The sequence below is a fragment of the Pseudanabaena sp. UWO311 genome, assembly GCF_006937785.1.
GTDB lineage: Bacteria > Cyanobacteriota > Cyanobacteriia > Pseudanabaenales > Pseudanabaenaceae > Pseudanabaena.
The window spans coordinates 57,672-115,342 of sequence record NZ_SJEE01000011.1; the positions used below are offsets into that span (position 1 = coordinate 57,672).

The window sequence follows — 57,671 nt, forward strand, 5'->3', positions numbered from 1 at the left end:
ACTTAGACTGTTGCTCGGTCGTTAACGCTTCCCAACGCTCCTTCAAGATCCATGAAGCATCAGGAGAGCGATCGCTACCATTGGGAAGTTTAAAGCCCGTTGACGATCCAAAAATAAAGCCTAACTTAGTTTTGCGATTCCAAATTGATAAATCGGTAGTAATGCTGGCACTACGCATTCCTGTGCCGCCGCCTTCTGGAGCCATAATTGTGATATCCCCTTGAGCATTGCGCTCGAATCTGAGGTCGCTATTTTTGCGGCAAAGTTGAAAAAACTGTTCGTCAGTAAGATCGATAACAGATTCTAAGCTGATCGTTAAAGCATTCATATTTCTCAGCAAAGTCTTGAGCCTACAGCCCGATTTTACCACAGGTACAGAGAGGTGTTTGTTTCGATCGCAGTGTCAGCATTAATTATTAGCATTATAAGGCGATAAAATAAATTGGTATGATGAAAAGAGAGAAATCAAAAAACGAGTTGAAAGCAGAAGAAAGAAATTCAATTCAGATGACAAAGGATGATCTCGCAGATTACTAGCGATCGCCTCTCACATTAATTAATCTACCGATAAGAGAGCGCCTTGCAAATTACTATCGTCAAGAATTGAACCTGTTGTATTTGCATCTCTTAAGTCAGCACCCCGCAGATCAGCACCTCGCAGATCTACCTGTTGTAAATCCGCAAATTGGAAATTTGCTCCACGCAAATCTGCACCACGTAAATTTGCAGATTGGAAATTGGCGTAGCTACAATTACTGCCATTGAGCGCCACACCACTAAAATCAGCGTATCGTAAATCAGCCTCGACTAAATAAGCCCCACGCAAATTCAAACCCGCAAAATTGCGTTGACCAATTTTGTATTGATTGAGCAATGTATTTGCATTGAGCGTCACAAAATTGGCGATCGCCTCTGTGCCAGAGCGAACCATTGATGCGCTCTGAACCTGCTCAAACTCAAGAGCCTGATTATGCTTTGTTGTAATAGAACTGCGATCGCCAGCTTCATCAATAATCCGCAATATCCCAACGATTTTGCCATGGGGATCGTGGACGAGAACCGTTGAGACATTCACGTTAGTCCAACTCCCATCACCAAGTTGAAAAGTCATTGGAACACCATTGATCTGTCTACCTGCCAGCGTATCGAGAATCACAGCTTGTAACTCCAAAGCTTGAGACTCAGGAACACTCGGTACAGGATGACCGACAACAGTAGAAGTATTCCACGCAAATAGTTTTTCTGCGGCTGCGTTCCATAATAAAACTTTGCCTTCAGGACTAACAATATCAATCGCTACAGGAACAGCCTTGATTACTGCTCTTAATAGTTCATTTGTTCTTTGGAGACTAGACTCAGCTTCACCTCTTTCGCTAATGTCGATACATACTCCATCAGCGAATATCGTGTCCGAATCGGTATGATAATAGCGGGTAATATTCTGTACCCATTTGACTTCACCAGAGACCGTAATAACGCGAAATTCATGACGGAAAGTGGCAAGCTTATCAAACCCAGCTCTGATTAGAGCCTTAAATTGATCAACATCTTCAGGATGAACTAAATCTAATAATTGGTATGGAGAAGAAATAACATATCTTGGTGAGATCCCGACTAGATCGATTAGACCATCACTAATAAATGGAATGGAAATTTTTCCATCGGAGTTGATTGATAAACGATAGAGAGTTGCAGGCATACTTGATGCGATCGCTGCTAATCTAAGTTCGCTATCTTGCAGCGCTGATTCCGTGCGTTTACGTTCTGTAATATCACGGGAATTAATAACTAAGCCCTGAACATTTGTATCCTGTAAAAGATTACAACAAACTGATTCTAAATAAATCCAATTCCCGTTGATATGCCGATGACGCATCACTATTGGCGTTGATACAGACAAAGCATCCACTGATTGAGTTAGGAAATCTTGAAAAATCGGCAGGTCTTCAGGATGAATAAAGCTAATAAATTTACTGCCCATCACGTTTTCAGGCATATAGCCTAAAGTTCTTAAGATCGCAGGGCTGCAATAATTAATAGTAGTATCAATATCTAGAATATTTACGATATCTGAAGAATGCTGCATCATTGCTCGTAATTTAGCTTCATTATGGGCAAGATTGCGCGAAATACGGCGCTGTTCTTCTCTCTCTACACGGATTTGGCGATCCATCAGGTTGAGCTTGGCGTTCATTTCGGCAACACGAATTTCTAAGCGCTGATGAGAATGCTGCAATTTATCAACTTCTTGCTTTCTTTGAGTAATATCTTGAATCCACCACCTCAGTCCAGTTACTCTTCCATCTAGCGGTACACGAATGCTGATAATTGTAAAACTTGCATCAAAGGGCTGTCCTGTCGGAAACTGCATCCGAAAGTCTAAACTCTTGATATTTTGCCCCCGTTGTAGTTGTCCTAATAATCTTTGGAATTGTTCTTTGTAGGAGGGATAGACAAAGTTTTCTAAGTTTTGACCAATCGGCAGTGAACCAAACATCAGAGTTGCCGCACGGTTGGCTTCAGTAATGTCGCCATTAGCATCAGTAACAAAGTAGCCGTCAGGAGCAAAGTCAAACAGTTCGCGATATCGCTCTAATTCTCCAGCAATTGATTGCTGATAAACTTCTAATTCTGTTAAGCTAGATCGCAAAACATTGCTAGCATCCTCTAGATTGAGATTTCTTGTCTCGATTTCGATAGAAGATGATACTGGAGACGCTGCAATATGTTCTAACTCTTGTAGTTGCTGAATCGAGGTTGCGATCAATTCGAGGCAAAGGCGCATTCCCATAAAGCATCCTTGTTTTTATCATTCTTTCTGCTACTTAGAGCACTTTGTGCCTACTCAAAATGCAATGACATTTTTGAAAGTACCGCGAAATGGTACTTTCAAAAATGTCATTGTATCTCTTGGCTATGCAAAGTGCTGTAAGTAGTATAGCAAGATAAATGGCAGTGGGATATGAAGCGAAGAGTTGGCTTTTATGTTGAAAAATACTGCGGACGCTTTTGCGAACTACCTCAATAAAATCGAAAAATGTTGCGGCGGGCTTATCCCTCCGCGACATTTTTCGAGCAATTAATTTGGGTTTCGAGATTTGGTAATCACACTTTTATTAAGCTGTGGCTTTTGTGGTTTACTGGGCGATTTGCTTGGCGCAGCCACTGATGACGGCTTGCCTGCATGATTACGATCGCTATTTCCCCCCCGTCGAGGCTGATGCTTAGATTGCCTTCCAACTTGAATCGGCTCAGGCTTAGCACGGGGATCAGGCTCGAAACCAGCTATGATTTCTTGGGGCAGCGATCGCTTGATTAATTTCTCGATATCTGACAAGAACTTTCGCTCATCGACACATACCAGCGAGATTGCCTCGCCAGATGAGCCAGCGCGTCCAGTACGTCCGATCCGATGTACATAATCTTCAGGGACATTTGGTAACTCGTAGTTGACGACATGGGGCAGTTCGCTAATATCTAAGCCCCGCGCAGCGATATCTGTGGCAACTAATACTTGCAAACTGCCATCTTTAAACTTGCCAAGGGCGCGAGTGCGGGCTGCTTGGCTTTTATTGCCATGAATTGCCATTGCTACAATGTCATCTTGATGTAGTTGCTTTACTAGGCGATCCGCACCATGCTTAGTACGGGTAAATACCAGTACCTGATACCAGTTATGAGTCTTGATCAAATGAGTTAGCAAGTCTCTCTTGCGATCGCGATCTACAGGAAAAATCCGCTGAGTAACTAGATCGGCTGTGGCATTCTGACCAGCAACTTCAACCAATACTGGCTGATTGAGTAAAGTACTGGCAAAGGATTTGATCTCATTGGAAAAAGTTGCCGAAAACAGTAGATTTTGGCGTTCTTTAGGTAATAATGCTAGAATTCGCCGAATATCACGGATAAAGCCCATGTCCAACATGCGATCGGCTTCATCTAATACCAAGATTTCTACCTTGGATAGATCCAATCTGCCCTGTTGCACATGATCTAGCAATCGCCCTGGTGTTGCTACCAAAATTTCGACACCACCCCTGAGTCGGTTGATCTGGGGATTAATATTAACGCCGCCATAGATCACCATTGATTGCAGAGGTAAATGTCTGCCATACATGCGCACGCTTTCTTCGACTTGAGCTGCAAGCTCACGGGTAGGTGTGAGGATCAGCGCCCGAATTGGGATTTTGCCCGTTGGCGATCGCTTAACGACCTTGTTAGATAGTAGATGCAAGATTGGTAATGTAAATCCTGCGGTTTTGCCAGTACCTGTTTGTGCGCCAGCTAGTAGATCTTGACCTGAGAGAACAACGGGGATCGCCCGTAACTGAATCGGTGTGGGCTCAGTATAGCCGCGTGCAGTGACAGCGCGAACGATTTGATCAGACAAACCAAGGGCTGAGAAAGACATAGAACTCCAAATTGTGTGTCAGTTTTTTATCGGTCTGTCGCTGTTAATGTTGCCATTTTTATTCGTGCCAATTCATTCATACCAATTCTTAGAGGGTTGCGACATTTCTAAGAATCTAAAACCTTACCCAGAGGGATTTTAAAGCTTCAAATATGGCTAAGCCATTTTTGAAATTGGTGTCAGATGGAGCAGAGACAGGAGGATTTAATGAGTCAGCAGTATCAATAACTGGGAGCAGATACTGTAGGTCTAGATTCTAGCAGAGGTTGGTAATTTATGGTGAAATTGATGATTAGAGCCAGTAATTCTCATATGAAAACTATTTTGGTATTTTCAGCACCGCAGGTACAGCAAACTCCAAAATTGGTTTTGGGTTTAGCCAGTCTCTATCAGTTTATTGAGATAGTTTAAAATATTGCGAAGTTGGAAACCTTTTGCCAATTCTATGATTTTTCCAGTAAATGTTTTTAGTCCATCATCAGACCTTTCTAAATCTTTTAAAAGCTTTTGGAGAGAATCTAAATCGCCTGCTTGTATCAGTTCTATTAACTTTAAAATGATTTGTCGAGAAGGTAGCAAAATGTTGTTGGCGATCGCTTGATCTGCTAAAGATGATTGAGAAGAAGCTTCGGAATCGGCAAAATAGCAGTACTCCCACTCTAAGTTCAAATTTGCTTGAATTATGTCCATTAATGGCTGCATGGTGATGGGTTTCACTAGAATATCAGCGCAACCAGCTTCTATACATTTCTGGCGATCGCTTTCAATGATATCTTCCAATATCATAATTATAACAACGTTCTTCAGCTTAGAATTCTGACGGATTTTACGCAGAATATTCCAATTATCATCATCTAAATTTTTTAATCCGAGTAAAAGCAAATCAGGAATATACGCGGATGTTTTATCAAAACTATCAAGTCCACCTTCAGCTTCGATGATGTCAAAATCTAAAGGTGTAAGCATATCTATCAATACATTACGGTCTAATTGTTCTGAATCCGCTACGACGATTTTAAGCTTTTCGCCTTTATAACCAATGATTTCAAGATTCAGTTGGATCTGCTCAGTCGTTTTTGTATTTATGTAAGTAGGCAAATCAATTTCGATCCAGAAAGTACTACCTTGCCCTACGGTACTTGCTACATTTAGCTCCCCTCCCATCAACTCGATTAGGCGCTTGCTAATCGGTAAACCCAAGCCAGTTCCTGATTGCATTTTGATGGGATCACCAACTTGTTCAAAGGATTGGAATATTTTGGGCAAATCCTCTGGCGCGATCCCCACACCACTATCGATGACATCAAAACGAATTTTGCCATCAACTAGACTCTGCACTGTCAGAGTTACAGTCCCCTTGTCTGTAAACTTGATGGCATTACCTACAAGATTAAACAACACTTGGCGCAAACGCTTAGCATCACCATAAACAAGCTTAGGAATTTGTCCAATTATCTTATAAATAACTTCAATACCTTGACTGCTTGCCTGAACCTGAAATATGTCGATTAGACTATTGAGAAGTTCATCTAAGTGGAACATATCACGATCAATCTCTAATCTACCTGCCTCAATTTTGGATAGATCGAGAATGTCATTAATTAATGTAAGTAAATGCTGACCACTTCGCAGGATAACATTTAGCCCATCTTGATGTTTAACGGGGTCATCGCTCAGTTTTAGAAGTTGAGCATAGCCTAGAATTCCATTAAGAGGGGTTCTCAGTTCATGACTCATATTAGTCAAAAACTGACTTTTTGCTTTATTTGCGCTATCAGCAGCTTCTTTAGCAATTTCGAGTTCAATAGTGCGCTCTTGGACTCGCTTTTCTAAATTCTGATTAAATTGATAGAGCTTTTTGTTTAAGATAGCCATCTTTTGACGGCCTTCGGCAAGATTTACGATACTGCTGTATGCTCTGAGACTAGAAATTAGGGTCGTAAATAATTTCTGCTCGGTCAGCTCAGTTTTTGACTTATAGTCATTGATGTCATAGTTCAAAATCACCGAAGATTCAGGGAAATAACCTGGCTGACCTGTGCGGAGGATAATCCGAACCAGTTGATTTTGCAGAACTTCACGGATATGTTTGACAGCTTGTAATCCTGCGTCATTGGTTTCCATAATCACATCTTGCAGGATCACCGCAATGTCAGGATTTTGCTCAATCGTTTTAATTCCTTCAGCACCCGAAAAAGCAGAGATGATTTTCAATTCTTTGCCTGCAAACTTAAATTCCTCTAGAGCAAGCTTGGTAACTTTATGCACGGAGGGATCGTCATCACAGATCAAAATTTGCCATGTTGATCTGCTTAGTAATGAGGTAAATTCAAATATTTCTTGAGATTCTTTATTGTAATCTTCTAGACTAGAGAAATTCTTTTTCTCATTGTCCAAAAAAGACCTATCCTCATCCTCTTCTATAAAAATCAGCTCATCTGAATCTAAAGGCATTTTTCTATTTCATAAATGATTTGATAGTGATGATAAGGATTGACGGCGCTTCGCGCTGCCAATCCTTATCAAATCATTTGGTGGATTAGTTTGTAAGAGGAGTATTTGCTATGGACTCTAAGCTGGTGGACTTGAGTAAATTTAGCCAACTAGTCATAAGTTCGGGACTATTGGGTTGAGAAATACGCAAACTTGCAAGACCTGCGATCGCTTCATGCCAAATCCCAAATTTTGCGTACAAAGATACTCGTTCGAGCTCGGTCGCTTTCTCTAATTTGCTTAGTAAAGTTGTGTCTGGTTTGATGCGACGGATAATGCCTTCGGCAAATATATCTTCAGGATCACCAGTTTCACATATGACGGAGATTAGCCATTTGTAATCTTTCCCAACTTCTAAGGGAGTGCCCTCGAATTGAACATTGATGATGCTAGGAGTGCTAGTTAGAGTGATAGTCTTTTGGGCGATGCCTTTACCTTGCTGATTTTCAAGGGTGAACTCTACGGCGATCGCAGATGTTTTGGGAATATATGCCAAAAATGTTGGACTAGCCGAGACTGTAAGTCCAAATTTGTTTTGAGGGAGTAAGGGTGTCAGTTGCTGCTCTAAAGATTTTTTGATTTTGTCCTCTCTAGGCTGAATATCACGATTTTTCAGACATTGTCCATCATTGGTACGCCTTCCCCCGCCAATAGTTGTTGTTGGTGCAGGGTTACTTGCCGACGGTTCAAATGTTTGGGCGCGAGCATCTGATGAAAAAACAAAAAAAGTGGTGATCTCCCAGATTGTTGCGATCGAGATAAGGACAAAGTATCGATAGAAGTATTTAGAAAGCATAGCCTTATACCTAGAGAAGCAATAACTGAATAAATGCAAATTTTTCTAGTGGTCTAAATTAGCAGCAATGTCATGAAAATGCTTAATTAATATTAAGTAATATATTACTCGGTTTTTTCACGAATGGTTAATTATCGCTTGTAAAATCTAGAAAACTTCATAAAAAGAAGATGGTGCAAAGCGCTATCTTCTTTTTATGATTACAACCAATTTCCGATTAAAACAAATGGAGCCCAATAGAAGGGGTGGGTATACTGTGGGTTTTTCAGAAGACTGAGCTGGGCTTTCTGTAAAGCATTAGCTTTACCTGTGCCGAGAGTCGCTAGTTCTTGATAAAAGTTTTTCATAAACGTTGCGGTGGCACTATCTTCTACTGACCACAAGCTTGCGATCGTGCTACGTGCTCCCGATCGCACAGCCATTCCTGCTAGTCCTAAAGTAGCTCGATTATCTCCCTTAGCAGTTTTGCATGCACTAAGCACCAATAGCTCAATGGGAATGCGGCTATCTTGCTCTCTAGATTGCAATAATTCTCCTAACTGTTTGACTCCAAGTCGATTATTCCACGTTAAAACAAACGTTTTTTCAGCATCAGAGCTAAATTCACCGTGAGTAGCTAGATGCACTACTCTATAGGGGATTTTCCTAATTTGTTTTTGAATAGATTCGCTAATAAAATCTTCATTTAGTAATAGGGTTTGAGCTGACACAAGGGAAGCAATTTGCTGAACCTCTCTTTCGACATTTGGTAAAGCATTAAAATTTTGAGTTTCCTTACTCACTCCCCCGACAAATACAGTTAGTTGTTGGCGTTTGAGTGGGCGAGGATCGATGAGTTGTAACCCAGGTGTGATAGCTAGATTATATTTTTCCATCAAATACTTTTGCCCATCATAAAGGACTGACATGGGCAGGTTTCTTAGAGAACCATCAAGAACAAAGACTAAGGTTTTAATTTTGTTCGCAGCTAAAATAGATTCTGTCTCTTTCCCTATTAATATGTTGTAAATTTTTGCGGACACTGCTTTAATATCAGTCTCAAGGGATGTTCGACGTAGCGATCGCCTTAATTCGCTCAAGAGACTTTCGAGATTGTTCTCAGAAATTTTGGTGGTGCTGTGTAGTAACGAACGATTTGGTAGTGAAATAATAACTTCTAGACTATCTGGCAAAACGATTGGGTAGATGACGGCAGCTTGTGGATCAACTTCATCAACTTGTGTAGTCATCCCTGTAAGGCAAGCTTCTTTAAAAAAGTTGTCTAATTCGGCAAGTTGTAAAGATTCAATTATTTTACGAGCGGCTTTGAGATTTTCTTGACTAACTGGCTTTCCATCTTCAGGAGTAAGAAGTAAGGCGACAAGCTGACGGTAAACTGGTTCGACACTATCACGGAAAGAAAACTGAATGTCTTCATTACTAGATACAAGGTCGCCACGGATCGAAGTTAGCGTGTTGACAGATTCTGTATAAGCGATGATCGCCTTAGGATTGTTACCTTGAGATTTGAGTATTCGTCCGAGTTGCCATTGCCAGCGATAGGCTATATCTGAAGCATTATTGGTTTGAGACACAAGGAGCGCTTTCTCAGTTAGGATTTGAGCTTCTGAGAACTGTTGATTTTGTTCATAGAGATAGCCTAGATATCCGATCGCATAGGATTCGGCTCTAATGTCACCCATCTCATGGGCTTGTTGGGTAGCTGTTGCAAGGAGTTTAGCAGGGGCTTGGCGATCGCTTGTGGGATTTAGTTTAATTAGACTTTGCGCAAAGTTCACTCTTGCGTAGACTGAGGCTCGGCTGGGCGGGAGGTTCAGCAGCTGGGTTTGAATATCATCTAGCAATAATCTGGCTGCTTCAGGCTGATTCAGTTTAATCTGGAGACGTAGTTGATTTAATTGGGCTTGGACTTTTTGGCTGGGAAAGATTGCGGTATTAGCAGCTTGCTGATAATAGCTGATCGCTTCGGTAGGTTGTTGTGAGCTATAGGCGGTATTTCCTAAACTTAATAGAATATCTGCCATGATCGAAGAGTCATTTAGCTTTTTTGCGATCGCCAGACTCTCTTGCAATACCAGTTTGGAACCTTGGATATCTCCACACAATCGTAGGGTTTCACCGAGATTGAGCAAAATTGCTGCCTTAAGAGAGGAGTCGGGGTGTTCTTTGAGTTCTACTTGGGCTTGATCGAGGGTCTCTTTAGCTTTGGGATATAGAGCTAGCGATCGCATAGCTTGACTCTGGTTAATCTTGCTACGAATAGCTCCATCTTTATCTCCTGCCTGCTGGTAGGTGATGGTGGCTCTTTGCCAAATTGCTAATGCGTCTTGAGCCTTGCCCTGTGCGAGTTGAATATTGCCCTGAATATTGAGAGCCTGAGCTAGTAATTTAGGTTGCTGTGAATCAGATTGGAGGATTTCTATACTGAGGACGATCTCCTGCTCTGCTTGCTTCCATTGTCCGAGTTGTTGATGTGCTAAGGCAAGATTTTGCAAAACAATGGCGTGATTGAGTCGATCGCCTTGTTTTATACAAATATCAGCAGCTTGTTGCCAAATTGCGATCGCTTTTGCATATTGTCCTAATCGGTAATATTGCTTGCCATTCTGTACAAGAGTTGTCAGGCTATCAGTATTAGGTATTTGACTGAGCGTTATATCGCTGTTTTTTTTTGAGGAGATATTGGCAATACTAGGCTGAACACTCCACCCTAAAAGGATAGTTAATATAGTTATGCAAATTCCTATACCGATTAGTTTGTAGGTTTTCCGCCGAGAAGCAATGCTCATATTTAGACTATTAAATTTATTTTGAACAAGAAAGCTGAGGGATGGCAGGACTAAGAGGAGTAGAATCAACAACTAATCGCAATCTGCCATAACTATCATGTGCGATCGCATTAGCCTCGACAATAAATTTTGGAGATTCATTCTTTACTTCTTGTTTTTGTTCAGTTGCCGAGATTTGATTTGTGTTGCTTGGTACGAGTTCAGCTAGGTCTACTAGAGATTGATTAATGGAAAGCTCATCACTAGGACTCTTTGGTAAGCCCCCTCTACCTGCGATCGTAAAGCGATTCTCTCGATTAGAGAACTTCCCCTGCATGGCACAGCTCTGACTAACCTGTTTCGATGAATCAACAAGATTGAGCGGCAAAGAAGTTAATCCTCGACTTGGATCAATTTCAGGTGTTGTAACTGTTACATTTCCTTGCACCCCAAACTGAGAACTAGCGGCAATGTCACTAAAATCTGTTAATTGTGGGCGGAACTCTAGTCCATAGATACCATTAGTCTTAATATCAACATTTCCTCCATTACCCGTAAACGCATTGGCAAAGATATTGCTGTTTTCGCCTTTCACTCCAACGATAAAACCCGCATTTATTTTAACGTTTCCTCCATTACCTCCAGCGTTTGAAGTACCTGCGGTAGTGCTAATATTGCTTCCATAACGCAAAAGTAAAATAGCTGGAACAGTTAAATCTATATTACCTCCATTAGTACTAGCTGTTGATGCGGTGATGGAGGAACCATTCAAAAGAGAGAGGTAATTGGCAAATACAGTAATGTTGCCACCAATGCCAGAGCCTAGACTGCCGACAGCGATTGTCGCTCCATCTTGCAGGGTCACATACTGCGGATCGATCGTAATATTGCCGCCATCTCCTGTCGAGCCTAATGTGGTATTGGCAAATAAGCCAGTACCCGCAGTAAAGAGAATTGAGTTTCCCGCAATGAGTCCGATGTTTCCAGCTTTCCCTTTGTTACTAGTTTGCGCAATAATTTGACTATTATCTTTGAAGGTAATGCTCTTTCCTGCGGTAACGGTGATACTGCCAGCATTACCGATACTACTAGTATTACTAAGGACTTGACTATTATTTTGGAAGGTGATCGCCGCAGGGCTAGTGATCAGAATATTTCCAGCAGGGGCAATTCCTTGAGTCGTACTCACGATCAGGATATTGTCAAAGATGAGATTACCTAATCCTTTAATAATTACGCCTCCTGATCGCCCACTTTGTCCAGAACCAAAAATTGTAGTGATGAAAGTGTTGGGATCGTTGATGTCATAGGCTCGTTTAGGGAACTTTACGGTCTTACTCGTAATCACTTGAAGAGATGCGATCGCTAAATCACCTAGACCATTAATATTCACTGCTCCTGCTGCTCCAAAGGCAGATGAGGTAAAGAGCGCAAGATTGCTGATTTGATTTTTTGCTGTTAAATTAACGTCACCCCCATTACCACTTTTTGATGTTGGTGCAGAAATAGAGAATGATAATATATAGCTCGTTAATGCACTGGTAATACTTCCATTGGGCGCGTTTATAGATACAGATCCGCCATTCTGAGAACTTGCAGATGATGCTAAAGAGTATGCTGATAATGTCGAATTATTTAGTGAAATATTTCCATTGCCAGAGTAAATTGTAATTGCTCCCCCATTTCGAGAATTAGCGGATCTTGCGAATGAATAGGAATACAATGTCAAATCGTTCAGAATAATGTTGCCCAATGAGGTAGCTAGAGATATATTTCCTCCATTTCCAGAATGATTTAATTTTGAGGATGAGTAAGAAGCCGTAGATGAGTTCAATGGGGCATTAATTAATGAAATGTTCCCAGAATAGGAAGCCAAAGAAAATGCTCCTCCATTACCAGAGGAACCAGAACCTGAGTATGTACCAGCATCTAAATAAGTACCAACATCTCCAAAGAAACTTCTAACATCTTTAACCGTAATATTGCCAGAATAAGTAGCAAAAGCAATGTCTCCAGCATTTCCCGAATTGCCTGATGCCAAGGAAACAGAAGGCGATTTCCAAATTGGACGAGTAACCGTAATATTACCTGAGTAGGAAACAAGAGATACCGCGCCTGCATTGGCGGAATTACCAGAGTAAGAAAATGAAGAGGACTCAAAGTATAGTTCGTCTAATATGATGTTACCTAAATAAGAAAAGAATGAAATATTACCGCCATTCCCAGTATTGCCAGAGAATGTAAAGGAATCAGTGTATAGCTCTGAATTCATCGTAATATTACCAGCATAGGAAGAAATTGTGACTGATCCACCATTTCCTGCATTGCCAGAACCTGGCTCTGAATATGCAATTAAGTTGGAATTTATAGCAATATCGCCTCGACTATAAATTCGAACATCTCCAGCATTAGCTCCGACTATACCAGTCCCAGTATTAATTTCTTGAGTGGAAATTTTGCCTTGTAAAGTATTGGGAACAAATTGATTAGTTAAGAACACTAACCCACTAGGTTGACTCACGCGAATATTCCCATTCACAGTAATATCAGATCTAGTAGGAGGGTTTGCATAGGAAGGAACAGACGCGATCGCACCTAAAACGATAGGACTAGCAGGCAACCCCCCCAATTTTGACCAATCCACTCCTGCTCTTATATCCAAAGTTGCCTTAGTACTTCCATCAATCGTAATAGGAGTTTGAACTGGGACAATATCTTGAACTGAGCCATTGCTATCTTTGATCGCTTGATAGTCAGTCAAGTTAAATGTTGCTAAGTCTGCATAACGCTTAGTGGCATTAAATAATGTTGTATTACTGGGATTAATCGTAGAGTTAATAGCCCCAGTATTATTTATAATGACATTCGCCATAGTCACACTACCGCCAGCTAAGATATGCAGTGATGCCCCAGTGTAGTTACCTAACGCCACATTGCCATTTGCCAGAATTACTGGATCATTAGGACTGAGCAAATCACCGATAGTTCCATTTAACTTCTCAATATTTAAGTTTCCACCAGCATAGAAATGAGCGTCGCCAACAACAGGATTTTGCGATCGCAGCACCATATTCCCACCCGACCAAAAACCACTATTAGGGTGATTTAAGGTAAAAATATCAACCGATTGATTTCCTTGTACTAGTATGTCTCTACCAGATGCTGCCACAAATTTTGTGTTAGCAGTATCGCGAATCGTTACCGTATCCTGAGCCTGCAAGATCAGATCTCGACCTGCCTGTAATTGACCCTGCAAGTCCAATTTGTCAGCATTTAAAACTAAATCTTGTTTCGTTGAGAGATTAGCCTGATTGGCTATCGCAGCACCATTATTACTAGTTCCATACTGCAATCCTGTTGTAATATTCATTGTTAGCAATGGTGGTGCTTGAGGATTCGTGGCACTAAACTCGCTACCATCGGAGAATTTAAAGCTATTTGCTGTACTACCAACAAATGTTCCGCCAATATCTAACTTCGCATTTGCGCCAAAGACGATTCCATTGGGATTGAGCAAAAATAAATTTGCATTGCCATTCGCTTTCAATATCCCGTCAATATTTGAAACGGAGCCGCCTGTCACTCGCGTCAACACATTCTGAATGTTCGGTGCATTATTAAAATAGGCAGTATTATTTGTCGAAACTGAGAAATCTCGAAAACTATGATAGAGGTTAACTCCTCTAATCGTGCCCCCATCAATAGTTTGGATTAGTCCGTTAGTTGTTACTGTAGAGTTATTAGGTAAGGTATTATCTGGGAGAATCTGCGCCATAGCTGAAAATGCTGTTGTGAAGAAGCTAAAAGCAAATCCACATGTCAATTTGATATAGCGAAGAGCAAGTTTCATGTTTTAAGTTCCTCTTATAATACCGATCCTCGAAAGTGTGACTACATTGTCAAAACAATACTTTTTAAGATATTTCACCTTCAAAGTAGCATTGTTGTTTTAAAGATTTCGACTACAGTAATTTCAGGCTAGAAGACCATTATAAATTCTTAGAAATACGATGCAACAATGCTTAATAGAACTTCTTGGATAAGACTAGATTGGGAATTACTATACAACAGATATTAATATAATCTTTAGTAAGATAATTAACATTGGGGTATTCATTATACCTAAATAATACCAATGAGTAGTAGAAACAACTGGTGAATCTTTAGTAATCAAATATATTCAAATTCAAATTTTGCAAGGCTATAGAATTTGTGTTTTTTGATAATTGATGCTTTTGCTCTAGAATTTATACTTAAATCCTAAAAGATACGCTATTTTTTTAGTATAAACTCTTAAGATGTTTCTTATTTAATTTACACAAATTGCTGCTGCTTTTCTATTATTGCGAAATTAATCTGGGGAACTAGCGATCGCAGCTGAGCTAACGATTAATGGCTATATCGATAGAGTAATCCCCATTGCTCCTCACTCTTGACTGTTAGAATTTACAGATGTGGATTAACTTCAAAAAGATAATTTGGAAATTGCGTGGGGTTTTGGTTGTTGTCCCAGCAACAACAGGTATTTTGCTTGGACTGCGCTTTGTGGGAGTTTTGCAACCAATAGAACTTGCTGTATATGATTTGTTCTTTCAATGGCGACCGTCAGAAGCCAAAGACGAACGCATCGTGATTGTCGCAATTAATGAACCAGACATCCAGAAGTTTGGTTCACCTATCTCTGACGAAACCCTTGCCAAGCTCTTAAATTTAATTCAACAACAACAACCCAGAGTAGTCGGGCTAGATATCTATCGAGATCTCCCAGTACCCAAGCAATATGGAGATGCATATCGACAGTTAGTAAACACGTTTGAATCAATGCCAAATCTAATTGGCATCCGCAAAGTTATCGCAAATCAAGGCGGTAGTGATGTGGATGGCTCCCCCATCCTAGAAAAGCTTAATCAAGTAGCTGCAAATGATTTGCTTCCTGATGGTGACGGCAAGATTCGCCGCATCTTACTTTCTCTAAAGGACAAACAGGGTAAAACTATCACTAGTTTGAGTGCTGCTTTAGCCATCAAGTACCTCAAACAAGAGAATATTAGCATCGAAGTTGTTAATTCTAAAACACAGCAATATAGGTTGGGAAAAGCAATATTTGCTCCAATCACCGAAAATGTTGGAGGCTATGTAAGCCAAGATCTGGGGGGATATCAAATACTTTCAAATTTCCGTAATTTTCAAAATGGTTTTCATACAGTTTCTTTAACTGATGTACTCAATAAAAATATTGCTCAGGATACATTTCGCGATCGCCTTGTTCTAATTGGAATTACCGCAGAAAGCAATACAGATTATTTTATTACTCCATATAACAGCACAACATTAGGTAGTCCTTTCCCAGTCACAAGCGGCGTTATTCTTCATGCAAATATTGCCAGCCAATTAATCGCTAACGCCCTTGATGGACGACCCACCATACAAGTTTGGTCTAAATTAATCGAATCTTTGTGGATTGTGCTCTGGGGAGGTATTGGTGGTTTATTATGTCGCAGTAGGCGCTACAAAAGAATACTGACCTCATCAAAATTTCCATTGCATATGCATTGGAATATTCTGACGATTTTGGGATTAGGAGGAGGGCTACTTACGGTTAGCTACATCGCATTTTTGTGGGGTTGGTGGATGCCTATAGTTCCTACTTTATTAGCACTATTTTGTTCAGCGATCGCGGTTACAAGCTATACGACTCTCAGCGCTGGGGAAACTCGCAGAAGAGCGATTCTTTCTGTTATTCCTGATTTAATGTTTCATGTTAGTGCAGATGGTATCTATCTTGGTCAGGTTAACTATGAAAACGAAATCGAGTTACTTTATCCTGACTTTGAGAATATTGGTAAGCATGTGTCCCAAATCCTTCCAACCGAAATTAGCGATCGCCAGCTTTTCTATATAAATCAAGCTATCGTCACAAGGGAAATGCAAATTTATGAGCAGCAAATATGTGTAAATGGCTACTGCCAAGATGAGGAGGTTCGCATAGTAGTGAGCGGAGCCAACGAAGTGCTATTTATGATTCGCAATATTAGCGATCGCAAACGAGCAGAGGCTGCAATTTATCAAAAGAATATCGAATTAGCCAGCACCTTAGATGAACTTAAAACCACCCAAAAGCAACTGTTAGAGTCCGAAAAATATGCTGCTCTCGGTAGTATGGTGGCAGGTATCGCCCATGAGGTGAATACTCCTGTTGGCAATAGTTTAATGGCAGCTTCCATTCTTGATAATGCGACAAATAGATTTAGGGAATCTTTTGAGATTGGGGAACTTAAAAAATCTAGCTTGCAAGCATATTTAGAGAAAACTAAAAGCAGCAGCGAAATTCTATTGACTAACTTACAGCGGGCTGCCGAGCTCATCCAAAACTTTAAGCAAGTTGCCGTTGATCAAACCAGTCTAGAGCAGCGCAGTTTTGAAGTGAAAGACTATATCGAGAAGATTCTGCTTAGTCTAGCCCCGCAAATTCAAAATACTTCACATCAAATTAAAGTCCTTGGTGATAATGCGATCTCTATACGAAGTTACCCTGGAGCCTTATCTCAAATCATCACAAATTTAGTGGTAAATTCTCTTGCTCATGCCTATCACAACTTAGATAAAGCTGGACAATTACAAGTTGAAATTTCTCAGCAAGATGACAAAGTTCTCATTACTTACTCTGATGATGGTAATGGTATTCCATCTGAAAGTCTAGACAAAATTTTTGAACCTTTTTTCACAACAGCTAGAGATAGAGGTGGTAGTGGTCTTGGGCTACATATTATCTATAACCTTGTGACACAAAATTTGAAAGGAACAATTCTTTGTGAAAGCACAGTGGGTGTTGGCACAAAATTTTCGATTATCTTACCACTCAACATAGAGCTATAAACCAAAAAAAAGGCAAATCGCCCGCTAAGCGGACGATTTGCCTTTTTTGGGTTTTAATCACCGTTCAATTGCAAAATTGCCATAAACGCTGCTTGTGGAACTTCCACTGTTCCAATTGACTTCATCCGCTTTTTACCTTTCTTCTGCTTCTCCAACAACTTCTTCTTTCGAGATATGTCGCCGCCGTAGCACTTGCTCAACACATTCTTTCGCAAAGCCGAGATATTCTCCCGCGCCAATATCTTTGTCCCGATCGCAGCCTGAATTGGAATTTGGAACTGCTGCTTTGGAATCAACTCCCTCAGCTTAGATACTAATGCTCGCCCAACATTATAAGACTTGTCGCGATGGACAATACAAGCCAAAGCATCCACAGGTTCTTCGTTCACGAGAATGTCAACAAGCACCAGATCGTTTGGACGATAGCCAATGACTTGATATTCCATACTGGCGTATCCCTTTGTGCGAGACTTCATTTGATCGAAGAAATCAGTTACCATTTCGGCTAAGGGAAGTTCGTAAATTAAAGTTGCTCGTTCTGTAGTGATGTACTTAGTATCTAAAAATACTCCTCGTCTTGCCACGCATAACTCCATCAAAGTCCCAATGTAAGATTGCGGAGTCATGATTTCTAGCTTGACATAGGGCTCCTCGATCGACTTTCTGGAATTTGGTGGCGGTAACTCACTAGGATTATCCACCATTAAAATTTCGTCCGTATTTGTCGTTACACGATAAATTACTGATGGCGCAGTCACAATTAGATCGAGATTATATTCACGTTCGAGGCGCTCTTGTACGATCTCCATATGTAGCATCCCCAAAAATCCACAACGGAAACCAAACCCCATCGCATTCGAGGTTTCTGGCTCATAATTTAGAGATGCATCGTTAAGCTTAAGCTTGGTAAGTGCTTCGCGCAATTCCTCAAACTGATCGGCATCAGTGGGAAACATGCCGCAGAAAACCATAGGTTTTGCTTCTTCGTAACCAGGAAAAGGCTCAGGGGCAGAGTCGATCGCTGAAGTAATCGTGTCACCAACCCGCGCATGGGCGACCATCTTAATCGCAGCAGCGAGATAACCCACTTCACCCGCATGTAATTCATCAACTTGGATTTGCCCAGGGGCAAGTACGCCAAGCTCATCGATTACATATTCTTGTCCTGAAGCCATGAATTTAACGCGATCGCCTTTTTTGACCGTGCCATCCATTACACGGAAATAGACGATTACGCCACGATAGGCATCGTAATAACTATCAAAAATTAAAGCTCGTAATGGTTGATCAACCGTATCTTTGGGCGGCGGCACTTGCAAAACGATCGCCTCAAGGATTTCCCTGATCCCAATCCCTTGCTTTGCTGAAGCTCTAATTGCTGCCGAGCAATCTAACCCAATTAACTGTTCGATTTCATTGGCTATGCGATCGGGATCTGCTCCTGGTAAATCAATTTTATTAAGTACTGGGACAATCTCCAGATCGTTGGCTAGTGCTAAATAGACATTAGCCAGAGTTTGCGCCTCGACCCCTTGCGACGCATCAACCACTAACAAAGCTCCTTCACAAGCTGCCAAGCTACGCGATACCTCATAGGAAAAGTCCACATGACCTGGGGTATCGATCAGATTAATCGTATATTCATCACCATTAAGCGCTTGATAATTCATCCGCGCCGCTTGTAACTTAATTGTGATCCCCCGCTCACGTTCCAAGTCCATGTTGTCGAGAAACTGCGCTTTCATATCCCGATCCGCCACAGTGCCTGTAAATTGCAGCAAGCGATCGGCAAGCGTAGACTTGCCGTGATCGATATGAGCAATGATTGAAAAGTTGCGAATGCGAGAGACGGGTACGTTGGTCATAAAATCACAATGCTTCGAGACTGTCCGATCCTACCTTAAATTAAAGTAGTGTAAATAACTGTAACAATGCAAATGCACTTAAGTTCATTAACTAGGGCTTTAGAAATTTAATTAATCCTTTGATTTTTTAGGCACAGCTAAGTAAAATGGGGCTTTTCAAAAATTTGAGCCAATTATTCACACAAAGCGCAATAAAGTAGATGAGCATAATTAATTACTAACCCAAACCCATAGGGTTGTGCCCCTGCGAGTCATAAACTATGGATTTGGGTAATTTATACAGAAAAAATCTCTTCTCAAAAACTATGTTTAGGGGTAATGTACAAGAGCTAGTAAACTGAGTGAGATTTTGCCAAGGTTTGTGAGCCAAATTAGCTAACATCTCATATTACTAGGTTGTATGAGTAATAATAGCTATAGTAGTTTCATTTAAAAATTGAAACCTACTCGCTAGCCTGTTCAGCAGGAATAGCTAGGCGCTTCTAAGATTAACTATGGTCAATGTAATTCAGTCAATGTAATTCAACCTAGCAAAAGATAGGAAGCAACTTCTATGTAAATTCAATTTCATCGTGTACAACAGTTACGCAGGGCAGAGTAAGCAATGAGTATAAGCAATCGAGTTCGACTATATGAACTCTCACGAGAGTTAGATCTCGACACCAAAGATGTAATCGCGGTATGTGAGCAATTAAATATAGTTGTTAAAAGTCATAGTAGTACAATTACAGAATCAGAGGCGGAATTGGTACGCATCAAAGCCCCTCAATATCATCATAAAGCTGCCGATCCTAGAGCTTCTGAAAAGAAAGCTGCTGCTGCGGCAAAGACCAAAGAATCTGATGCTCGTATTGCCAAGCAGCAAATTCTTGCGGTTACCAAGCCCACAATTCGTCTCAATACTCCACCTGTCTCTGTTAATGTAGGAGCTACAACTTCTGTAAATCCGCCCCTTAACTCACCTAGTGCGATCGCCGAGCCTAGCTCAGAACCTCCTGCTAAAACTGCTGTTATTAACCCTCCCCTGCCCATGCCCTCTGCTTCTTCATTAGTCAAGCCTCCCAGTCGTCCTTCTGTCTCAGAAGGTGAACAGTCCGAAACTAACCCTGCGCCCAAAATTGAATTGACCTTAGAAACAGCATTGACCCCACCAGTAAATCCCCAATCGATCAAAGACTCTCAGCCAAGATCACCCTCAGAATCAAAAACAGAGTTAATTGCGCCGCTAGCTCCACCTAAATCATCCGAAAAGGCGGCCGCATCTGCCCCTGCGAAGATTTTTGCTGAGGAACAAGCAACACCCAGCATCGTTACACCGAAACAAGCACCTAAGGAACAAGCACCCCGAAAAGAGACTCCAAGGGCTGAACGACTACAAGCAGAAAAAGCTGAGCGCCCTCCTGTTGTGCCAAAACAATCCTTAGTAAGTGTGTCGCCTCCTCAGGTCAAATTGAATAAACCTGCTGCTCCTGAGAGACCTAAGCCTCCAGTAGCTGTTGCTCCCAAATCTGTTATTGCACCCAAACCACCTGCGGCAAAACCTTCAGACGAGTCAAGAATTTCAGCAAAAGCCAATCAGAGTAGGTCTGAGCAGGACAGAACTGAGCAGATTACTGGTGAGGAAAAACCAGAAACAGTTAAGGTCAACAAGCCTGAAAAGCCAAAATTGAACAAACCTGCGGAACAACAGTCTGCCCCTGCTGCTGGTAGACCTCAAAGCCGTGGACCGAAGTTGGTAAAGGACTCGGTACTCATCGAACGTGGGATCACTGCCCCGACAGAACCACCGCATAATTTGCGTCCACCGATGCCAACCTTGATGCGTGCGCCTGAAAAGCCTGTTATTGCTGACAAAACTGGTAAGAAACCAGAATCAACAGGTGGATTTAATCCTGCACTACCAGAACTTTTAGAAAAACCAACGTTGCCTGGTAAGGGTAGTAAACGTAAAGGTAAATCCAAAGAAGAAGAAGAAAAGGATTTACTAGAGCTTAAAGAAAAAAATCGCCTGAACAAGCCGAAGCGCTATTTGCGTGATTTTGATGATGAGGATGATGATGGAGCTGATGCCGATGCTGCTGCTGAGTTAGCACAAATCAGTTTGTCGCTGGCTCGTCCAACAGCACGTCCTAAGGCTGCGGTTGTGCCATCGAAGCCAACCATGGCAGCCGACATTAAGCCAACGCAAAAGGGCAAAAAATCTGCACCTAGTCGCGATCGCCGTCATCAACAAGTCGAAATTATTCCTGAAAAACCGACCTCGGTAGAAATCGAAGAGGGTATGACCGTTGCTGTACTAGCCAAGCGGTTGGTACTTTCAGAGACAGAGGTAATTCGTACCCTGTTTATGAAAGGGATCATGGCGAATATTAACCAAACCCTCGATGTCGGTACTGCCAAAATGGTGTCGGCTGAATTGGGCTATGAAGTCCATGCCCCCGAGGTCGTCGAGCTTGCGCTCAAGACGGAAATGATTGAAGTTGGCGACCTTGACAAATTGCAACGCCGTCCGCCAGTAGTCACAATCATGGGACATGTTGACCATGGTAAAACCACCTTGCTCGATGCAATTCGTAAGAGCAAAGTCGCTCAAGGAGAGGCGGGTGGTATCACTCAACATATTGGCGCATATCATGTTGATGTTGAGCATAATGGTCAGAAACAACAAATCGTCTTCCTTGATACCCCAGGTCACGAAGCCTTTACTGCCATGCGTGCGCGTGGTACGAAGGTGACTGACATTGCTGTACTAGTTGTTGCTGCCGATGATGGTGTTCAGCCTCAAACCATTGAAGCAATCAGCCATGCTCGTGCTGCTAAAGTGCCAATTGTTGTTGCCATTAACAAAGTCGATAAGGTTGAAGCTCAGCCCGATCGCATTCGTCAAGAGTTAACCGAATATGCCCTCGTTGCTGAAGAATGGGGCGGCGATACAATCATGGTTCCTGTCAGCGCCATCCGTCGTGAGAATCTGGATACCCTGCTCGAAATGATCTTGCTGGTTGCCGAAGTTGAAGATTTACAGGCGAACCCTAACCGTACGGCTAAAGGCACGGTCATCGAAGCTCACCTCGACAAGGCAAAAGGTCCCGTTGCGACATTATTGGTTCAAAACGGTACATTGCGCGTTGGTGATATCTTTGTGGCGGGTGCTGCCTTTGGTAAGGTACGCGCCATGGTGGACGATCGCAACGTCCGTGTTGATAAAGCTTCGCCATCCTTTGCGGTGGAAGTTCTCGGTTTGGGCGATGTCCCTGCGGCAGGTGATGAATTTGAGGTCTATCTTGATGAAAAAGTGGCTAGAGCGATCGCTGATCAACGCACGATGGATCAACGTCAAGCCCGTTTGGTACAAGCAATGGCTTCCCGTCGTGTCACCCTTGGAACCTTGTCAGAAAAGGTCAAAGAAGGCGATCTCAAGGAACTCAATATTATCCTCAAGGCAGATGTCCAAGGTTCGCTCGAAGCAATTCTGGGCGCTCTTGCTCAGCTACCACAGCGGGAAGTTCAACTCCGCATCCTCCTCTCAGCTCCTGGTGAAATCACCGAAAATGACATCAGTTTGGCAGCGGCGAGTTCGGCAGTAGTCCTAGGTTTCAATACCACGATGGCTCCTGGTGCAAGACAGGCTGCTGACGAGATGGGTGTTGATTTCCGTGATTACAACGTCATCTACAAGCTCTTGGAAGATATCCAAGATGCGATGGAAGGCTTACTCGATCCTGAAATGGTCGAGGAATACCTTGGTCAAGCTGAAGTTAGGGCAATCTTTGCGATCGGCAAGGGTGCTGTGGCTGGTTGCTATGTCCAGAATGGTAAGCTACTCCGTAACTGTAATGTCCGTGTCAAGCGCGGTAATGAGGTTATCCATTCGGCTGTACTTGACTCACTCCGACGGGTTAAGGATGATGCCAAGGAGGTCGCCTCTGGATTTGAGTGCGGTATCTCTCTTGCTAAGTTTTCATCATGGAAAGAGGGCGATATCATCGAAGCCTTCCGCATGGTCACGAAGCGTCGCACGCTAGCTACTTCTTAAACAAAAAAGCGCCCCAAGGGCGCTTTTTTGTTTTGGCAATTTTTTTAGTTAAATAATTCTTCCCTATACTAATCAAACCCAAAACTAGCTAAAATGCTTGGATTTACCCAAGTCTTTTGCAATTTTTACACTTTGGAATTTATTTATGCTTCAAAGACTATATGTACATAACTTCAGATGCTTGGAGAATTTTGAGTTAACTCTAAAAGATCTCCCATCCTCACTTTTAATTGGGAAAAATGGTGCAGGTAAATCAACTATTGCTTTTGCATTAGAAATATTACAAAGTATTGGTCGAGGTATCAATAGAGTCAGTCAACTTATACAGACTAAGGACTTTAGTCGCGGTAGGTCTGATGTTCCAATTCGTTTTGAAATAGAAGTATTACTTAAAGAGCAACTGTACAAGTATGTTCTTGCATTAGAATTATCAAAAAATTTCAAAGAAATTCGTGTATTGGAAGAACAATTACTTGTTGCAGGAAATCCAGTTTATTTGCGTGAAGATGCTCAAGTAATACTTTAGGGGAAACCCCGCCAATCTCACCGACTATCCAAGGGAATTAGACCTGCCGCTCGTCTTTTAGCGCCTTCGCACTTTCAAGTAGATTGGAATCTTGTAGCTCTTCCATTAATTCAGGTGCAATCAGAGACCGATCCACTTTATATCTTTAAGAATTGGCTATCTCGCATGATCGTTTTGGCTCCAATCCCAAGCTTGATGACGGGAGAATCAAGTGGTGAAACTTTGGAGCCAAAGCGAGATGGTTCAAATTTTGGTGAATGGTTTTCTGGATTACTTAGCCGTTACCCCGCCGCTTACGCGCAGGCTGACAGATACCTTCGAGAAGTTATGCCTGATATTGAAGATTTTCAGAACGAAAAGATCGGCAAAGATGCTAAAAACATGATTGTTCGGTTTGAAGCCAATAGTGCAGAGTTGAGCGTTGATTTTAAAGATTTATCTGATGGGGAAAAATGTTTTTTCCTTTGTGCTGTTGTCCTCGCTGCAAACAAATACTACAGTCCTTTTTGTTTCTGGGATGAACCTGACAATTATTTATCGCTATCAGAGGTAGGACATTTCATCACAACGCTGCGACGCTCATTTAGGAATAGTGGTCAGATTTTAGTGACTTCACACAATGAAGAAGCAATCCGCAAATTCTCAGATGAAAACACTTTTATACTTGATCGAAAAAGCCATTTAGAACCAACTTTAGTAAGGTTAAAGAGTGATGTACATATAGATGGTGATCTCCCAAGTAGCTTAATTCGCGGCGATATAGAATTATGAGCGTCAACAGACATCAACTACATCTTCTAGTATTGCCAGAAGATAAAGCTAATCGCCAAATTGCTAACGGATTTCTTCTTGAACCAAGTCTTAACAGTCGAGCAATCCAAGTTCTTTCATTTGCTGGTGGTTGGGGAGATGTCATACAGGAATTCCTGCATGATTATGTTCCTACAATGCGAAAATATCCACAAACGATGATTGCTTTGCTTATTGATTTTGACGATAAGAAGCCAGATTTCTTGAACTATAAAGATCGATTAAACTATATAAAAGGTCAGATTCCAGACGATCTCAAAGAGAAAGTATTTGTTCTTGGATCTCGGACTTCACCAGAAAAATTAAGGAGCAACATGAAAAAATCTTTTGAATCAATTGGAGAATCTCTTGCTAAGGATTGCGCTGAAAATACAAATAAAACATGGGGACACGATCTTCTTAAACATAATGAAGAAGAGCTAAAGCGTATGATTTTATCTGTTAAGCCATTCCTGTTTGATTAACGCTACTTTATAGATTTTGAATTATCAGTAAATATATAGATTCCTGAGTTGTATTAGCTTGAAATTGCATGTCCAAACTAAATATTTGGGCAAAGGTTTGCGCGATCGCATTTTTTACCTGCTCAATCCTCACATCATGGGCAAACTGATTCAGATTACAAACTTGGCAATCGGTAATTCCACAGTGAACAGTGCGATCGAAACCTGATAAGTTCATATTTACGTTTAGAGCAAAGCCATGAATGGTGAGCCATTGGCTGAATTTAATTCCGACTTGAGCAATTTTTGGGTTTTGACCAGCATGATCAATCCAAACGCTTGAAATAGATCTTTGCCCCAATTATTGCAACTCTTTAAAAATTATTACAAATATATTATGTAGTTTTGTATACTGATAGGTTAAATGGGATATAAAAAAGGTATTTAACAGCGTGAGTCAGCATCCCCTCGAACAGCTAAATCGCTACGACGCAAAAGCCAATGCCGAATATTACGGTCGTCGTCCTTGGTTAGCGATCGCACGTATTTTCAAAATCATTTATTTTGCATTGAGCTTTGCTATAGCCTTTGGCTGGGATGTCTTGACAGGCAACACAGTCAGTCAGCCTAAGCTAGCCGAGCAACTACGACGCATTATTACTGCTCTTGGCCCCACCTATATCAAGGTCGGGCAAGCACTATCGACAAGACCTGACTTAGTGCGAGTCGATTTCCTTGAAGAACTAACGAAATTGCAAGACCAGTTACCACCTTTTTCTAACGAACAGGCTTTTGCAATAATTGAGTCAGAGCTAGGAAAACCCGTCAATACAGTTTATCGCAACATCTCTGAAGATGCAGTTGCGGCAGCAAGTTTAGGACAGGTTTACAAAGCCACGCTTTACACTGGCGAAGAAGTAGCAGTCAAGGTACAGCGTCCTGGATTAGTGCCTACACTCACCCTCGATCTCTACATCATGCGTGGCATTGCGGCATGGCTGGGGCCACTTTTGCCCCTGAACCTAGGTAATAGTTTAGAAGCGATCGTCGATGAGTTTGGCTTAAAGCTATTTGAAGAAATTGATTACGTCCATGAGGCAACCAACGCCGAGCGTTTCGCTGGTTACTTCAGAAACGATCCCGATGTCAAAGTTCCATCCATCTATCGTCAGTTCAGTACTCATCGAGTTCTGACACTTGAATGGATTAACGGCATCAAGCTAACTGAAATTGACCAGATTAAATCCGCAGGACTAAATACTGACAACCTCGTAAAAATTGGCGTTATGTCTGGGTTACGTCAACTTCTAGAGTTTGGCTTTTTCCACGCTGATCCTCACCCTGGCAATCTATTTGCCACCTACGATGGCAAGATGGCATATATTGATTTTGGAATGATGGATCAGTTAGACCTCACGACCAAAGAGCAGTTAGTTGATTCAGTCGTGCACTTACTGAATAAGGATTACGACGAGCTAGGACAAGACTATGTAAGACTTGGTTTCTTACAACCTGACATCGATATGAAGCCAATTGTCAATGCTCTCGAATCAGTGTTAGGCGATATCATGTCCGAAAAAGTGAAGGACTTTAACTTTAAAGTTGTGACCGATCGCTTCTCGAAAGTGATGTATGACTATCCCTTCTGCTTGCCAGCTAAGTTTGCTCTCATCATTCGCTCAGTAATTACCCAAGAAGGGGTTGCTCTGAGTCTAAATCCAGAATTTCAGATTGTGCAGGTTGCCTATCCCTACGTGGCGAGACGCTTGCTCACTGATGAATCAGAAAGTCTGCGTCAACGTTTAGTTGGAATTCTGTTTAAAGACGATAAGTTCCAATGGACAAGATTAGAGAATTTATTGGCGATCGCTAAATCCGATAGTGATTTTGACATTATACCGACTGCAAGTATGGGCTTAAAATTCTTGACTTCTAAGGATGGTGCTTATATCCGCCGCCGCATTTTGTTAGCTCTTACTGAAGACAATCGCCTACATACCGAGGAGCTAATGCGAATCTGGCAAATGATTGGTGCAGATCTCGAACCTTCCAAATTGTGGGATATGGCAGTTAAGACCTTAACTGGCGCAGTTCCTAAAGCGATCGCAGCGGCTCTTCCATTCGCTGCTTTTCAAAACATCAACTAAATATATTGATGTAATAAAACCCAAAAAACAATAGCGGCGCGAAGCGCCGCTATTGTTTTTTGGGTTTATGTCCTAAGCAAAATTTGCATTGCTATATTTGATGATCGCTTGTGTGCGCCTACTTTGCCGTACAATCAGATCTGCTATGAATCTAGAAATCAGCCCTACAGCCAATAACAATACTAACTTGCTTGAAGTCGGGACAGATTTGATTAAATCTGAGCGAATTGATCGCTTCTTAGCTCGTCACCTTGCAGACCTATCCCGATCGCGGATTCAAGCATTAATCGATGAAGGGCATGTCACCGTTAATGATGTACTTTGTAATAACAAAAAAGATTTAATCAAAGCAGGCGATCGCATTCAGCTAATTACTCCTGATGCAACGCCGCTCGACATAGTTGCCCAAAAAATTCCTCTAGATGTTCTGTATGAAGATGAGCATTTAATTGTAATTAATAAATCGGCAGGACTAGTTGTCCATCCTGCGGTAGGACATAGCGATGGAACTTTAGTGAACGCTCTTTTAGCTCATTGCACTGAGCTTTCGGGAATAAATGGAACTCAACGCCCAGGCATTGTGCATCGTTTGGATAAAGATACCAGTGGCGTAATGGTAGTCGCCAAAAGCGATCTCGCTCATCAAGACTTACAAGCCCAAATTCAAGCAAAAACAGCAAGACGAGAATATCTAGGCATTGTGCGCGGTGTTCCCAAAGGTGAATCAGGGCTAATTGATGCTGCGATCGCCCGACACAAGAGCGATCGCAAAAAAATGGCAGTTATTCCTGATGGTCGAAAAGCGATTACTCATTGGCAAATTCAGGAACGTTTAGGAAATTACACGCTTGTTAAGTTCGATCTGGAAACTGGACGTACACATCAAATTCGTGTTCATTCTGCATATATGGGCTGGGCGATCGCTGGCGATCCTGTCTACGGATATCCAAACAAGGAAACTTCGCAATATTTGACAGGTCAAGCACTACATGCATGGCGGCTAACCTTTACTCATCCAGTCTCAGGCGCATTAATTGAAAATACAGCCCCAATACCTGAAGGGTTTGAGAAGTTATTAGTATTTTTAAGACGCAGAAAATAAAGCCCTGCACTCAAGTGCGGGCTAAAAGCTAAAACCAGTTGAAACGGGTTACGGACAGAGCAAAGTGTTGTAGAAGAAGTATTTTTTAGTCGGTTTCAACCGACTTGAGCTTTTAGCCAAGAACTTGAGTTCTTGACTTATTCTTGTAGCGTCAGCGCTAGTTGATATATTTGGCGACGTGGTAAATCGGCTAGTTCTGCTAATTGACGGCTTGCCTCCGATCGCGAAACGCCAGAATCAATCAAATCTTGCAATTCTTTTAATATTACTTCCTCTGTCCAAGCATGTTTTAGACGAGCTTGCGCTCCTTCTAGTACCAATGTAAATTCACCCCGAGGAGCCTGAATTGTAAAATAGGCGATCGCATCTTCTATGGAACCACGCCAAAATTCCTCATGTAATTTGGTTAATTCTCTAGCGATCGCGATTCGACGTTCTTTTCCCAAGCTCTCGGCAAGCTCTTCGAGAGTTCTTAATAACCGATGTGGCGATTCATAAATAATCATCGTGCGAGTTTCTAAACGCAAAATTTCTAAGCGATCGCGTTTTTCTTTTTTATCAGTTGGCAAAAATCCATCAAACCCAAAATGCTGTGTCGCAAACCCCGAAGCGGTCAAAGCAGCAATCCCTGCGGTGACGACAGGAATTGGCACAACACGCACACCCGCAGCGATGCATCCTTGTACTAGTTCCACCCCAGGGTCAGAAATCGCTGGCATTCCTGCATCGGTGACTAAGGCGATCGCCATACCTTGCAACAACTTTTCTACCAGTTCGGGGACACGCTTAAAAGCATTATGTTCGTGATAGCTTGTCTGCGGAGTCTCAATTCCAAAATGATGTAGAAGCTTGCCAGTATGTCTGGTATCCTCCGCCGCAATTAAATCTACCTGTTTTAGAGTTGCGATCGCTCTGAAAGTCATATCCTCCAAATTACCGATCGGCGTTCCCACTAAATACAGAATTCCTGAAGATTCCATTAATTAGCGCCATTGCTTATTTTCTAAATCACGCATCTGACGCTCTAGGCGATCGATCCTTCCACGCAATTCATCCATTTCATTTTGACGTGGTACGCCCAAATCTTGCATCACATTACGAATCTGTCGCTGAATTAAAGTCTCTAGATTTCCCTGCTCTGACTTGAGTCGGCTTGCAATATCATTAAGGATCTCTGAAGCCTGTTCAGGATCAATTTTGCCGTCTTTGACCCAATCTTCACTAGCTTCTTTTATTTTTTCTAGCACCATCGAAGTCGTGCCAACACCAAGCATGAGTAACTGCTTGAGCAAATTATTGCTATCCATAACTATATGTGATCCTCAAAGCCGATCTATCACTCCATCATACTACTTCCTTCTCTGTCAAAAACAGTGGAGTGGGGCTTAGCCCCACTCCACTGTTTTTGATTATAGAAATGCAAATTCTAAAACCCTAAGAATAGTGGTGGCGCAAAGCGCCTCCACTATTCTTAGGGTTTTATGTCCTCCTCCCTTTCAGACAAGAATTGGTGATGCGGGGTGAACTAATTCGATCATCACTATAAAAAATAAACAAAAGCAGAGTTAATTCATGAATTAACCCTGCTTTTGGGGTTTTGCATCTTAACTGCCTTGGCGGTTGCTATACTTTAAGCTGATTTAAATTTCAAAAACTTTTAGGTAAGTCTACTTATGATCCGTGCTGTAATCGAGACCGCTAAGGGAACCATCCGTGCTGAGTTTGATGATCAACACGCCCCAATCACTGTCAAAAATTTCGTAGACCTAGCCAAGCATGGTTTTTATGATGGACTAACTTTTCATCGTGTCGAACCAGGATTTGTAATTCAAGGCGGCGATCCTCTTGGTAATGGTACTGGTGGATCGGTCGATCGCGTCAAACTCGAAATCTGGGCGGAGGGTGATACCCAAGCCACTATTGGCAATATTTTAACTGGTGGTAAAAAGCCCGTGATTAAGCATAATAAAGCAGGTGTTTTCTCAATGGCACGTACTAATGATCCTAATAGCGCAACCAGTCAATTTTTTATCACTCTTGGTGACGCATCATTTTTAGATGGTCAATATGCAGCTTTTGGATATACAGAAGATACCGAAGTCGCGCAAGCAATTCGCCGTGGCGACAAAATCCTCTCAATTAAAGTTGAAGAATAAAAACAAAAGAAAGGGTGCTTTGCACCCTTTCTTTTGTATGTCTTAAGAAGAAACTAAACTCTGAATAACAGATTGTAATTCAGTGAGAATTTGCGAGGAGCTATTACCATTTGACATGGCTCCCAAATCCTGAACTGCCGCTTCTAACTGTGGACGTAACGTGTCCACAATATCCTGCACAGGGCGTAAAAGCTGCTCTTGAGCACTAATTTGACCTAACAACTCAGCCACAACTCTAATCTGATCTTGCTGTAGAGATTCGGCTGAACGAATTGATTGGTCTTGTTGCTGATGCTCCTGAGTTTGTTTAGCGAGAATGTCTTGCTGCTGCTGCGTATAGTTTCTGACTGCATCAATTTGGCTTTCCATCTTCCGCAGTTCTTGTTCTTGACGGTTCTTTTGAGATTCAATTTGCGTTAACAAAGGCAATAAACTTTGGACTGGATTTGAATCAACTGCAATTCCTTTGCGACGATCTAAAACAGCTTTTTGTTGATTTAGTAATGATAAGCGCTGTTCCATACTCACTCTTGTTCCCATCACGCTGTCTTCAAGAACTTTGTACTGCTCTTCAGCAAACTCCTTATTACTCTCTAGTTCAATGCGATCAAATTGATCAGCAGTTTCTACTTGACTTTGTAGATCTGCTATTTCACCTTCTAGCCCAGCCAGCTCATCTTCTTGAGCACTTACATAATTGGCTAATTTATTGAAATCAGACTGTAAAGCTGTAATCGTTGATTCTAGCTCCTCAATGGACATTGATTGCAAACGGCTTTCTTCTTCTGGACTAAGTACTTCCATGCTACCTGGCCCCCCAAATGACTCGATCGCATTGAATGTCTGCTGGTAGAGGTCAATTTGAGCATCAAGTTGTACTCTAGACATCGCCATATTATTTTCTTGTAGCTTCAGAATGCCGCGCTGAGCTTTAAGCTCCGCTTGGGCATCAGCAAGAGCAATTTGAGTCTGTTGCCACTGACTCTTACGGGCATTAAGGTCTTCTGTTGATTTGTTTAAACTACCTTTTTGCTTTTCGGCTTCATTTTTTAGTCTATCTAAGCTTTGCCAAAATCCTGTAAGTATTTCTTGGCGCTGGTTGAGCAGATCAATAGCGCTATGGATTCTACCTCTAAGGGCATCTGGATTTGTAAAACTTGTTGATAATTGACTAATCAGAGCTTTGATATGCTCAGCCTGATCGACTGTTAAGGCTGCTGCCTTAGCCTCAAACTGCCCTCGTTCTACTTCAATATTTTTACGTAATTGCTCAAGTTCACTACGCTCTTTAGCAAACTTGGATTCTAACTCCTCAATTTCTTGTTTTCTAGTGTCAAGATGTTCTAGCTCTAGTTCCTTTTGTTCTAATTCCTGCTCACGCCGATGCAACTCTTGGCTCTGAAAATTAAGAGATTGCTTCCACTGCTCGACTTCTTCTTCGGCGGATTTATATTTGTCTTGCGATCGCGAAAAAGCCTGCAAGATATTGACAATTTTTTTAGAAGCATCTTGGACACTTTGCACTTGGTTACTGCCAGTTATCTCGGCAATTACCATTTGACCATCTTTAAACTCTTTCGCTTGTGCCGCATCTTGAATTGGTAAAACTTGCTCGTTAGTAATCGGCTGCCAAACATTTTCACCCGTATTACGTGCTAATAGACGGACTGACGAGTTACCGCCTAATCCAAAAGCTGCTTTCGATATTTGAAGTTCCGCTAAGTACTGCACGCTGAATATACTCCTATTTTGCTGATGCTAACTTTCAGATTGACATGACGAAAGAGCAAAAAACCCGTCACAAACAATACAAAATAGCCTAAATCCTAGTCTCATACTACCTAATTGCCTAAGCATTTTGGCGACATATTTTAAGACTGTTGGGAATTTTTTAAAAAAAGTCTATTGCCTAATGTTTTTTGGGTCAAGGGCATCACGTAAACTATCACCTAAGAGATTAAATGATAGCACCGTCAATACGATCGCTAATGCAGGAACCCATACAAGCCAAGGTTGTAGAATTACAATCGAGGCATTTGTAGACACAGACAGCATATTACCCCATGAGGGATCAGGAGGCTGAATGCCCAATCCTACAAGACTTAAAACCGCTTCTACAACGATAAATCGGGGGATATCGAGGGTTGCCGAGATAATAATAAATGTGATGGTTTGTGGTAAGACGTGATTGACAATGATCCTTAATGGGCTTGCTCCTGATGCACGAGCTGCCAAAATAAAAGTTTGTTCTTTGATGGACAGTACTTGTCCTCGAATAATTCTTGCTAGTCCTGCCCATGATACAAATGAAATGATCGCAATGATTAACGCGAATCGCTCAGTATTACTGATTTCAGGTGGCAAAATTGCAGTTAATGCTACTAACAAATATATTGAAGGAACTGACATTAGAACCTCAACAAAACGCATTAACACCACATCAAGCCAGCCGCCAACATAGCCCGAAATACCACCAACAAGGCAGCCTACAGTGTAGGAAATAATTGTACCGATAAAGCCAATTAGGAGGCTAATTCTACCGCCATACAATAGGCGGGTCAACTGATCCCGCCCTTGCTCGTCAGTGCCAAGTAGGTTTAGTTGGGCATTGCTAGTGGTACTAAACAAATGTCCACCATGAAAAATCTGAATCTGTGATGGTTTGCTGTAGTCAATAATTAAGGCGCGATCGCCTGTTTCCATATCGACTTTGCCTTGCGTAGTCGGATAGACATGAGCACCAATATATTGCCCTTGCCGATCGCGCCAATGAATTTGGGTAGGTGGAAGTAATGCTCCATTTTTAGCTGATTCGTTAACACCATAGGGTGTTACAAAATTAGCAAATAGAGCCAAGCCGTAGAAAGTCGTTAAAATTATAATGCCAATCCAAGCAAGAGGATTGGTTCTGAGTCGTTTCCACCAAGTCATTAGGATCCTTTAAGGGCTTTAAAGAAATTTTTGCGGTAGTTACCATTCATGGCAAATAAGACTGGCCAGAGCAAGGCTAGTCCGATCTGATTACCTTCAAAATCAGTACGACGAAAACCCAACAAAAATTTTACAACGCCAAAAACGTAAGCGATTAGTACCAAAATTCCAATTAGCTGTGGCATATATCAATTTCTCTTGACTTAATTATCTAATTTAACATCAAAAACTCCAGACCATTGCTCCCATAGCCGATCGCCTATTATTGCTCCGTTGGTCAAGATTTCCCGATCTTGGTTGGTTATATTTCCAATTTTACCTAAATAAGCTGATGTGATCGCCCCAGCCTGTAGTGTAATTTGGAGGTTATTAGGGTTATTTGTTTGTGGATGTCTTTGAGCGCGTTCAGTTACTAGGCTCCAACTGTGGGGTGTGCTAAGGAAATAATACAAACTGCTAGAAATCCCATTGTATAGACCTTGTGACCTATGGGCTGTGATTGCACTTGTACCTTGATTAACAAATTCCTGTGCTAGCTGTAGTTGATCTAAGCATTGTTGTTGATCTTTGAGATCATGACTGAGAGATCTTCTTTTATTAAAGTCATGACAAATATGATCAATACATGATTGCGGTTTTAGCTCATCTCGACATGCGAGGGCGATCGCATAGGCTAATACCAATTCCTGAATATCGGCATTGCAATGGGACTGTAGTCCTAGTATGCGCGATCGTACTTCTTGCAAATCTTGATGCCAATATGCGCCGATTGCGATCGCCAATAGGGTTATATCTATAGCGTCGATTAGTTCTAGATTGCTCAATCTGTCATTGATTACGCAGCTGGTCAGGGCTTTTAAGCGATCGGCATGATTTGGCTCTGCATTTAGCAAGATACTTGTAAAAATAGCGCGAAATCGACTTTTTAAAGATATTTGTGTTGTTAACATAGAATTTAATTTGATAGCAAATAGATAAGAGCAGCGATCGCTAGCATTAGTAAGAAAAGATAAATAATCACTCGTCCCCATACCGCCAAAAACAGACATAGTAGATCCCAAAAGGTCACTCTTGCCGTGCCATTCCATGCAGGACGAAATCGCGCAATCTCAGCTTTCTCAAAGGAATGGATCTGATTCGTTGTCAATACCTTGTAATGTAGCCTGCCAAACGGATGCAGTAGTCTAAATTGTTGATAGCGGTGATGGGCAGTTTTCCATCGACTGCGTAAATTCTTTGCTTTGCCGATGTATAGCACAATCCAAAGAGCCGTAATGTAATATACACCCGCATCTTGAGGTAATTCCTTTAACTTCTTGATGGGTTTAGACGGTAACCAAAAAATATGAAGCCATTCAGTCATAGGTAGTTTGCTATCTTGGTGTGCTTATTCCCAGAGATTTGATTACTTTTGTACGATCACTATAAAATTTAAGCTACGATATAGTTGTTTTGCTTAGGTAATCTAGATCATTTAGTTAGGTTTTGCTCGTATGACAGATTTTAATCGCGGCATCATGAAGTTTGAGAATGCTGATAGTCCTTTATCAATTGTGCTTTCTAGCGTTGTTGTTTTGAGTGCGATCGGATTCTTGCTCTGGTGGGGATTCCAGGCTGCTTACGTCTAGTCTGAAATATTGCAAATAAAAAGCGGCGCATTGCGCCGCTTTTTATTTGCTAAGTTAAGCTAAGACAACTATTTTATTATTTTAGTGAATAATGACCGTTACCACTTCTCAAGATGAACAACTCGGAGCTGCAATTGGCGCGATCCCAAGTGGGTTGTTTATTGTTACATCTCAACAAAATGACAAAACTGCTACCATGCTCGCTTCATGGGTTCAGCAAGCTGGGTTTACGCCTCCTTCGGTAACGATCATCGTTGCTAAGGGTCGCCCCATTGAGTCTTTTTTAACAGTCGGCAGTCCTGTTGTGATTAATATTGCCGAAAAAGGGCAGGGTAAAATTATCGGACATTTTGCTAAGGGTTTTGCTCCTGATATTGATCCTTTCGATGGTGTTGAAACTGCTGCTGCGCCTAGTGGACAGCCATATCTAACTGATGCGATCGCATATCTTGATGCAACAGTCACAGGTAGTCTTGATGCGGGCGACCACACAGTAATTTTGGCAACTATTAACGCAGGTGAGCGCCTTCGTGAAGGTGAGTCCGCCATCCACACGCGCAAAAATGGTTTCAAGTATTAAAAATAAAGCATCGCTTTGCGATGCCTTATTTTTTTGTTTTTAGGTTAGCGATCGCCATAGTAAAAATCTGTTTTTTGAAAGCCAGCCTTAGGCTGGCTTTCAAAAAACAGATTTCTATAATTAGAATTGCTCTTGCTGAAAAAAATTAGTTGACATTGTTCCCAATGTTTGTCATATTAGTAAAGCGCTAAACGCAAAAGACCGCTAAATGCGGGTGTGGCTCAGTGGTAGAGCATCTCCTTGCCAAGGAGAATGTCGTGGGTTCGAATCCCATCACCCGCTTAATAATTGATAAAGTAAAAGGGACGCATTGCGTCCCTTTTACTTTATGGATTTTTCCTGATGCAATTTGATTTAAAAGCTGCCTTATCTCATATTGATCTGCCATCTGCTGAATGGATTGGCTTGCGTGAAGTCAAAGAAATTAATACAACTCGGTATGTGCGCGATCGCAAACCACAGTCCAATGGACGTAGCCAATCCCATGGCGTAATGATCGAAGTGCTAGCAAACGGACAATTTGGCTATGCCAGCACTAATCATCTTGATCTCAAAAATATTCAATTAACGGCTCAGAAAGCCTATCAACAAGCGAAAACATCAGCACAGTGGGCAGTACATCACTTTACGATCGCTCAAAGACCAAAGGCGATTGGACAGTATTTCTCACCATTTCTCAAATCATCAGATGCGATCACCTCAAAAGAAATAAATGAACTCCTAATCGAAATCTGCGAAACCTTAAAGGTTTCCGATCAAATCGTTAAAACTAGTGCCTATGCAGTAATTACCGAAATCGAGACAAGATTTGTCAGCAGTAACGGTTCTGACATTTATCAAAAATTTCTCGCCATCGCTACGGACTATGCTGCTACAGCCCAAGATGGTGCAATTATTCAAAAACGTGGGGATAATGGACAACTGGCTCGTTGTAATCAGATTGGGATGGAAGTATTTGATCGTGAGGAAATCTTGCAAAGAGCGCAAGTTGTCGGTGAGCAAGCAGTTGAATTACTCACCGCTGTAGAATGTCCCACGGAAACTACAGCACTAGTTTTAGCACCAGATCAAATGTTGCTGCAAATCCACGAAAGCATCGGACATCCCTTAGAAATTGATCGAATCTTAGGCGATGAGCGCAACTACGCAGGCGGCAGCTTTATCAAGCTCGAAGACTTTGGTAACATGCAGTATGGCTCATCGCTGATGAATGTCTCCTTTGACCCCACGATAGCAGGTGAATTTGCTAGTTATGCCTTTGATGATGTTGGGATTCCAGCGACCAAAGAATATTTAATTAAAGAAGGTAAATTATTGCGCGGTTTAGGTAGTTCTGAGAGCCAAGTGCGATCGGGTATCGGAGGAGTAGCTAATGCCAGAGCCAACTCATGGAACCGTCCTGCAATTGATCGCATGGCAAATATTAATCTTGAGTCGGGAGAATATGCTTTTCAGGAGATGATCGCCGATATCGAACGCGGCGTATATATGGAATCAAATCGCTCATGGTCAATTGATGATTATCGCAACAAGTTTCAATTTGGCTGTGAATACGCGAAACTTATCGAAAATGGTAAGTTAACTAAAACACTGCGTAATCCTAATTATCGCGGGATTACTAATCAATTCTGGAATAGTCTTGCCAAGGTAGGCGATCGCGACACTGTTGAAGCTTATGGCTCACCCTTTTGCGGTAAAGGTGAACCTAACCAAGTAATTCGCGTAGGGCATGCTTCGCCTGTTTGCCTGTTTACAAATATTGAAGTCTTTGGTGGCGCTACCTAAAAAAGAAGGGCGCTTTGCGCCCTTCTTTTTTAATTTAAGCCCAATTGCTTCATTTCTTGTTCAAGGACATTTAGTAATCCAGCATCATTATTATTACGAGCAACTTCCATACGGCGTTTAATTGAAGCTGATAGATTGGCTTTATGATTTGCTGCTGCTTCAGCCTTTCTTTGAATGGTATTCATCACTAATATCCCTTAAATTACATATTGTTTATATATAGTTACCATAACATATAATTATTTAAACGGTAGCATACACTACTAAAATCTCATTAAAAAAAGGTTAAGAAAAGTCTCAGAATATAAAACCGAAAAGAGAGCTGCGGCGCTTCGCGCCGCAGCTCTCTTTTCGGTTTTGGGACTATAGCTATGATTAGCCAGCCGTTAATGGACGATAAGTTCTGTAATTGATATCGGGAAATATATTGTCAATATATTCAATTTTTTCTAGCCAGCCAGCATCAATTGTGCCAGCCTCAATATCATCAAATAGTTTCTCCAACCGCATTAAGTGCGATCGCGTCCTTCTAATTGCATAGGGAACCATCGTGCCAGTGCGCATGATGAAAGCCCAATCAGAAGACTGCGCTAAAAGCAACTCACGCGCCGCTTGATTAAGCGCTCGCCATTCTAGCTCGTCAACAGGCTCACGATAGGACAAATGAATCATCCTCTCCGCACCTTTATGTAAATGTTGATAAACCCAAGCATTTGTCTCATTTAGCCAATATTCATGGAAGCCTTTATAACCCCAACTAGATTGAGCAGGACGAGATACTTGTTGAGTTGGATTGCCACGTAGATAGTCGGCAAGATGCGTCATCTCAAAAGTGGTTTGATCGTAATGAGACTTACGAATCAGAAAATCAATAAACCAAGGTCCCTCATACCACCAATGGCCAAACAATTCTGCATCATAAGGAGATACCACAAGTGGCGGGCGACCCATCATGTCATGGAGATAGCCGATCTGACTTTCACGATTTTGCATGAAATTAGTCGCATGTTCAGCTGCTTTCTCCTTTGCCCAATATGGATCATAAAGCTGCTTTGCATCTAGCCCAAAATCACTTCCTGTAATGCGGTGATACTTGACACCTGTATTTTTGCGCTGACCGTTAGGCATGATAAACGGCTTGATATATTCATACTCTGCCTCCCATCCTAAGTCTTTATAAAATTCTCGATAAACAGCATTACCAGGGTATCCAACTTTTGATGACCATACCTGCTGTGATGACTCATGATCGCGGGCAAATGCAGCCACGCCTGTCTCTGTAAAAATAGGTGCATATGTCCCAAAGCGAGGTCGGGGCTGACCATACAAAAGCCCATGCCCATCAGTCAGAAAATAGCGCAATCCTACATCCGCCAATAACCTCTCTAGCCCATCGTAATAAGCACATTCTGGCAACCAAATTCCATTGGGTGCTCGTCCAAACTCTTGCGTGTAATGTTCAACGGCGACTTCTAATTGTGCCCAGACTGCCTCTGGATACATTTTCATTAGCGGCAGATAGCCATGCGTTGCGCCACAGGTGATGATCTCAAGGTTATTTGTATCCTGAAACTGTTTGAAAGCAGTTATAAGATCGCCACCATATTTTTCCCAAGTTTCGCGCGTTTCGGCAAATTCTTTAACGTAGTACTCAGCAAGATACTTGACATGACCATTATGCTCATTGCGAATTACTTCAAGTTCAACCAATTGCTGTAGCATCGCTAGATGCTTGTCATACCGTTCTTGCAGAAGTGGATCACGCAGCATTGAGACAAGTGGCGGTGTCATGCTCATGGTCATCTTGAAATCAATGCCATCTCGCCTAAGTCCCTCGTAGACTTTGATGAGGGGAATATAAGTCTCGGTGATCGCCTCATATAGCCATTCTTCTTCAAGTACGTAGTCGCTTTCGGGGTGGCGGACGTAAGGCAGGTGAGCGTGTAAGACCAGCGCGAGATATCCAATGCTCATAGATCTTCTTTTCCTAAAAAGTCTTTAAATTAGCCGATAGTGCTAAAAATGGCAGAATTTCACTATCACAACTGACAACGCTATATGTTGCCTATCTTGATATTGAAACCTACTCATTAGTCTGACAACAATTTTCAAGCAAATTAAGTACGTTAGAGCCTGTCTACCCTAATTTAAATGTGGGTAGGGGCTTCGGTAACTTCGTGATGCTGATGAAAGGTGTTATCTACAAATGTGATTTCATTTTTTAAGGCATTTTTAAAGTAATTTTAAGCTATTCCTGTACCCATTGTGATTATGTATACATCTTGACCAGCAATTCTCATTATGAAACCGATTTTGGTGTTTCCAGCGCCAAAGGCGCTGGAAACACCAAAATCGGTTTTTTGAAAGCTCACCATAGGTGGGCTTTCAAAAAACCGATTTTTATAGGGTTATCCCAAAGAGAGTTGTATCGCTTCACGGTGCAACTCTCTTTGGGGTTTGATTGATCGCCTTGTAGGGAAATAAGTAATACCAAATTAAGAAACGGCTACACCATTTCTTAATTTAAAAAACCTTACTGGGTTTGGTTTTTAATTCATACAAGTGTTGTCACACTTCCGTGAATTGGTATAAAGCGGTCTCTATGGAATTTAGATGAGCCAGTCTTATCTGAAAATTCTAACCAAAAGATAAAAAAAATCTGTAAATAACTTGCGTGAGATTTATTTTGTAAATTTTTTCTAGCAAATTGTTAAAAAATGATTACACAATGAAATAAATTAATTTTAATCGTTAAATGCAGTAAATAGGAGCAAAATGGAGATAGTAAGAGCTAACTACTATGAAAAACTATAATTACTGCTATTGCTATGTGTGGAGATGAGAGATACCTTAAGAACTCGAATTAAGCAAAATCATCTTCTAGACCCAAAAAAGGGATCGATTAGGAAATATGGTTTTTAACAAAAACTATCTTTAGGTATAGTTAAGTACAAATTGTTTTTTTAAAGATTTTGCAAGATTATTTTACCAAATTGATTGTTGACAAAACTATGTCTTATGTGTAATGAGAAAGAATTGCTGATTCAATACATAAAATCTGCTTTTTTACTGTTCACAATGAACTTGTTTTAAGGAAAAAAGCAAGGTAACTTATTAAATGTAATTGCTCCTTAAGTTGAGTTAATAGTTCAGCAGTTCTAAGCTTAATTATTTAACTCGCCTTATTCTCACACTTGATTTATCAGGAGCAAAGCTAGTTAAGAGGAGGCAGTTTTTTGAAAAAGATATCTTCTAAAGACGAGGATCTAACAACCAATGTTTCCCTGACGTTGGGTGAAAAGATGTCCTCTTTGAAGGTCCGTCGTTCACTTGCAGTTTTAGGATTTGCTCTATCCGCTGGGACTGTGGGGGTGTTGGTAAACCAACAATCAGCAAACAATAATCTTAAAGCTTCACCTGTTGCTGCGTCATCTCGAACATTGACTGATGTGATGTCGCAAAATCAGGATCGCAAATATGAAATGGCAAGAACTGCGATCGCCTCAGGTATATGGGACAACTCCCAAGGCGTTATTGTGCATGAGGTTAGAGAAGATGAAACCTTATGGAAACTAACTCAAGTTTATCAAGTTGACGCGGCTGCGATCGCGGCTTCAAATAACATCAGTGCAAATACTGAGTTACAACCTGGCACTAAGCTACTAATTCCTCCTGTGAACGGATTGGTGCACAAGGTTAAATCTGGGGACACTCTGGAGGCTATTTCCAGTTACTACAACGTTCCCAAGAGTGAAATTATTAAGTTTACGTCTTTAAGTTCTGGCGACTTTTTGGCTATTGACCAGTCTCTAGTAATTCCAGGAAATGTATCGACTTTAATGCAAGTTAAAGAAGGTCATGTTAAGAGACAGTTAGTTGCTGAAAAAGAGCGCTTAATGCAGCGTTTACAGGAATTAGAAGGTAAAAAAGCAGTAGCTACATTAGCTAGCACTAGTTCTAAGTCAACTATGGCTGAGAACGACATTGCTAAGCAGCCAAAGTATATTTCCTACCGAGTTCAGAATGGCGACACCATTGAAACAATCGCACGTCGCAACGGAATTACTCAAAAATCAATTATCGAAGCAAATAAGCTAGAAAACCCTCAATGGTTGGAGCTTAATCAAGAGTTAAAGCTTCCTCAAGATCGCAATCTGCCAGCAACCCAAACGATTGCATCTTCTAATGAAAAGCCGATTAAGCAGATCCCTTCTCCTGTAGCATCTTTGTCAGAGACTACTAGAGTTGGAGAATATTCTGCCCCTAGAGGTGTTGAGCCAGTCATGGTTACTGCGGCAACACCGATGGTTTTGCCAAAAGATGCAGTAAAAATTGCAGCAGCTAATCGCATTTCCCCATGGGGCGGATTGATGCAGCTAACTGGAACTGAGGCTTCTGCGAATCTGCCAATTACACCCGCACAAGAGCAGTCAGCTAGCCTGCAAGCAAAATCAACAGCTATACAACCAAACCTCCCAGTTGCTGGTGAGCCAGCAATTAAGGTTGCAGTTGCACTTTTTCCCTTTGCGCCCAGTCAGCTACTCGGTGAATTAGGCGGTTCTAACAATAAGAAAAGTCCTGCGATGTCTTCAACGGCACTTAATCTGCCAGCCAGATCGATCGCTACACCAGCTATTCCTTCATCAAGTGCAGCCGAGCAGTTTAGCAACAATAGATCAATACCCATTGAAGCAAACTCTTCTCAACCAGTAGCTGAGCCTAAGATTCAATTCTCCCCGAGAATTGCGACAGCTTTATCGTTACCGCAGATTCCTACAGCACTGATCAAGGAGCAGAGAGTCAGTTTGGTTAATGCTCCTGTGGAAACAATAAACCAACCAGCAGCTGAGCCAGTTACAAAGTCTTCGCCAGTAGCAGCAATATCAGTTCCGACTATTCCTGCAAATCGGGTAGTCGAACAAAATGGTAACTCTAACTCCGAGCCTGCATCTGCTGTCCCACAACCTGCATCTGAACCGAACGTTCAGATCCCTGCAAGGTCAGCTGCTAGCCTTGTACCGAAAGTTCCAGTATCAGCATCTATTGACCAGCAGACTGGGATCATTGCACAGCCAAATCAAGTTGCCCTATTGCCTGAGCCTGAAGCAAGGATGACTTCTCTTGAAGTTAAGCGTCTGGAATCAGAAGTGGATCAACTTAACAGTAAAGTTCGTGAAGCTGAAATCAAGGAAGCAGCTCGTAAAGCCGAAGCCGCAAGAATTGCAGCAGCCAACTTAAATGCTTCACCTAATCCTGATCGCAATTTCGATAGTAATCGTAGTGCGATCGCAAATCCTGGGGATCGCTCAGGAATTTCTCCACAGTTGCCACAATTGACGGCTAGCGCTTACTTGCCAGATGTCCAAGACTATGGATTGTCAACTGGGTTTATCTGGCCTGCCGATGGTGTATTTACCTCTGGATATGGCTGGCGTTGGGGCAGAATTCATGCAGGTATCGACATCGCAGCACCTGTTGGCACGCCAATTTTGGCAGCAGCTTCGGGTGTAGTTGAGTATGCTACTTGGAATGATGGTGGCTATGGCAATATGATCGATATTCGCCATGCTGATGGCACAATCACCAGATATGCTCACATGAATGAGCTATATGTCAAAGAAGGTCAAACCGTTAGCCAAGGTCAGACCATTGGCGCAATGGGAAGCACTGGTTTTAGTACTGGACCTCATCTCCACTTTGAAATCCGTCCTAATGGTGGCAGTGCGATCGATCCAATGGCATTTTTAGCTAGTGCCAAAAGATAAGGTTTAATCGTAAAAACTACAGAGAGTTGAGGCGCGAAGAGCCTCAACTCTCTGTAGTTTTTTGACTGACTATAGATATAGAGCGTACTAATGAACTTTAGTGATCGCCTCAGAGTTTGTATTTTTTCTGCTAAAGTTATCATAGAAAGAATTCTTCATAAACAAATAGGAAGCGTTGATGGCAACGGACTTAGAGGGCTTAACTGCCCAATTGCAATCTCTAGCAGAACTCGCAACAAAATCAGTTGGAGATGTGCAAACTCCTGAAGAATTAGAGCAGTTAAGAGTTGAGTATTTAGGAAAGAAAGGTACTCTTTCTCAGATTCTTGGCGCGATGGGTAAATTATCTGCTGAAGAACGTCCTCAAGTTGGTGCGATCGCCAATCAGGTTAAGCAAACATTACAAACCCAGCTAGAAGAACGCAAAACTAAAATCCAGCAATTATTAATTGCCAAGCGTTTGGAAGCAGAAACTCTTGATGTGACAATGCCAGGAATACTGCATTCTTATCAAGGTAGACAACACCCAATCCAAAGCACAATTGACCGTATGTTGGATATTTTGGTGGGTTTGGGATTTACCGTTGCTCAAGGACCAGAAATCGAGACAGATTATTATAACTTTGAAGCTCTAAACACACCAGCTGACCATCCAGCCCGTGACATGGCAGACACTCTATATTTGAGTGATGGGAAATTACTACGATCGCAAACTTCCTCAGTGCAAATTCGCTATATGGAAGAAAACGATCCCCCTTTAAGAATCGCTTGTCCTGGACGTGTTTATCGCAAAGATGACATAGATGCTACTCACTCACCAATTTTTCATCAGATCGAGCTTTTAGCTGTCGAAGAAGGGCTAACTTTTGGGGATCTCAAAGGCACTGTCAAAACCTTCGTGGAAGAATTACTCGGTGAATGTCCTATTCGCTTCCGTCCTAGCTACTTCCCTTTCACTGAGCCATCTGCTGAAGTTGATGTTATGTGGAATGGACGGTGGCTGGAACTTGGTGGCTGTGGTATGGTTGATCCAAACGTTTTCAAGGCTGTTGGCTATGATCCTGAACTAGTTACTGGGTTTGCTTGGGGATTTGGTGTAGATCGTGTAGCTATGGTTTTACATAAAATAGACGATATCCGCCGTCTATTTACTAGTGACTTACGCTTCTTACGTCAGTTTTAAATTGAGACTCAAGATAGATATTGGTCAAACCCATGTTCCTGAAAACAGATTTTTTCAAAAATATTGTAAGAAACAGTAAATTTTGGCGACACAACTACATTTTTCTTCGGGAATTTAAGTATTTTTGGTTAATTGCTTTACTTGCAATAATATTTTCTCTTCTAGGAGTAGTATTTGAAGGGATTGCTGTAGGAGTAATTAATTTATTCCTACAAAGTATAACTAGTCATAGCGCATCATCATCTCAAGCAGGTACAGGTTGGATAGACACTTTTATCTTAGGAGTACAATCTAGCCATACAGAAAGACTCAACAGATTGGGGCTTTTAGTGATTGTTGCTGCTTTTTTGCGTTCAATATTTTCTTATTGGGCGGCAGTATTTGCTCTATCAACAGAGTCTTCATTTGGTGATCGCTTACATAAATCAATGTTTGAGCAGTTGTTAAGTGTGAGTTTGAGTTATTACTCAAGTTCAAAGTCTGGCGACTTAATCAATTCAATGACACATGAGATAGAGTCTATCCAGCGGTCTTTTTCATCTACTTCGGCACTTGGTATTTCTGGGGCAACGCTGATAGTTTACATTATCTCAATGTTTGTTATATCTTGGCAATTATCCATAGTTGCTTTAATTCTATTTGGTGCATTGTCGTTATTTATAACAAAATTTGGCATTAAAGTAAGAGAATTGAGTTTCCCAACATCACAAGCTTATTCTAGTTTTGCTTCTCGTACACTTGAATTTATTAATGGTATTCGCACAATCCAAACCTCATGCACACAAAAATTTGAGAGGGAAAGATTTTATAAAAGCTCATTAAATTTGAAGAAGACACATCTTAATTTGTTCTCTTATATGAGTCTTGTACGTCCTTTGGCAGAATCTATTTCCACTGCAATTTTGATTGGTATTATTTTAGTAGCATTTAACTTTCTCGTAATTGCGGGAAAATTAGAAATCTCTGCTTTGCTGACTCTTATGTTTGTTTTGTTTCGTATGATGCCCCTTGTGCAACAGGTTAATGGTATAAGAACAGAATTAGCAGGCTTTGCAGGCTCATACAGTAAAATTAGGAGTATTCTGCAAGAAGAGGATAAAGTTTATCTATTAAATGGAAGCTTAGAGTTCAAAAATCTAGATAATTCCATTGATTTTTTGTCAGTTAATTTTAGTTACAGTGCAGATCAACCGATTTTACAGGATATTAATTTGTCTATTAAATGTGGTCAAACTACAGCACTAGTCGGTACTTCAGGAGCAGGAAAAACTACATTAGCTGATTTAATCCCAAGATTGTATGACCCAACTCAGGGTAGAATCCTGATTGATGGAATTGATTTGAGGGATTTGGAAATCAATTCTCTACGTCGTAAGATGGCTATTGTCAGCCAAGATACATTTATATTCAATGCTTCAGTTAGAGAAAACATTGCTTATGGAGTAGATATAGTTGATGAAATAGAGTTACAAGAAGTTGCTAAACAAGCCAATGCTCTGGATTTTATCCTAGAAATGACTGAGGGATTTGATACAATACTTGGTGATCGCGGTGTAAGATTGTCAGGCGGACAAAGACAAAGAATTGCGATCGCACGAGCTTTGCTACGAAAGCCTGAAATTTTGATTTTAGATGAAGCAACAAGTGCTCTTGATTCTGTAACAGAGAGATTGATTCAAGAATCATTAGAAAACTTATCAAAGGGATGTACGGTAATTATGATTGCCCATCGACTTTCGACAATTGTTCGTGCTGATAACGTAGTTGTTTTGGAAAAAGGAGAGATTGTTGAACAAGGAAGTTATCAAGAGCTTATAGAGAAGAAAGGTAGTTTATGGAAGTATCATCAAATGCAAAATGAGTCGTCCCAAAACTAAAAAGGAAATAATCACAGATGGAATTAAAGCAAACAATTAATTTTTTGTAATTTTAAAATAGCACTTCCCTTCTTAAGCTTGTTATTAAGTATGTGTAGTTAAACAAATGGATGTAAGTTCTTCTCTTTCAATAAAAACAGATCTCAATCGTTATGAACAGTTGATAGTAGAAAATGAAAAGCTATCATCTTATTTTAGATCTCAACTGGTTGAAACCACCCGTATATGTCGATTACATTGTCCTGAAACTGATATAAATAATAAGACGATTTGGAACACTGCTTCTAATGTTATTGCGCCGATCATTTTTGGCTTCGTCTATTGGGTTTTAATAGAAGCGAAGCAGAAAGGTATTCAAAGACTATATTTCATGGCTAGGGATGGGCAAATTCTTTTCAAGGTTGCTCAAACGATCATCAGTCAATGGGGATATGAGATTGATTGCCGATATTTTTACGGGTCGAGGCAAGCTTTTCACTTTCCCGCCATTGAGTCTATAGGTGAACAGGAATTTAATTGGCTTATGGATAATCCGGGATTTCTTTCGATTCGGATTATCTGCGAACGAGTTAATCTGAAGCCAGAACTAATTGCTGATATCCTCTCTAGATATGACTTTAGAGAAGACAGTTGGGACAAAGCGCTTAATGATAGTGAACTTATGATCTTGAGAGAAATCTTTCAAGATTCATCTGTTTTAGAGCAAATTCTTGCTATGGCTAAGATATTTCGGGACAAAGCTATTGGATACTTTAAGCAAGAAGGAATGGGAGACAAAATACCTTATGCAACAGTAGATATTGGCTGGTCTGGTAAATCTCAAAGATCTCTGAGTAATCTTTTAGCAGCAGGGAACATCTACCCAGATACGGGCTTACAAGGCTTTTTCTTTGGTCTACTTAGTAGTACTCAGGCATTCCCGAAGGATCAGTTAATGCCTTATTTTCTGGGAGTTAATGACAGAAGCGATCGCTATTTTTTATGTGATCCTCAAATTTTAGAGTTATTTATGGCAGCAGATCATGGAAGTACGGTTAGATATGACAAACAAGATGACAGGTATATACCTATTTTAAGATCTGAAAGTAATGAAAGTGGTATTGAGTGGGGCTTATTAGTGCAGCATCAGGCAATTGTTGATTTTGCTGAGTGTCTAACTAAAAATCTACAACCACAAGAATGTAAATCTGATTACTTTAAGCAAATCACTGAAGACTTACTGAAAGTTTTTATTTGTAATCCAAGTAAGGCTGAGGCTGAATCCTTTGGAGCACAACCATTTTCTCGCCATCAATCAGAAAGCAAGTTCTATGATCTTGCTCCAAAGTATGGATTCAAAGATACTTTAAAAATTTTATTTTCAAATTACATTCATGCTTTTGCTTGGCTGCCTGCTTCAATTCAAAGAAGCCATCTGTTAGCCAAGATTGCACTAAGATATATCAATGCTCGCCAAAATAGTTTTACATATTCTAATTATGCGTGGCAAGAATTACAAAAGGGCAATAAGAATTCGTCTCGCAAGCTTGCTATGAAGGCTCTAAAATCTAGTCCAGTTATTTTATTATCAAAACGATTTATTCGCATGAGTTTTTTATTGTTTTTTAATATATAAAATATTAATGCGATGCATAAGGGATCTACGATTTAATAAAGTACCAAATATACTTTCTTCCCAGTGAAAGACGTTTTGGCGCTCCGCGCCAAAACGTCTTTCACTGGGAAGAAAGTATGAGAGTTGTGGACTGAAAGGATGTAAATACGTTATGGATGACCAAAGTAGCATTTCCCAAAAAGAACTAGTAATTGAAGCTGGGCGAACTGAGAAGCAGTATTGGAAGGATTTGTGGCGCTATCGGGAACTATTTTATTTCTTAGCATGGCGCGATATTTTGGTGCGATACAAGCAAACTGCGATCGGGATTACTTGGGCGCTGATTAGACCATTTTTGACGATGGTTGTGTTCACTGTAGTTTTTGGACAGTTAGCTAAATTGCCTGATCAAGGAGTACCTTATCCAATTCTTGTTTTCACAGGAATGCTTCCTTGGCAGTTTTTTTCTAATGCTTTGGGTGAATGCAGTAACAGTTTAGTTGGAAATGCAAATTTGATTTCTAAGGTGTACTTTCCTCGATTGATTGTGCCGACTAGTGCTGTGATTGTGAGTTTTGTGGATTTCTTGATTTCAGGGATGATTTTGTTGGGATTAATGGCATATTATAGCTTTGTCCCTGATTGGCGCATTTTGACTTTGCCGATTTTTATTCTGATTGCCTTTGCAGCCTCTATGGGGGTAGGTTTATGGTTGGCGGCGCTGACTGTGCAGTATCGAGACTTTCGGTTTGTTGTGCCATTTATCATCCAATTTGGGCTGTATATTTCTCCAGTTGGGTTTAGTAGCAGTATAGTTCCAGACCAATGGCGGTTGCTATATTCCATCAATCCAATAGTAGGGGTGATTGATGGTTTTCGTTGGGCTATTTTGGGGGGTGAATCTAAGCTTTATTTACCTGGCTTTACTCTATCTTTGGTACTTGTTTTGTTGTTTCTTTGGAGTGGTATTTGGTATTTTAGAAAAATGGAACGAACGTTTGCTGATGTCATCTAATTCTTAAGAACTACATATCAAAAAAAACAAAGCGACCGTGTAGTGGGTGCTTTGCTTTTTTTGATGTTTAAGCGTTCTTCTGTCGAAGTACTTAGTAATCGTATGGGTTTTTCGGTTCCGAGATCGCAGTGATATTACTTGCGACGATCACAACTTGGCGCTTGCCATTGGATGTTTCCACATCGGCTTGACCTTCTATTTGTAACCAGCGATCGGGTGGATAGCTAGAACGACTTCCCGTAATCTTTACTGGCAGACTGACAGGATAGACATCAGCAGCGCAGCAGGTGATCACAAATCGCGTAATTAGAAACATATTGTCTGGTTGATCAGGTGCATGGACGACGAAGCCTGTAAGCTTTACCTTCTGTCCTTTATAAGCATCAGGTTCAGGGTAGGCGCTGATCGTACGAACCCATTCTACGAGAGTGCGCTCTTCAGGACGGTTACTAGCGCGAAAAGATTTGGGAATAGTTCTAGCATCGGCAATATTATCAATTACGCCACGATGAATTGCTTTTTCGCTGGTGAAAGGGCGAGGATTGATACATAAAGCGACGATCGCTACAATTAAAAGTAAACTGCTACTCAAGGATGGCTTGATCAATGTCACATGTTGCTGAGTATTGTTATAGCCTCGTCGCCGTTTGGCTACGCGCCAAGCTTCTGCTATTCCCACTACAGTGAGTCCGATACCTGCAATTATGGTTAGTGGAATATAGTTAGGATGGATTAAGAGATATAGCTGTCCAGCAAGCCATAGCTTCAGCAATGTGATTCCCCAAGCGGCGATCGCACAGGATTCTATCCAAGGTAAGAACTTTTGCCAGTAATTGTTTATAAATGATGAATTTGCAGATCGGGATGGCATGGGGAAAGACTACTAAATGGTGACTAGTCTGTATCTTACAGCGCTTTACGATGAAGTAAACTGCACAAATTTCAATAAAAGTTGTGTAGTTTATTATCCTTGAATCAGATCAATCAGGCTATCTACCAATCTTTGAGCAGGAAGTGGCATGATTTCCTTACCATGAATAATCTCCTGTACTACCACATAAGAGACTAGTGAACCAAAGAAAATATGTGCTGTGGCTTCCGAGTCTTTAATGCCTAATTCTGGACGAGAATCAAAGTATTGACTTAATAATTGCCGTCCACGTTGAATGACAGTTTGGTAGTAAAGTTTTGACATTTCAGGAAACCGTGAAGATTCCGCAATTATTACTCTTAATAGACTGAGATATTCTCGATCCTCACCAACTTTGAGTAAGTAGATTTCTGCTAACTGTCGCAGTAACTGCTCAGGTTCACCACACAATTCCTTTGACTCAAAGAGAGTATGAAATCTCGCGATCGTAATTTGTTCGATCAGCGCTTTGAATAAGCTCTCTTTATCATGAAAATAGCTGTAGATAGTTTGCTTAGAAACTCCTGCCTCGATCGCTACCCGATCCATGCTCGTCCCCGCATAGCCATCCCGAAAAAAGACCTGCATCGCTCCCTGCAATATTTTGTGTTGTTTCGTATTACTGGGTTGATTGCTATTCAGAGAGATACTTTCGAGAGAATTCATGAAGTTGATGTAAAAACTTAATCCTATTATACTAGACTGTCTAGTATGATGTAAAAAACTTGATGCTTTGGCAATCTCTAAGTTATGACACATGCTGCCCCCAACTCCTCGAAAGTGCCTCAGACAGAGCCAGCCTCGCAAAATCCCGAACAAGTAGGGGATTCACCGAAAAATCCACCGAAAAAATTCAATCCTCGGTTAGCGATCCCGATCGTGTTGGCGATTGGGGCGATCGGCTATGGGATATGGACAATTTTGCCAAAGCCTGCGGAAACTGTTTTACATATTAGTGGACGATTGGAATCCGATGAAACTGATATTGGCGCAAAGACGGGCGGACGAGTGGCAGCAATTTTGGTGCGTGAGGGCGATCCTGTTAAAAAAGGACAAGTGATCGTTGAGATGGAAGATGAAGAAATTCCCGCGCAACTCAGCGGCTTAAATGCCCAAATTGAATCAGCACGCCAAGAGGAAGTGCAAGCCCAAGCTGAAGTTGCCGTTGCTGAAAGTCGCATCCGCGAGGCAACCTTGAACCTAAAACAATCAGAAGGTGATGCCGTTGGACGTATCGATCAAGCTCAATTTACAGTTTCCGCGACCGAGTCAGATTTGCGGCAAGCGGAAGCACAAGTGAAGCAATCGGAAGCGCAATTACAACAGTCGAGAGCCGAGTTAAAACTGGCAAAAATCGAACGCGATCGCTATGCCGAATTGGTAAAAGAAGGAGCCGTCAATCAGCAGCAGTTCGATCTCAAACAAACGACTTTTTCGACGGCGATGGCGAATGTCGATACAGCCGAAGCCAAGTTGGTGGCGAGTCAGGCGGCGGTGAGGGCAGCAGGCGATCGCTTCCGTGCGGCTCAAGGTGGTTCGATACAGGTGCAATCTACGGGCTTAAACCCCGATATTCGTACCGCTCAACTGGATACCTATTATTTGCAAAGGAGTCAAGCACAGGCGAAATTAGTCGCCGCTCAGGCAAAGGTCAAGAATGCTCAGGCTGAACGCGATCGGATTCAAAAGCGATTGGATTCCTTTAAGGTGAAGAGTCCGATCGATGGCATTGTCCAGAGTCGTCCGCTTGAGTCAGGCGCAGTAGTGGCAACGGGAAAAACTCTACTCACCGTCCTCGATCCCAATCAAGTCTATCTCAGGGGCTACATTCCTGAAGGTCAAATTGGCAAGATTCGCGTGGGACAAACCGCTAGAGTATTTCTCGATTCCAGCCCGAATAAGCCCTTCATCGCCCATGTTTCGCAGATCGACACCAAAGCTTCCTTTACTCCTGAAAATATTTATTTCAAGCAGGATCGCGTTAAGCAAGTATTTGGAATTAAGTTAGCGATCGATCGGCCTGAAGGCTTTGCGAAGTCGGGTATGCCTGCCGATGCTGAGATTGATTTGAAGTAATTAATCTAACTAGAGGAAGTTCAAGAATTTACCTCAATCTTTTTGGATGAGTGCGATCGAATTATAAATACTCCCTAAAAAACAATGCTGCTTACTTCTAATCCCTCAGTTGAGAACTCTATCTCCTTTGATTCTGTAATCTCTGTAAGAAATCTATCGAAGCGCTACGGCAACTTTACGGCAGTTAAAGGCATCAATTTTGAAGTTCAACAGGGAGAAATATTTGGCTTGATTGGTCCCGATGGCGCAGGGAAAACCACTTGCTTCCATATCTTAGGCGGTGTAATGGAATCTTCTGGTGGAGAAGTATTGGTATTAGGAGAAGCCCCGCGCACTGCTCGATTAAATATTGGCTATCTCACGCAGCAATTTTCGCTCTATTTAGATTTGAGCATTGATGAAAACTTACGCTATAGTGCGGGATTGCGACAGGTTCCCGACGATCAATTTGCACTGCGGCGCGATAAGTATTTACGCTTAATGAGTTTAGAGAGGATTGGCGATCGCCTTGCAGGTCAATTATCAGGCGGGATGAAACAAAAGCTGGCTCTCTGTTGTGCCTTAGTGTCCCAGCCACGATTGCTATTGCTAGACGAACCGACTACAGGAGTCGATCCCGTATCGCGCCGTGAGTTTTGGGATGTGCTAGCTGCCCTTGCCGATGATGGGATGACCATTGTCGTAGCAACGCCTTATCTCGATGAAGCCGAGCGCTGTAATCGCATCGCCCTGATGTATGAAGGACAAATTAGCGAAATCGGCACATTACCGCAATTACGCGCCAATCTGAGATTGCAGCGTTTAGAGGTAAGGACATCGGCGCTAGCGGCGGCGGAAGAGGTACTTTTAGAAACCGCAAGGGGGCGATCGAGCATTGCTGACGTGCAGACCTTTGGCGATCGCTTAGATGTGCTGGTAGAAAATCTAGAAACCGATGAGCGAGCCGTGAGACAGGCGTTTAGCGAAAGTTTAGTCCCGATTGATAGCATTCAAGCCAGCGAAGCAACCCTTGAAAATGTATTTGTCACCAGACTGCGGCAGCAAGGCTCCGATCCCTTATTTCTGCCTTTTCCGCGATCTAAGGCACAGAATTTGAGTTATGCAAGAATGGATCGTGTGGCGATCGCTGCTAAAAATCTCCAAAAGACCTTTGGCAAATTTCGCGCCGTCAAAGAGGTGAATCTAGAAATTCGCTATGGAGAGATTTACGGACTGTTGGGCGCGAATGGTGCAGGCAAGACCACGACGATTAAAATGCTATGTGGCTTGCTGGAAGCAACGAGCGGCAAAATGACCTTAGCAGGACAGAGCCAGAATTTACGCAGTAGTGCGTTACGGAAACGGATCGGCTACATGAGCCAAAAGTTCACGCTCTATGACGATCTCAGTATTCTTCAGAATTTAGAATTCTATTGTGGCGTTTACGAAGTTCCTCAACATTTACGCCAACAAAAAATTGCTTGGGTCTTAGAAACCTGTGGTTTAATTGGACGCGAAAATATGCTGACGGGTAAACTTCCGGGGGGATGGAAGCAACGTGTTTCCTTTGGGGCTTCGGTGATGCATGAGCCAGAAATTCTCTTTTTAGATGAGCCGACTTCTGGGGTCGATCCTTTGGCAAGGCGACAGTTTTGGCGCACGATTAATGATTTTGCACGGCAGGGAACGGCGATTTTAGTGACCACGCATTATTTAGAGGAAGCGGAACAATGTAATCGCATGGGCTTTATGGTGGCTGGTGAGGTGGTCTTGCAAGGTTCGCCTACGGAGGTCAAAGCCGCCCAAGTCGGGCAGTTAATCGAACTGAAGGTCGATCGCAATCAACAAGCCGCTAATTACCTAAAAACAATTTTGGAGCCTTGGCGCGTCTCGATCTTTGGCGATCGCCTCCATGTAGTACTAGACGATCCATCGGTCGAGTTGCCGCAAATGCGATCGCATCTAGCCGAAAATCACATTCAAATTTTTAGCGATCGTCCCGTACCTTTCTCTTTGGAAGATGCTTTTATCGGAACGGTACAGCGATCAGAGGCTGGTATAGCTCATTTATCTGAGTAAGGAGAAAAAGAATATGATTAAGTATAAATTTGCTTACGATAGTCAACAAAAGATTATTGATATTCAAACATTATCAAAAGCAACTAAGCAAAGCGATTTTATTTGTTTAGGATGTGGTAACGAGATGGTTCCTGTTCTTGGTGAAAAGAAAGTTAAGCATTTTCGCCATAAAGTTATCAGAGAAATCAACTGTTCTCCTGAAACATATTTACACAAATTAGCAAAGACTAAATTTTATCAAACTTATCAAGATTGTTTAGACAATAACAAACCATTCAAAATTAGAATACTTAAGTATCCAGTTTGCAATTTCTATGAAAAAGACTTTTTGACTACTTGTCTTCTAAAACCAAACATACAAGAATTTGAATTAACTCAATTTTTCAAGAAAATCTATCTGGAACACAAAGTAGATTCTTTTATACCAGACGTATTACTGGAATCTGATAATAAAGAAAAGATTTTCTTTGAGGTTGTAGTTACACACTTACCTAGTGAAGCAAAAATTAACTCGAATTATAGGATTATACAATTTATAATTAACTCTGAAGAAAATATCAAGGAAATTGAATCATGTATCTTGGAGGAATCCCATAGAATTCAGTTTATAAACTTTAAAAAAATGAATAAAAAAGATGACTGGTGTAAAGGGAAATGTATAAATGGCATTGTCCCTTATGCAGAAAAAGAATTACTACACAACGCTTTTATTATTGATAAAAATGGAAGAAGTAGGTTTATCAGAAAATCGATAGATTATATGGAATTATTACACTCAAAAGTCCTATATTTTGAGTATGTTCGACTTACAGATTGCATAGAAGAAGGCGATTTCTATAAACATAAGATAGTTGAGGCTTATAGAAAAGATTTGAAAATCAAAAATTGTTTTTTATGTAGATATCACGCCGAAAAGATTCACGAAAATATTTCGCAAGGAGTATTTTGCAAATTCTTAAAAAAATCTGGTGACTCTAATATGGCTGTGGATTGTCAATACTTAAGACCAGATCCTCAAGTCTTCTCTAACTACACAATAAAATCTTAGTATGAGATATGCAAAGACAAATAGATATGCAGTATGAAATTAAAAAAATTTAAACCTGTTTAGATTAATTGGTTTTTAAAAGCCTAATAAATACATTTTAAACCATTGATTTCACAAATAGATAATCTTTAATTGACAATAAAACTAAAGATACAATTAAAAAATCTGTATGTTCTAATTTTAAAAATTTAAATCCACGAGCCATGACTTATTCAACTCTAAAAATAAGCCTATGAAAAGAATTATTTCACAATGTAGCAAGGAACTATCGCAATTTAAGCGCGATCGCTTGACCTTGGCTTTAGCGTTTTTACTGCCATTGATTACACTATTTATTTTCGGCTTTGCCATTCGGCTAGAAGCGAAGAACATTCCCCTTGTGATTCAAGATTACGATCGCAGTCCGATTAGTCAGCGCTATGTCGCTAAGCTATTTGCCACCAATCAATTTATCTTTGTGCCTTGGAGTGTGAATGACTCGGTAGAAATTGCCCTCGATCGCGCGATCGCCAAGGCAGGGATAATTATTCCCCCTGAGTTCAGTCGCCGCATTGCCGCAGGAAATATCGCCGATGTCCAAGTGCTAGTCGATGGAACCGATAGCAACAATGCCAGAGTGATTAAGAACAGCATCAAGGCAACAACCAATGACTTTATGCAATCCGAAGGCTTAATTCCTGAAACGAATTTACTCACCACGCGATCGCGCCTATGGTTCAATCCCGCCAGACAGGAATCGCTCTATATCGTCCCCGGTGTCTATGCAGTGGTGCTATGGATTTTCCCTTCGCTACTGTCTGCGATCGCGATGGTTCGCGAAAAAGAGCGTCAAACGATTTTGCAAGTTTATGCTTCTAGTATGACTTCTACGGAATTGATTTTAGGCAAAGGCTTAGCCTATCTGATCGTCAGTCTTGGGATTGCACTAGTTGTCATGGGTATCGGAGCGATCGTCTTCAGACTCAGTTTTGCGGGCGATCCCACACCTTTGCTTGTAGCCATCCCGATCTATCTATGGGCGAGTGTGATGTTCGGCACGATGTTGGGAACGCGCACCACCAACCAAAATGCCGCAGTACAGGGCGTTGCCCTTGTGGGATTTCTCACAGCCCTACTTCTATCAGGCTTTATCTATCCATTAAGTAATATTCCTTTTCCTCTGTCTCTATTACCCAATGTCATTCCTGCTCGTTATTTTATTGAAATCACTCGCGATGCCTATGTACGCGGTACTGGTTGGATTGGCGTATGGTTTGCCGAACTGATGATTTTCGCGATCGGGATGTTCTTTTTTAACGTTGCTCGAAGAGTCTTAAGCAAAATGCAGTTGACGGAGTGATAGCTTTTAGCTTTTAGCGAGTGGGTAATAACGCAAATTTAATTGAGATGAGAATTTAAAAAATGTTTAACTGGTTTTTTGAAAGTCGCTTTTGGGCTTTGGTGCGAAAGGAAATCAATCAAATTTTACGAAATAAACAGTTAATTATTTTGTTGGTTTTTCCGCCCACCGTGCAATTACTAATCTATGGATTTGCCCTCAATCCCGATGTGCATTTTCTGAAAATGGGGGTCGTGGATTATGCGCGATCGCACGAAAGCCGTGAATTAATCTCCTCTTTTACGGAAAATCGGATTTTTAATCTTGAGCAAACTCTCTCTAGCGAAAAAGAATTAGGTCAGCAGGTGGAGCAAGGGAAGCTGACCGTAGGTGTGGTAATTCCGCCCGAATTAAATCGCAATCTTGCGAAGGATAAGTCTACCGAAATCCAAGTACTCATCGATGGTGTGGATGCCAACACTGCGGGAATTGCCAATGGTTACGTTAGTCAAATCGTGCGCCAATATAGCTTAAAGCTCACAGGTCAATCGCTCTCACCGCCTGTAGATACTCATGTGACCTTTCTCTATAATCCAGGGTTAGCCAGTAGTTGGTTCTTTGTACCAGGGGTGATCGGGCTGGTGCTAACCCTGATTGGTTCGATTGTTTCTTCGATCACTCTGGTTCGCGAAAAGGATACAGGAACCTTAGAACAACTGCTCATGACTCCATCGGAACCTTGGGAAATTCTAGTTTCTAAGATCGTGCCTTTATTCGTTCTGCTCATGGGCGATGTATTTCTAGCTTTGGGCTTAGGAAGATTTGTATTTGGAATTCCCTTTCAAGGTAATTTCCTATTGTTTCTGATACTTTCAGGGCTATATGTTTTTGTGGGTATTGGGGTGGGCATTATGTTGGCTACTCTCTGTCAGTCGCAGCAGCAGGTAGTTCTGACTACGTTTTTTATCAATTTACCAATGGTGCAACTCTCAGGCGCGATCGCACCCGTGGAAACGATGCCTGAATTCTTTTACTATGTCTCGTGGTTTAATCCTTTACGTCACTATGTAGCGATCGTGCGAGGAATCTTATTAAAGGGTGTAGGTTTAGAAGCTTTATGGATGAATGTAGTGATGCTTGCCATTTTTGCGGTTTTATTGCTGGCAATCAGCGCTAAACAGTTCCGCAATCAGCTAAGTTGAAATTAGAAATATTCCATAAAATTAATTTCTAGATCCAAAAAAAGAGATGTGGAACAAAGCTCCGTATCTCTTTTTGGGATCTAGAAAACATTGGTAATCAGGCGATCGCACAAATTGTTCACAGCAATTATCTAGCAATGTAAGGTTTGCTTAGGAGATAAAGCCCAAAAGATGAGTGGCAGCACGAAGCGCTGCCACTCATCTTTTGGGCTTTGATTTATCCTAGTAACTGATGTTACGTGGAAGGAATTCCTGCAATGTTGAAGGATCGG

39 protein-coding genes, 1 tRNA gene and 2 pseudogenes (1 of these 42 only partly in view) are annotated in these 57,671 nt (G+C 41.5%); 22 read left to right on the forward strand and 20 right to left on the reverse strand.

Going from position 1 to position 57,671, the window contains the following annotated elements; genetic code table 11:
• From PseudUWO311_RS10550 to PseudUWO311_RS10580, 7 genes are all read right to left on the reverse strand, one after another.
• Positions 1-328, reverse strand: partial view of a Uma2 family endonuclease gene (locus PseudUWO311_RS10550; RefSeq protein WP_142655208.1) — the 5' portion only. It extends 248 nt beyond the left edge of the window; only the first 328 of its 576 coding nucleotides appear in the window; the start codon lies at positions 326-328; its stop codon lies off the left edge, out of view.
• 228 nt (positions 329-556) lie between these two features.
• Positions 557-2,791 carry a PAS domain S-box protein gene (locus PseudUWO311_RS10555; RefSeq protein WP_142655209.1) on the reverse strand — a complete coding sequence of 745 codons (2,235 nt, stop codon included), beginning with the start codon at positions 2,789-2,791 and terminating at the stop codon, positions 557-559.
• A gap of 288 nt (positions 2,792-3,079) precedes the next feature.
• Positions 3,080-4,411, reverse strand: coding sequence for a DEAD/DEAH box helicase (locus tag PseudUWO311_RS10560; RefSeq protein ID WP_142655210.1), 1,332 nt, complete (start codon positions 4,409-4,411; stop codon positions 3,080-3,082).
• Between the two features lie 375 nt (positions 4,412-4,786).
• Positions 4,787-6,865, reverse strand: a complete 2,079-nt coding sequence (locus tag PseudUWO311_RS10565; protein ID WP_142655211.1) for an ATP-binding protein — start codon at positions 6,863-6,865, stop codon at positions 4,787-4,789.
• A gap of 85 nt (positions 6,866-6,950) precedes the next feature.
• Positions 6,951-7,700, reverse strand: coding sequence for a DUF928 domain-containing protein (locus tag PseudUWO311_RS10570; protein ID WP_142655212.1), 750 nt, complete (start codon positions 7,698-7,700; stop codon positions 6,951-6,953).
• 200 nt (positions 7,701-7,900) lie between these two features.
• Complete coding sequence (locus PseudUWO311_RS10575; RefSeq protein WP_142655213.1) at positions 7,901-10,489, reverse strand: CHAT domain-containing protein; 2,589 nt, start codon at positions 10,487-10,489, stop codon at positions 7,901-7,903.
• Positions 10,490-10,505: 16 nt separating this feature from the next.
• Positions 10,506-14,318: a filamentous hemagglutinin N-terminal domain-containing protein gene (locus PseudUWO311_RS10580; RefSeq protein ID WP_142655214.1), complete on the reverse strand. Its 3,813-nt coding sequence runs from the start codon at positions 14,316-14,318 to the stop codon at positions 10,506-10,508.
• A gap of 602 nt (positions 14,319-14,920) precedes the next feature.
• Here PseudUWO311_RS10580 and PseudUWO311_RS10585 point away from each other — a divergent pair.
• Complete coding sequence (locus tag PseudUWO311_RS10585; RefSeq protein ID WP_142655215.1) at positions 14,921-17,344, forward strand: CHASE2 domain-containing protein; 2,424 nt, start codon at positions 14,921-14,923, stop codon at positions 17,342-17,344.
• Positions 17,345-17,397: 53 nt separating this feature from the next.
• On the opposite strand, the gene lepA is transcribed toward PseudUWO311_RS10585, so the two are convergent.
• On the reverse strand, positions 17,398-19,209 hold the full coding sequence (lepA, locus tag PseudUWO311_RS10590; protein ID WP_142655216.1) for a translation elongation factor 4: 1,812 nt from the start codon (positions 19,207-19,209) through the stop codon (positions 17,398-17,400).
• Between the two features lie 604 nt (positions 19,210-19,813).
• On the opposite strand from lepA, the gene infB reads away from it, so the two are divergent.
• From infB to PseudUWO311_RS10605, 4 genes and pseudogenes are all read left to right on the forward strand, one after another.
• A complete protein-coding gene (infB, locus tag PseudUWO311_RS10595) occupies positions 19,814-23,245 on the forward strand; it encodes a translation initiation factor IF-2 (RefSeq protein ID WP_142655217.1) in 3,432 nt (1,143 codons plus the stop codon).
• A gap of 145 nt (positions 23,246-23,390) precedes the next feature.
• Positions 23,391-23,768: pseudogene (locus tag PseudUWO311_RS24375) on the forward strand (AAA family ATPase); the annotation flags it as partial.
• Between the two features lie 75 nt (positions 23,769-23,843).
• A pseudogene (locus tag PseudUWO311_RS24380) lies at positions 23,844-24,542 on the forward strand (AAA family ATPase); the annotation flags it as partial.
• Positions 24,539-25,045 (forward strand): hypothetical protein, encoded by a 507-nt coding sequence (locus tag PseudUWO311_RS10605; protein ID WP_142655218.1) that lies wholly within the window; start codon positions 24,539-24,541, stop codon positions 25,043-25,045. The pseudogene PseudUWO311_RS24380 and the gene PseudUWO311_RS10605, both read left to right, overlap by 4 nt.
• A 7-nt stretch (positions 25,046-25,052) precedes the next feature.
• Here PseudUWO311_RS10605 and PseudUWO311_RS10610 read toward each other — a convergent pair whose 3' ends face one another.
• Positions 25,053-25,385: a lipoyl protein ligase domain-containing protein gene (locus PseudUWO311_RS10610; protein WP_142655219.1), complete on the reverse strand. Its 333-nt coding sequence runs from the start codon at positions 25,383-25,385 to the stop codon at positions 25,053-25,055.
• A gap of 91 nt (positions 25,386-25,476) precedes the next feature.
• On the opposite strand from PseudUWO311_RS10610, the gene PseudUWO311_RS10615 reads away from it, so the two are divergent.
• Together PseudUWO311_RS10615 and PseudUWO311_RS10620 are read left to right on the forward strand one after the other, a co-directional pair.
• A complete protein-coding gene (locus PseudUWO311_RS10615; RefSeq protein ID WP_142655220.1) occupies positions 25,477-27,171 on the forward strand; it encodes an ABC1 kinase family protein in 1,695 nt (564 codons plus the stop codon).
• Between the two features lie 145 nt (positions 27,172-27,316).
• The gene (locus PseudUWO311_RS10620) at positions 27,317-28,273 is read left to right on the forward strand and encodes an RluA family pseudouridine synthase (protein WP_142655221.1); all 957 of its coding nucleotides are present in this window, start codon (positions 27,317-27,319) and stop codon (positions 28,271-28,273) included.
• 137 nt (positions 28,274-28,410) lie between these two features.
• On the opposite strand, the gene rsmI is transcribed toward PseudUWO311_RS10620, so the two are convergent.
• Positions 28,411-29,253 carry a 16S rRNA (cytidine(1402)-2'-O)-methyltransferase gene (gene rsmI, locus PseudUWO311_RS10625; RefSeq protein WP_142655222.1) on the reverse strand — a complete coding sequence of 281 codons (843 nt, stop codon included), beginning with the start codon at positions 29,251-29,253 and terminating at the stop codon, positions 28,411-28,413.
• A 3-nt stretch (positions 29,254-29,256) separates the two neighbouring features.
• Positions 29,257-29,580, reverse strand: a complete 324-nt coding sequence (locus tag PseudUWO311_RS10630) for a phasin family protein (RefSeq protein ID WP_103669570.1) — start codon at positions 29,578-29,580, stop codon at positions 29,257-29,259.
• 366 nt (positions 29,581-29,946) lie between these two features.
• Here PseudUWO311_RS10630 and PseudUWO311_RS10635 point away from each other — a divergent pair, with 366 nt between their 5' ends.
• Positions 29,947-30,429, forward strand: coding sequence for a peptidylprolyl isomerase (locus PseudUWO311_RS10635; protein WP_142655223.1), 483 nt, complete (start codon positions 29,947-29,949; stop codon positions 30,427-30,429).
• Between the two features lie 42 nt (positions 30,430-30,471).
• Here the strand turns inward: PseudUWO311_RS10635 and hmpF are convergent, their stop codons facing one another.
• The 5 genes from hmpF to PseudUWO311_RS10660 form a co-directional block, all read right to left on the reverse strand.
• The gene (gene hmpF / locus PseudUWO311_RS10640; protein ID WP_142655224.1) at positions 30,472-32,160 is read right to left on the reverse strand and encodes a pilus motility taxis protein HmpF; all 1,689 of its coding nucleotides are present in this window, start codon (positions 32,158-32,160) and stop codon (positions 30,472-30,474) included.
• 171 nt (positions 32,161-32,331) lie between these two features.
• Positions 32,332-33,360 (reverse strand): ABC transporter permease, encoded by a 1,029-nt coding sequence (locus PseudUWO311_RS10645; protein WP_142655225.1) that lies wholly within the window; start codon positions 33,358-33,360, stop codon positions 32,332-32,334.
• Positions 33,360-33,545: a hypothetical protein gene (locus PseudUWO311_RS10650; protein WP_142655226.1), complete on the reverse strand. Its 186-nt coding sequence runs from the start codon at positions 33,543-33,545 to the stop codon at positions 33,360-33,362. The genes PseudUWO311_RS10645 and PseudUWO311_RS10650 overlap by 1 nt, the downstream gene beginning before the upstream one ends.
• An 18-nt stretch (positions 33,546-33,563) precedes the next feature.
• Positions 33,564-34,310: a hypothetical protein gene (locus PseudUWO311_RS10655; protein WP_142655227.1), complete on the reverse strand. Its 747-nt coding sequence runs from the start codon at positions 34,308-34,310 to the stop codon at positions 33,564-33,566.
• Positions 34,311-34,315: 5 nt separating this feature from the next.
• Positions 34,316-34,723, reverse strand: coding sequence for a GIY-YIG nuclease family protein (locus PseudUWO311_RS10660; RefSeq protein ID WP_142655228.1), 408 nt, complete (start codon positions 34,721-34,723; stop codon positions 34,316-34,318).
• Positions 34,724-34,853: 130 nt separating this feature from the next.
• Here PseudUWO311_RS10660 and PseudUWO311_RS24595 point away from each other — a divergent pair, with 130 nt between their 5' ends.
• The 4 genes from PseudUWO311_RS24595 to PseudUWO311_RS10680 all read left to right on the forward strand — a co-directional run bounded on the left by PseudUWO311_RS24595 (position 34,854) and on the right by PseudUWO311_RS10680 (position 37,353).
• The gene (locus tag PseudUWO311_RS24595; RefSeq protein ID WP_263402930.1) at positions 34,854-34,988 is read left to right on the forward strand and encodes a hypothetical protein; all 135 of its coding nucleotides are present in this window, start codon (positions 34,854-34,856) and stop codon (positions 34,986-34,988) included.
• Positions 34,989-35,079: 91 nt separating this feature from the next.
• On the forward strand, positions 35,080-35,568 hold the full coding sequence (locus PseudUWO311_RS10670) for a flavin reductase family protein (RefSeq protein WP_142655229.1): 489 nt from the start codon (positions 35,080-35,082) through the stop codon (positions 35,566-35,568).
• A 210-nt stretch (positions 35,569-35,778) separates the two neighbouring features.
• Positions 35,779-35,850 (forward strand) — tRNA-Gly (locus PseudUWO311_RS10675).
• Between the two features lie 60 nt (positions 35,851-35,910).
• The gene (locus PseudUWO311_RS10680; protein WP_142655230.1) at positions 35,911-37,353 is read left to right on the forward strand and encodes a TldD/PmbA family protein; all 1,443 of its coding nucleotides are present in this window, start codon (positions 35,911-35,913) and stop codon (positions 37,351-37,353) included.
• A 29-nt stretch (positions 37,354-37,382) separates the two neighbouring features.
• Here the strand turns inward: PseudUWO311_RS10680 and PseudUWO311_RS23990 are convergent, their stop codons facing one another.
• Together PseudUWO311_RS23990 and PseudUWO311_RS10685 are read right to left on the reverse strand one after the other, a co-directional pair.
• Positions 37,383-37,538: a hypothetical protein gene (locus PseudUWO311_RS23990; RefSeq protein WP_190303461.1), complete on the reverse strand. Its 156-nt coding sequence runs from the start codon at positions 37,536-37,538 to the stop codon at positions 37,383-37,385.
• A gap of 190 nt (positions 37,539-37,728) precedes the next feature.
• On the reverse strand, positions 37,729-39,327 hold the full coding sequence (locus PseudUWO311_RS10685; protein WP_103669579.1) for a glycoside hydrolase family 57 protein: 1,599 nt from the start codon (positions 39,325-39,327) through the stop codon (positions 37,729-37,731).
• Positions 39,328-40,655: 1,328 nt separating this feature from the next.
• On the opposite strand from PseudUWO311_RS10685, the gene PseudUWO311_RS24600 reads away from it, so the two are divergent.
• The 5 genes from PseudUWO311_RS24600 (at position 40,656) to PseudUWO311_RS10710 (ending at position 48,787) form a co-directional block, all read left to right on the forward strand.
• Entirely contained in the window at positions 40,656-43,118 is a 2,463-nt protein-coding gene (locus tag PseudUWO311_RS24600) for a LysM peptidoglycan-binding domain-containing M23 family metallopeptidase (RefSeq protein ID WP_142655231.1), read from the forward strand.
• A gap of 178 nt (positions 43,119-43,296) precedes the next feature.
• Positions 43,297-44,301: a phenylalanine--tRNA ligase subunit alpha gene (pheS, locus tag PseudUWO311_RS10695; protein WP_142655232.1), complete on the forward strand. Its 1,005-nt coding sequence runs from the start codon at positions 43,297-43,299 to the stop codon at positions 44,299-44,301.
• Positions 44,302-44,333: 32 nt separating this feature from the next.
• The gene (gene hepA / locus PseudUWO311_RS10700; RefSeq protein ID WP_142655233.1) at positions 44,334-46,178 is read left to right on the forward strand and encodes a heterocyst formation ABC transporter subunit HepA; all 1,845 of its coding nucleotides are present in this window, start codon (positions 44,334-44,336) and stop codon (positions 46,176-46,178) included.
• A 106-nt stretch (positions 46,179-46,284) separates the two neighbouring features.
• The gene (locus PseudUWO311_RS10705) at positions 46,285-47,793 is read left to right on the forward strand and encodes a hypothetical protein (protein WP_142655234.1); all 1,509 of its coding nucleotides are present in this window, start codon (positions 46,285-46,287) and stop codon (positions 47,791-47,793) included.
• A gap of 151 nt (positions 47,794-47,944) precedes the next feature.
• On the forward strand, positions 47,945-48,787 hold the full coding sequence (locus PseudUWO311_RS10710) for an ABC transporter permease (protein ID WP_142655235.1): 843 nt from the start codon (positions 47,945-47,947) through the stop codon (positions 48,785-48,787).
• Positions 48,788-48,878: 91 nt separating this feature from the next.
• Here the strand turns inward: PseudUWO311_RS10710 and PseudUWO311_RS10715 are convergent, their stop codons facing one another.
• Both PseudUWO311_RS10715 and PseudUWO311_RS10720 read right to left on the reverse strand, forming a co-directional pair.
• Positions 48,879-49,658: a TIGR03943 family putative permease subunit gene (locus PseudUWO311_RS10715; RefSeq protein WP_142655236.1), complete on the reverse strand. Its 780-nt coding sequence runs from the start codon at positions 49,656-49,658 to the stop codon at positions 48,879-48,881.
• A 93-nt stretch (positions 49,659-49,751) separates the two neighbouring features.
• Positions 49,752-50,363, reverse strand: coding sequence for a TetR/AcrR family transcriptional regulator (locus PseudUWO311_RS10720; protein WP_142655237.1), 612 nt, complete (start codon positions 50,361-50,363; stop codon positions 49,752-49,754).
• A gap of 84 nt (positions 50,364-50,447) precedes the next feature.
• On the opposite strand from PseudUWO311_RS10720, the gene PseudUWO311_RS10725 reads away from it, so the two are divergent.
• From PseudUWO311_RS10725 to PseudUWO311_RS10745, 5 genes are all read left to right on the forward strand, one after another.
• Complete coding sequence (locus tag PseudUWO311_RS10725) at positions 50,448-51,773, forward strand: HlyD family secretion protein (RefSeq protein WP_142655238.1); 1,326 nt, start codon at positions 50,448-50,450, stop codon at positions 51,771-51,773.
• 84 nt (positions 51,774-51,857) lie between these two features.
• On the forward strand, positions 51,858-53,831 hold the full coding sequence (locus tag PseudUWO311_RS10730) for an ATP-binding cassette domain-containing protein (protein ID WP_142655239.1): 1,974 nt from the start codon (positions 51,858-51,860) through the stop codon (positions 53,829-53,831).
• 13 nt (positions 53,832-53,844) lie between these two features.
• Positions 53,845-54,879, forward strand: coding sequence for a hypothetical protein (locus tag PseudUWO311_RS10735; RefSeq protein ID WP_142655240.1), 1,035 nt, complete (start codon positions 53,845-53,847; stop codon positions 54,877-54,879).
• 232 nt (positions 54,880-55,111) lie between these two features.
• Positions 55,112-56,218, forward strand: coding sequence for an ABC transporter permease (locus tag PseudUWO311_RS10740; RefSeq protein ID WP_142655241.1), 1,107 nt, complete (start codon positions 55,112-55,114; stop codon positions 56,216-56,218).
• Between the two features lie 62 nt (positions 56,219-56,280).
• Positions 56,281-57,399 carry an ABC transporter permease gene (locus PseudUWO311_RS10745; protein ID WP_142655242.1) on the forward strand — a complete coding sequence of 373 codons (1,119 nt, stop codon included), beginning with the start codon at positions 56,281-56,283 and terminating at the stop codon, positions 57,397-57,399.
• Positions 57,400-57,671 lie beyond the last annotated feature (272 nt).

Excerpts from the sequence above, each read along its gene's own strand:
- PseudUWO311_RS10555 (WP_142655209.1), bottom strand. The coding sequence starts at position 2,791 with ATGGGAATGCGCCTTTGCCTCGAATTGATCGCAACCTCGATTCAGCAA.
- PseudUWO311_RS10560 (WP_142655210.1), bottom strand. The coding sequence starts at position 4,411 with ATGTCTTTCTCAGCCCTTGGTTTGTCTGATCAAATCGTTCGCGCTGTC.
- PseudUWO311_RS10565 (WP_142655211.1), bottom strand. The coding sequence starts at position 6,865 with ATGCCTTTAGATTCAGATGAGCTGATTTTTATAGAAGAGGATGAGGAT.
- PseudUWO311_RS10570 (WP_142655212.1), bottom strand. The coding sequence starts at position 7,700 with ATGCTTTCTAAATACTTCTATCGATACTTTGTCCTTATCTCGATCGCA.
- PseudUWO311_RS10575 (WP_142655213.1), bottom strand. The coding sequence starts at position 10,489 with ATGAGCATTGCTTCTCGGCGGAAAACCTACAAACTAATCGGTATAGGA.
- PseudUWO311_RS10580 (WP_142655214.1), bottom strand. The coding sequence starts at position 14,318 with ATGAAACTTGCTCTTCGCTATATCAAATTGACATGTGGATTTGCTTTT.
- PseudUWO311_RS10585 (WP_142655215.1), top strand. The coding sequence starts at position 14,921 with ATGTGGATTAACTTCAAAAAGATAATTTGGAAATTGCGTGGGGTTTTG.
- lepA (WP_142655216.1), bottom strand. The coding sequence starts at position 19,209 with ATGACCAACGTACCCGTCTCTCGCATTCGCAACTTTTCAATCATTGCT.
- infB (WP_142655217.1), top strand. The coding sequence starts at position 19,814 with ATGAGTATAAGCAATCGAGTTCGACTATATGAACTCTCACGAGAGTTA.
- PseudUWO311_RS10605 (WP_142655218.1), top strand. The coding sequence starts at position 24,539 with ATGAGCGTCAACAGACATCAACTACATCTTCTAGTATTGCCAGAAGAT.
- PseudUWO311_RS10620 (WP_142655221.1), top strand. The coding sequence starts at position 27,317 with ATGAATCTAGAAATCAGCCCTACAGCCAATAACAATACTAACTTGCTT.
- rsmI (WP_142655222.1), bottom strand. The coding sequence starts at position 29,253 with ATGGAATCTTCAGGAATTCTGTATTTAGTGGGAACGCCGATCGGTAAT.
- PseudUWO311_RS10630 (WP_103669570.1), bottom strand. The coding sequence starts at position 29,580 with ATGGATAGCAATAATTTGCTCAAGCAGTTACTCATGCTTGGTGTTGGC.
- PseudUWO311_RS10635 (WP_142655223.1), top strand. The coding sequence starts at position 29,947 with ATGATCCGTGCTGTAATCGAGACCGCTAAGGGAACCATCCGTGCTGAG.
- PseudUWO311_RS10645 (WP_142655225.1), bottom strand. The coding sequence starts at position 33,360 with ATGACTTGGTGGAAACGACTCAGAACCAATCCTCTTGCTTGGATTGGC.
- PseudUWO311_RS10650 (WP_142655226.1), bottom strand. The coding sequence starts at position 33,545 with ATGCCACAGCTAATTGGAATTTTGGTACTAATCGCTTACGTTTTTGGC.
- PseudUWO311_RS10655 (WP_142655227.1), bottom strand. The coding sequence starts at position 34,310 with ATGTTAACAACACAAATATCTTTAAAAAGTCGATTTCGCGCTATTTTT.
- PseudUWO311_RS10660 (WP_142655228.1), bottom strand. The coding sequence starts at position 34,723 with ATGACTGAATGGCTTCATATTTTTTGGTTACCGTCTAAACCCATCAAG.
- PseudUWO311_RS24595 (WP_263402930.1), top strand. The coding sequence starts at position 34,854 with ATGACAGATTTTAATCGCGGCATCATGAAGTTTGAGAATGCTGATAGT.
- PseudUWO311_RS10670 (WP_142655229.1), top strand. The coding sequence starts at position 35,080 with ATGACCGTTACCACTTCTCAAGATGAACAACTCGGAGCTGCAATTGGC.
- PseudUWO311_RS10680 (WP_142655230.1), top strand. The coding sequence starts at position 35,911 with ATGCAATTTGATTTAAAAGCTGCCTTATCTCATATTGATCTGCCATCT.
- PseudUWO311_RS23990 (WP_190303461.1), bottom strand. The coding sequence starts at position 37,538 with ATGAATACCATTCAAAGAAAGGCTGAAGCAGCAGCAAATCATAAAGCC.
- PseudUWO311_RS10685 (WP_103669579.1), bottom strand. The coding sequence starts at position 39,327 with ATGAGCATTGGATATCTCGCGCTGGTCTTACACGCTCACCTGCCTTAC.
- PseudUWO311_RS24600 (WP_142655231.1), top strand. The coding sequence starts at position 40,656 with ATGTCCTCTTTGAAGGTCCGTCGTTCACTTGCAGTTTTAGGATTTGCT.
- pheS (WP_142655232.1), top strand. The coding sequence starts at position 43,297 with ATGGCAACGGACTTAGAGGGCTTAACTGCCCAATTGCAATCTCTAGCA.
- hepA (WP_142655233.1), top strand. The coding sequence starts at position 44,334 with ATGTTCCTGAAAACAGATTTTTTCAAAAATATTGTAAGAAACAGTAAA.
- PseudUWO311_RS10705 (WP_142655234.1), top strand. The coding sequence starts at position 46,285 with ATGGATGTAAGTTCTTCTCTTTCAATAAAAACAGATCTCAATCGTTAT.
- PseudUWO311_RS10710 (WP_142655235.1), top strand. The coding sequence starts at position 47,945 with ATGGATGACCAAAGTAGCATTTCCCAAAAAGAACTAGTAATTGAAGCT.
- PseudUWO311_RS10715 (WP_142655236.1), bottom strand. The coding sequence starts at position 49,658 with ATGCCATCCCGATCTGCAAATTCATCATTTATAAACAATTACTGGCAA.
- PseudUWO311_RS10720 (WP_142655237.1), bottom strand. The coding sequence starts at position 50,363 with ATGAATTCTCTCGAAAGTATCTCTCTGAATAGCAATCAACCCAGTAAT.
- PseudUWO311_RS10725 (WP_142655238.1), top strand. The coding sequence starts at position 50,448 with ATGACACATGCTGCCCCCAACTCCTCGAAAGTGCCTCAGACAGAGCCA.
- PseudUWO311_RS10730 (WP_142655239.1), top strand. The coding sequence starts at position 51,858 with ATGCTGCTTACTTCTAATCCCTCAGTTGAGAACTCTATCTCCTTTGAT.
- PseudUWO311_RS10735 (WP_142655240.1), top strand. The coding sequence starts at position 53,845 with ATGATTAAGTATAAATTTGCTTACGATAGTCAACAAAAGATTATTGAT.
- PseudUWO311_RS10740 (WP_142655241.1), top strand. The coding sequence starts at position 55,112 with ATGAAAAGAATTATTTCACAATGTAGCAAGGAACTATCGCAATTTAAG.
- PseudUWO311_RS10745 (WP_142655242.1), top strand. The coding sequence starts at position 56,281 with ATGTTTAACTGGTTTTTTGAAAGTCGCTTTTGGGCTTTGGTGCGAAAG.